General features: G+C 71.0%; 52 protein-coding genes and 2 pseudogenes (1 of these 54 cut by a window edge). 31 read left to right on the top strand and 23 right to left on the bottom strand.

Translation table 11 applies throughout. From position 1 onward, the window contains the following. The 5 genes and pseudogenes from AB0B14_RS25395 to AB0B14_RS25415 form a co-directional block, all read left to right on the top strand. Positions 1-120, top strand: a pseudogene (locus AB0B14_RS25395) (dTDP-glucose 4,6-dehydratase); the annotation flags it as partial. Further along, complete coding sequence (gene rfbD, locus AB0B14_RS25400; protein ID WP_357073971.1) at positions 117-1,004, top strand: dTDP-4-dehydrorhamnose reductase; 888 nt, start codon at positions 117-119, stop codon at positions 1,002-1,004. The pseudogene AB0B14_RS25395 and the gene rfbD, both read left to right, overlap by 4 nt. After that, on the top strand, positions 1,001-1,372 hold the full coding sequence (locus tag AB0B14_RS25405; protein WP_357073974.1) for a DUF2304 domain-containing protein: 372 nt from the start codon (positions 1,001-1,003) through the stop codon (positions 1,370-1,372). Before rfbD ends, AB0B14_RS25405 begins: the two co-directional genes overlap by 4 nt. Further along, positions 1,365-2,066 (top strand): glycosyltransferase family 2 protein, encoded by a 702-nt coding sequence (locus AB0B14_RS25410; RefSeq protein WP_357073977.1) that lies wholly within the window; start codon positions 1,365-1,367, stop codon positions 2,064-2,066. Before AB0B14_RS25405 ends, AB0B14_RS25410 begins: the two co-directional genes overlap by 8 nt. Continuing rightward, a complete protein-coding gene (locus AB0B14_RS25415; RefSeq protein ID WP_357524593.1) occupies positions 2,063-3,361 on the top strand; it encodes a polysaccharide biosynthesis protein in 1,299 nt (432 codons plus the stop codon). Before AB0B14_RS25410 ends, AB0B14_RS25415 begins: the two co-directional genes overlap by 4 nt. A 129-nt stretch (positions 3,362-3,490) precedes the next feature. Here the strand turns inward: AB0B14_RS25415 and prcA are convergent, their stop codons facing one another. From prcA to arc, 7 genes are all read right to left on the bottom strand, one after another. Further along, the gene (prcA, locus tag AB0B14_RS25420; protein WP_357073983.1) at positions 3,491-4,321 is read right to left on the bottom strand and encodes a proteasome subunit alpha; all 831 of its coding nucleotides are present in this window, start codon (positions 4,319-4,321) and stop codon (positions 3,491-3,493) included. Positions 4,322-4,382: 61 nt separating this feature from the next. After that, complete coding sequence (prcB, locus tag AB0B14_RS25425) at positions 4,383-5,222, bottom strand: proteasome subunit beta (RefSeq protein ID WP_357073986.1); 840 nt, start codon at positions 5,220-5,222, stop codon at positions 4,383-4,385. Next, a complete protein-coding gene (locus AB0B14_RS25430; RefSeq protein ID WP_357524595.1) occupies positions 5,141-5,662 on the bottom strand; it encodes an endonuclease VII domain-containing protein in 522 nt (173 codons plus the stop codon). The genes prcB and AB0B14_RS25430 overlap by 82 nt, the downstream gene beginning before the upstream one ends. 186 nt (positions 5,663-5,848) lie before the next feature. Next, positions 5,849-6,064: a ubiquitin-like protein Pup gene (locus tag AB0B14_RS25435; protein WP_030332902.1), complete on the bottom strand. Its 216-nt coding sequence runs from the start codon at positions 6,062-6,064 to the stop codon at positions 5,849-5,851. A 104-nt stretch (positions 6,065-6,168) separates the two neighbouring features. Beyond that, positions 6,169-7,686, bottom strand: coding sequence for a depupylase/deamidase Dop (gene dop / locus AB0B14_RS25440; protein ID WP_357073992.1), 1,518 nt, complete (start codon positions 7,684-7,686; stop codon positions 6,169-6,171). Between the two features lie 121 nt (positions 7,687-7,807). After that, on the bottom strand, positions 7,808-9,772 hold the full coding sequence (locus AB0B14_RS25445) for a hypothetical protein (RefSeq protein ID WP_357524597.1): 1,965 nt from the start codon (positions 9,770-9,772) through the stop codon (positions 7,808-7,810). 131 nt (positions 9,773-9,903) lie between these two features. Further along, positions 9,904-11,688: a proteasome ATPase gene (arc, locus tag AB0B14_RS25450; protein WP_357073997.1), complete on the bottom strand. Its 1,785-nt coding sequence runs from the start codon at positions 11,686-11,688 to the stop codon at positions 9,904-9,906. A gap of 178 nt (positions 11,689-11,866) precedes the next feature. Between arc and AB0B14_RS25455 the strand changes: the two genes are divergently transcribed. Continuing rightward, positions 11,867-12,160: a ferredoxin gene (locus AB0B14_RS25455; RefSeq protein WP_357074000.1), complete on the top strand. Its 294-nt coding sequence runs from the start codon at positions 11,867-11,869 to the stop codon at positions 12,158-12,160. 52 nt (positions 12,161-12,212) lie between these two features. Here AB0B14_RS25455 and AB0B14_RS25460 read toward each other — a convergent pair whose 3' ends face one another. The 3 genes from AB0B14_RS25460 to AB0B14_RS25470 are packed head-to-tail and all read right to left on the bottom strand — an operon-like array spanning position 12,213 to position 14,981. Beyond that, the gene (locus AB0B14_RS25460) at positions 12,213-12,785 is read right to left on the bottom strand and encodes a hypothetical protein (protein WP_357074003.1); all 573 of its coding nucleotides are present in this window, start codon (positions 12,783-12,785) and stop codon (positions 12,213-12,215) included. Between the two features lie 46 nt (positions 12,786-12,831). Then, on the bottom strand, positions 12,832-13,782 hold the full coding sequence (locus tag AB0B14_RS25465; protein ID WP_357074374.1) for a tRNA (adenine-N1)-methyltransferase: 951 nt from the start codon (positions 13,780-13,782) through the stop codon (positions 12,832-12,834). A 44-nt stretch (positions 13,783-13,826) separates the two neighbouring features. Continuing rightward, positions 13,827-14,981, bottom strand: a complete 1,155-nt coding sequence (locus AB0B14_RS25470; RefSeq protein ID WP_357524599.1) for a site-2 protease family protein — start codon at positions 14,979-14,981, stop codon at positions 13,827-13,829. A 77-nt stretch (positions 14,982-15,058) separates the two neighbouring features. Here AB0B14_RS25470 and AB0B14_RS25475 point away from each other — a divergent pair, with 77 nt between their 5' ends. The 4 genes from AB0B14_RS25475 (at position 15,059) to AB0B14_RS25490 (ending at position 20,622) form a co-directional block, all read left to right on the top strand. Then, positions 15,059-15,973, top strand: coding sequence for a PD-(D/E)XK nuclease family protein (locus AB0B14_RS25475; protein ID WP_357074009.1), 915 nt, complete (start codon positions 15,059-15,061; stop codon positions 15,971-15,973). A gap of 284 nt (positions 15,974-16,257) precedes the next feature. Further along, positions 16,258-16,944: a response regulator transcription factor gene (locus AB0B14_RS25480; RefSeq protein ID WP_357074013.1), complete on the top strand. Its 687-nt coding sequence runs from the start codon at positions 16,258-16,260 to the stop codon at positions 16,942-16,944. Positions 16,945-17,299: 355 nt separating this feature from the next. Then, positions 17,300-18,067, top strand: coding sequence for an ABC transporter ATP-binding protein (locus tag AB0B14_RS25485; RefSeq protein ID WP_357074016.1), 768 nt, complete (start codon positions 17,300-17,302; stop codon positions 18,065-18,067). Beyond that, entirely contained in the window at positions 18,067-20,622 is a 2,556-nt protein-coding gene (locus AB0B14_RS25490) for an ABC transporter permease (protein ID WP_357074019.1), read from the top strand. Before AB0B14_RS25485 ends, AB0B14_RS25490 begins: the two co-directional genes overlap by 1 nt. A 50-nt stretch (positions 20,623-20,672) precedes the next feature. Here the strand turns inward: AB0B14_RS25490 and AB0B14_RS25495 are convergent, their stop codons facing one another. Together AB0B14_RS25495 and AB0B14_RS25500 are read right to left on the bottom strand one after the other, a co-directional pair. After that, on the bottom strand, positions 20,673-21,323 hold the full coding sequence (locus tag AB0B14_RS25495) for an HAD family phosphatase (RefSeq protein WP_357074377.1): 651 nt from the start codon (positions 21,321-21,323) through the stop codon (positions 20,673-20,675). Positions 21,324-21,443: 120 nt separating this feature from the next. Beyond that, positions 21,444-22,187: a neutral zinc metallopeptidase gene (locus AB0B14_RS25500; RefSeq protein ID WP_357524601.1), complete on the bottom strand. Its 744-nt coding sequence runs from the start codon at positions 22,185-22,187 to the stop codon at positions 21,444-21,446. A 133-nt stretch (positions 22,188-22,320) separates the two neighbouring features. On the opposite strand from AB0B14_RS25500, the gene AB0B14_RS25505 reads away from it, so the two are divergent. The 3 genes from AB0B14_RS25505 to AB0B14_RS25515 all read left to right on the top strand — a co-directional run bounded on the left by AB0B14_RS25505 (position 22,321) and on the right by AB0B14_RS25515 (position 24,617). Beyond that, on the top strand, positions 22,321-22,698 hold the full coding sequence (locus AB0B14_RS25505) for a hypothetical protein (RefSeq protein ID WP_357524603.1): 378 nt from the start codon (positions 22,321-22,323) through the stop codon (positions 22,696-22,698). Positions 22,699-22,964: 266 nt separating this feature from the next. Continuing rightward, positions 22,965-23,357 (top strand): YciI family protein, encoded by a 393-nt coding sequence (locus AB0B14_RS25510; RefSeq protein WP_357074380.1) that lies wholly within the window; start codon positions 22,965-22,967, stop codon positions 23,355-23,357. A gap of 3 nt (positions 23,358-23,360) precedes the next feature. Next, positions 23,361-24,617 (top strand): sigma-70 family RNA polymerase sigma factor, encoded by a 1,257-nt coding sequence (locus AB0B14_RS25515; protein WP_357074028.1) that lies wholly within the window; start codon positions 23,361-23,363, stop codon positions 24,615-24,617. A gap of 15 nt (positions 24,618-24,632) precedes the next feature. Here the strand turns inward: AB0B14_RS25515 and AB0B14_RS25520 are convergent, their stop codons facing one another. Next, complete coding sequence (locus AB0B14_RS25520; protein ID WP_357074382.1) at positions 24,633-25,733, bottom strand: ionic transporter y4hA; 1,101 nt, start codon at positions 25,731-25,733, stop codon at positions 24,633-24,635. 90 nt (positions 25,734-25,823) lie between these two features. On the opposite strand from AB0B14_RS25520, the gene AB0B14_RS25525 reads away from it, so the two are divergent. Genes AB0B14_RS25525 through AB0B14_RS25535 form a run of 3 tightly spaced genes read left to right on the top strand, consistent with a single transcriptional unit; the run spans position 25,824 to position 27,192 of the window. Further along, positions 25,824-26,186: a metalloregulator ArsR/SmtB family transcription factor gene (locus tag AB0B14_RS25525; protein ID WP_357524604.1), complete on the top strand. Its 363-nt coding sequence runs from the start codon at positions 25,824-25,826 to the stop codon at positions 26,184-26,186. After that, the gene (locus tag AB0B14_RS25530) at positions 26,183-26,695 is read left to right on the top strand and encodes an SRPBCC family protein (RefSeq protein ID WP_357524605.1); all 513 of its coding nucleotides are present in this window, start codon (positions 26,183-26,185) and stop codon (positions 26,693-26,695) included. Before AB0B14_RS25525 ends, AB0B14_RS25530 begins: the two co-directional genes overlap by 4 nt. Continuing rightward, complete coding sequence (locus AB0B14_RS25535; protein WP_357074036.1) at positions 26,692-27,192, top strand: DUF5946 family protein; 501 nt, start codon at positions 26,692-26,694, stop codon at positions 27,190-27,192. The genes AB0B14_RS25530 and AB0B14_RS25535 overlap by 4 nt, the downstream gene beginning before the upstream one ends. Here the strand turns inward: AB0B14_RS25535 and mug are convergent. Beyond that, positions 27,189-27,758: a G/U mismatch-specific DNA glycosylase gene (gene mug / locus AB0B14_RS25540; RefSeq protein ID WP_357524709.1), complete on the bottom strand. Its 570-nt coding sequence runs from the start codon at positions 27,756-27,758 to the stop codon at positions 27,189-27,191. The two genes, AB0B14_RS25535 and mug, sit on opposite strands and share 4 nt — an antisense overlap. Positions 27,759-27,832: 74 nt before the next feature. Here mug and AB0B14_RS25545 point away from each other — a divergent pair, with 74 nt between their 5' ends. The 4 genes and pseudogenes from AB0B14_RS25545 (at position 27,833) to AB0B14_RS25560 (ending at position 34,077) form a co-directional block, all read left to right on the top strand. Continuing rightward, the gene (locus AB0B14_RS25545; RefSeq protein WP_357074042.1) at positions 27,833-28,576 is read left to right on the top strand and encodes a methyltransferase domain-containing protein; all 744 of its coding nucleotides are present in this window, start codon (positions 27,833-27,835) and stop codon (positions 28,574-28,576) included. 37 nt (positions 28,577-28,613) lie between these two features. Continuing rightward, a complete protein-coding gene (locus AB0B14_RS25550) occupies positions 28,614-29,468 on the top strand; it encodes a CPBP family intramembrane glutamic endopeptidase (RefSeq protein ID WP_357524606.1) in 855 nt (284 codons plus the stop codon). Positions 29,469-30,003: 535 nt separating this feature from the next. After that, positions 30,004-30,726 (top strand): annotated as a pseudogene (locus AB0B14_RS25555) (ThuA domain-containing protein); the annotation flags it as partial. Between the two features lie 516 nt (positions 30,727-31,242). Further along, on the top strand, positions 31,243-34,077 hold the full coding sequence (locus tag AB0B14_RS25560) for a PQQ-dependent sugar dehydrogenase (RefSeq protein ID WP_357524608.1): 2,835 nt from the start codon (positions 31,243-31,245) through the stop codon (positions 34,075-34,077). Positions 34,078-34,193: 116 nt separating this feature from the next. On the opposite strand, the gene AB0B14_RS25565 is transcribed toward AB0B14_RS25560, so the two are convergent. Beyond that, a complete protein-coding gene (locus AB0B14_RS25565; protein ID WP_357524610.1) occupies positions 34,194-34,778 on the bottom strand; it encodes a hypothetical protein in 585 nt (194 codons plus the stop codon). Positions 34,779-34,950: 172 nt separating this feature from the next. Here AB0B14_RS25565 and AB0B14_RS25570 point away from each other — a divergent pair, with 172 nt between their 5' ends. Together AB0B14_RS25570 and AB0B14_RS25575 are read left to right on the top strand one after the other, a co-directional pair. Beyond that, positions 34,951-35,988 (top strand): hypothetical protein, encoded by a 1,038-nt coding sequence (locus tag AB0B14_RS25570; protein WP_357074053.1) that lies wholly within the window; start codon positions 34,951-34,953, stop codon positions 35,986-35,988. Positions 35,989-36,043: 55 nt separating this feature from the next. Further along, positions 36,044-36,982, top strand: a complete 939-nt coding sequence (locus AB0B14_RS25575) for an NAD(P)H-binding protein (protein ID WP_357074056.1) — start codon at positions 36,044-36,046, stop codon at positions 36,980-36,982. 50 nt (positions 36,983-37,032) lie between these two features. Here AB0B14_RS25575 and AB0B14_RS25580 read toward each other — a convergent pair whose 3' ends face one another. Continuing rightward, the gene (locus AB0B14_RS25580; RefSeq protein ID WP_357524612.1) at positions 37,033-37,512 is read right to left on the bottom strand and encodes a GNAT family N-acetyltransferase; all 480 of its coding nucleotides are present in this window, start codon (positions 37,510-37,512) and stop codon (positions 37,033-37,035) included. Between the two features lie 102 nt (positions 37,513-37,614). On the opposite strand from AB0B14_RS25580, the gene AB0B14_RS25585 reads away from it, so the two are divergent. Next, complete coding sequence (locus tag AB0B14_RS25585) at positions 37,615-38,109, top strand: GNAT family N-acetyltransferase (RefSeq protein ID WP_357524614.1); 495 nt, start codon at positions 37,615-37,617, stop codon at positions 38,107-38,109. A gap of 14 nt (positions 38,110-38,123) precedes the next feature. Here the strand turns inward: AB0B14_RS25585 and AB0B14_RS25590 are convergent, their stop codons facing one another. Next, positions 38,124-38,564 carry a VOC family protein gene (locus AB0B14_RS25590; RefSeq protein WP_357524616.1) on the bottom strand — a complete coding sequence of 147 codons (441 nt, stop codon included), beginning with the start codon at positions 38,562-38,564 and terminating at the stop codon, positions 38,124-38,126. A gap of 94 nt (positions 38,565-38,658) precedes the next feature. Continuing rightward, entirely contained in the window at positions 38,659-39,306 is a 648-nt protein-coding gene (locus tag AB0B14_RS25595; RefSeq protein WP_357524618.1) for a TetR family transcriptional regulator, read from the bottom strand. Positions 39,307-39,429: 123 nt separating this feature from the next. Here AB0B14_RS25595 and AB0B14_RS25600 point away from each other — a divergent pair, with 123 nt between their 5' ends. From AB0B14_RS25600 to AB0B14_RS25620, 5 genes are all read left to right on the top strand, one after another. Beyond that, entirely contained in the window at positions 39,430-40,884 is a 1,455-nt protein-coding gene (locus tag AB0B14_RS25600; RefSeq protein ID WP_357074071.1) for an MFS transporter, read from the top strand. An 85-nt stretch (positions 40,885-40,969) separates the two neighbouring features. Then, complete coding sequence (locus AB0B14_RS25605; RefSeq protein WP_357074074.1) at positions 40,970-41,341, top strand: hypothetical protein; 372 nt, start codon at positions 40,970-40,972, stop codon at positions 41,339-41,341. Positions 41,342-41,581: 240 nt separating this feature from the next. Beyond that, positions 41,582-42,457 (top strand): alpha/beta hydrolase, encoded by an 876-nt coding sequence (locus AB0B14_RS25610; RefSeq protein ID WP_357074076.1) that lies wholly within the window; start codon positions 41,582-41,584, stop codon positions 42,455-42,457. Positions 42,458-42,591: 134 nt separating this feature from the next. Next, positions 42,592-43,323, top strand: a complete 732-nt coding sequence (locus AB0B14_RS25615) for a hypothetical protein (RefSeq protein ID WP_357524620.1) — start codon at positions 42,592-42,594, stop codon at positions 43,321-43,323. An 80-nt stretch (positions 43,324-43,403) separates the two neighbouring features. Beyond that, a complete protein-coding gene (locus AB0B14_RS25620) occupies positions 43,404-44,522 on the top strand; it encodes a hypothetical protein (protein WP_357524622.1) in 1,119 nt (372 codons plus the stop codon). Here AB0B14_RS25620 and AB0B14_RS25625 read toward each other — a convergent pair. Next, positions 44,519-45,514, bottom strand: coding sequence for a hypothetical protein (locus AB0B14_RS25625; protein ID WP_357524624.1), 996 nt, complete (start codon positions 45,512-45,514; stop codon positions 44,519-44,521). The genes AB0B14_RS25620 and AB0B14_RS25625 overlap by 4 nt on opposite strands. 227 nt (positions 45,515-45,741) lie before the next feature. On the opposite strand from AB0B14_RS25625, the gene AB0B14_RS25630 reads away from it, so the two are divergent. Together AB0B14_RS25630 and AB0B14_RS25635 are read left to right on the top strand one after the other, a co-directional pair. Continuing rightward, positions 45,742-46,308: a hypothetical protein gene (locus AB0B14_RS25630; RefSeq protein WP_357524626.1), complete on the top strand. Its 567-nt coding sequence runs from the start codon at positions 45,742-45,744 to the stop codon at positions 46,306-46,308. A gap of 86 nt (positions 46,309-46,394) precedes the next feature. Further along, positions 46,395-47,903: a cellulose binding domain-containing protein gene (locus AB0B14_RS25635; protein ID WP_357524629.1), complete on the top strand. Its 1,509-nt coding sequence runs from the start codon at positions 46,395-46,397 to the stop codon at positions 47,901-47,903. Positions 47,904-47,964: 61 nt separating this feature from the next. Here AB0B14_RS25635 and AB0B14_RS25640 read toward each other — a convergent pair whose 3' ends face one another. Continuing rightward, a complete protein-coding gene (locus tag AB0B14_RS25640; protein ID WP_357524631.1) occupies positions 47,965-50,424 on the bottom strand; it encodes a helix-turn-helix domain-containing protein in 2,460 nt (819 codons plus the stop codon). A 541-nt stretch (positions 50,425-50,965) separates the two neighbouring features. Between AB0B14_RS25640 and AB0B14_RS25645 the strand changes: the two genes are divergently transcribed. Beyond that, positions 50,966-53,035 (top strand): MMPL family transporter, encoded by a 2,070-nt coding sequence (locus AB0B14_RS25645; protein WP_357524711.1) that lies wholly within the window; start codon positions 50,966-50,968, stop codon positions 53,033-53,035. A 204-nt stretch (positions 53,036-53,239) separates the two neighbouring features. On the opposite strand, the gene AB0B14_RS25650 is transcribed toward AB0B14_RS25645, so the two are convergent. From AB0B14_RS25650 to metH, 3 genes are all read right to left on the bottom strand, one after another. Continuing rightward, positions 53,240-54,688 (bottom strand): HAMP domain-containing sensor histidine kinase, encoded by a 1,449-nt coding sequence (locus AB0B14_RS25650; RefSeq protein ID WP_357524633.1) that lies wholly within the window; start codon positions 54,686-54,688, stop codon positions 53,240-53,242. Next, positions 54,685-55,377 (bottom strand): response regulator transcription factor, encoded by a 693-nt coding sequence (locus tag AB0B14_RS25655; RefSeq protein WP_357524635.1) that lies wholly within the window; start codon positions 55,375-55,377, stop codon positions 54,685-54,687. The genes AB0B14_RS25650 and AB0B14_RS25655 overlap by 4 nt, the downstream gene beginning before the upstream one ends. A 216-nt stretch (positions 55,378-55,593) precedes the next feature. Beyond that, a protein-coding gene (gene metH / locus AB0B14_RS25660; RefSeq protein ID WP_357524637.1) for a methionine synthase crosses the window boundary here: on the bottom strand, positions 55,594-57,313 show its final stretch. It continues 1,796 nt past the right edge of the window; the window shows 1,720 of its 3,516 coding nt (coding positions 1,797-3,516); the start codon falls outside the window, past its right edge; it ends in the stop codon at positions 55,594-55,596.

Raw genomic sequence — 57,313 nt, forward strand, 5'->3', positions numbered from 1 at the left:
CACCAGGAACTCGGCTACACCCCCAGCATCACCCTCGACGCCGGCCTCGCCGACACCGTCACCTGGTACCGCGACAACCGCACCTGGTGGGAACCCCTCAAGACCACACCCACCGCATGACCCGACTACTCGTCACCGGCGCCGGCGGGATGCTCGGCCGGGACCTGGTCTCCGTGCTGCACACCCGGTCCGACCTCAAGGTGACCGCGGCCGGCCGCGCCGACCTGGACATCACCGATCCCGCCGCCGTCCGCGAGGCGGTCGTCGAGCACGACATCGTGATCAACACGGCGGCGTGGACCAACGTTGACGGCGCCGAAGCCAACGAGGCGGCAGCCACCGCCGTCAACGGCAACGGCGTGGCGAATCTCGCGTCGGCGTGTGCCGCCAGCGGCGCGCGGCTGATCCAGGTTTCCACCGACTACGTCTTCTCCGGCGACGCGAAGACCCCCTACCCGGAGGACGCCCCCACCGCGCCGATCAACGCCTACGGCCGGGGCAAGCTGGTCGGCGAGCAGGCCGTCGCCCGGCTGCTGCCCGACACCGGGTACGTGGTCCGCACCGCCTGGCTGTACGGCGCGCACGGGCCGAACTTCGTGGCCACCATGCTCCGGCTCGCCGCCCAGCGGGAGCACATCACCGTCGTCGACGACCAGCACGGCCAGCCCACCTGGTCCTACCCGCTCGCCGAGCGGCTCGTCGCACTCGCCGACGCAGCCCTGGAGGGCCGGGCGGCTCCCGGTGTCTACCACAGCACCTGCGCCGGCCAGACAACCAAGTACGGGCTGGCCCGCGCCACGTTCACGTTGGCCGGTCTGGACCCGGACCGGATCCGACCCACCACCAGCGACCGGTATCCTCTTCCTGCTCTCCGTCCGGCGTACAGTGTGCTAGCGCACAGCCGCTGGGCGGCCGCAGGTCTGCCGTCGCTCCCCGACTGGCATGCCACCCTCGTCGACGCGTTCGACTCCCCCGCTCCGCCCGCTCCGTGGAAGGTCGCATGAAGCTCACCCTCGTCACCGGCTTGACCGGCCTGATACTGCTGGCCACGATCGTCGAGCTGCTGCGCCGCCGGCAGCTCCGCGAAAAATACGGCATGCTCTGGCTCGGCGTCCTGGTGATCGTCATCCCCCTGTCGCTCTTCCCCCGCCTGCTGGACAACGTCGCCGAGCTGCTCGGCGTCGCCTCCGGCGTGAGCCTCGTGCTCTTCCTCGGCATCGTCTTCCTGCTGCTGGTGTGCGTGCACCTCAGTTGGGAGGTCAGCGCCCTGGAAGAAGAGACCCGCACGTTGGCCGAAGACTTCGCTCTGCTCCGCACCGAGATCGACGCGGACCGGGCGGCCCGAGACGAACTGGTGCGCACCGATGGTTAACGGCAAGCGGGTTCTGATCATCATCCCGGCGCTCAACGAGTCCGGCTCGATCGCCGACGTGGTCGGCGAGGTCCGCGGTGAGCTGCCCGGCGTGGACGTGATCGTCATCGACGACGGTTCCACCGACCGCACCGCGGCGGTCGCCGCCGCCGCCGGCGCCCTCGTCGCGAAACTGCCCTACAACCTCGGCGTCGGCGGCGCCATGCGGGTGGGCTACCGGTACGCGCGCGACCACGACTACGACGTCGCCATCCAGATCGACGCGGACGGCCAGCACGACCCCCGGTACGTGCCGAAACTCGTCGACCTGCTCGACGAGACCGACCTGGTGATCGGCGCCCGGTTCGCCGGCGAGGGTGACTACAACGTCCGCGGCCCCCGCCGCTGGGCCATGGTCATGCTCTCCGGCGTGCTGTCCCGCGTCGCCCGCACGAAGCTCACCGACACCACCTCCGGGTTCCGGGCGGCCAACCGTCGGGTGATCGAGATGTTCGCCGCCTGGTACCCGGTGGAATACCTGGGTGACACCGTGGAGACGCTCGTGCACACCGCCCGACGCGGCTACACCATCCGCCAGGTGCCGGTGGCCATGCGCAAGCGGATGGCGGGCACCCCCAGCCACTCCCCCGCCAAGGCCATGATCTACCTCGGCCGCGCGTTCGCCGTCCTCACGTTGGCGCTCATTCGCCGGTGATCCGCCGGCTCCTGAGTCTGGTCCCACCGGGCACCGTCGCTGTTGGCGCCGGGCTGGCCCTGCTGGGGCTCGCCTCCTACGTCCACCTGGCGGTCGCCGGGCACAGCCTCAGCGGAGCGGACTACAACTCTCTCTCCGTACTCTGGTCGATCGTCTTCACCCTCGGCATCGGCCTGTTCATGCCGGTCGAGCAGGAGATCGCCCGACTCGTCGCCGCCCGGCACAGCCAGGGCCTTCCCCCCGGGCCGGTACTGGCCCGGGGGGCGGCCCTGGCCGCCGGCCTGCTCGCCGCCGTCGTCGCCCTGATCATCGCCGCCCGGGAGACCCTCGCCGACCGGCTCTTCGCCGGCGACAGCGCCATGGTCACCGTCCTGATCGGCTCGCTGGCCGGGCTCGCCGTCGCGCACACCACCCGCGGCGTCCTCTCCGGCCTGCAACTGTTCCCCTGGTACGGCGCCCAACTCGGCATCGACGGCGGCCTGCGCATCGCACTCGTCGCCGTCCTCGGCCTCAACGGCGTCAGCAACCCCGTCTGGTACGGCGCGGTGCTGGTCATCGCGCCCGTCGCCGGTGCCATCCTCACCGCGCCACCGGTCCTGCGGGCCATCGGCGGCGGCGCCCCCGTGGCCTGGGCGGCCCTCCTGCGCGGCCTCGGCCTCCTCACCGCCTCCAGCCTGCTCGCCCAGGTCGTGGTCAACATCGGCGTGATCAACGTGAAGGTGCTCGACCCGTCCGACGTGGCAACCGCCGGCGCGCTGCTCTCCGCGCTGGTGCTGGTCCGGATCCCCCTGTTCGTCTTCGCCTCGCTGCAGGCATCGCTGCTACCCGGCCTCGCCACCTCGGCCAGCACCGGCGACCTCAGCGGCTTCCACAACCTGCTCCGCCGCGCCCTGGGCATCGTCAGCGCCCTCGGCCTCAGCGGCGCCATCCTCGCCGTGCTCCTCGGCCCCTGGCTGGTGCAGACCCTCTTCGACGCGCCCGGCGTCCTCGGCCACGCCGACTTCGCCTGGCTCGCCGTCGCCACCCTCGCCTACCTCTGGGCGATGGTCCTCGGCCAGGCACTGCTCGCCCTCAACCGGCACCGGGCCCAAGCCCTCGCCTGGGCCATCGGCGTGGCCGCACTCGTCGTCGCGACGCTCGCCCCGGTCTCCACCGCGCTGCGCGTCGAGCTCGGCTACGCCATCGGCTCCGTCGTGGTCGCCGCCGTCATGGCCGTGCTGCTGCGCACCCGCGCCACCACCCCGGCACCCACCCACACCCCGGCCTTCGAGGCCGCCACGCCTGGCGGGGTCTGATCGGTCTCACACTCCGAGCACCCAGGTCACGCTGACCTGCGGTGCTCGGGGTGCCGCGGCCGCAGCCCGGTGCTGGACATGCCGCGGCGGGCGGCCATGACACCCAGCCGCCCGCCGCGTCGACCGCTGCTACTTGCCGTCCGCCGGCTTGTCCTCCAGGTCGGCGGACGCCGCCGACGTCGTCGGCTTGTGCGACTCAGTGGTGGGCTGCGCCGGAGTGTCCGGCCCACCCGCCTCCGCCGGCTGCTCGCCGGCGGACACATCGCCGTCCAACAACGCGGTCAGCGCCGCACCGGTGATCCGGCGGAACGTACGCCCCACGCGGTGGCGGTCCAACACCGCCACCTCCAACTGGTTGGCGGCGATCGTCCGGGCGGCACCGCCCTCACCGCCAACCGTGCTCAACGCCTGCACCGCAACCCGGGCCGCCTCGCCGAGAGACATGTCCGCGCGGTGCTGCGACTTCAGCACCCCGGTGATCGCCTCGGCCTGGCCACCCATGGCCATCCGCCCCGGCTCGTCGTTGACCGAGCCGTCGTACGTCAGCCGGTACAACTCGTCGTCCTCCGCGGTCGCCCCGACCTCCGCCACGCAGATCTCCACCTCGAACGGCTTCGACTGCTCGGTGAAGATCGCACCCAGCGTCTGCGCGAACGCGTTGGCCAGGGCCCGCCCGGTGACGTCACGCCGGTCGTAGCTGAGCCCGTTCAGGTCGGCCATCCGCACACCGGCACGGCGCAGATTCTCGAACTCGTTGTACCGACCGACCGCGGCGAACCCGATCCGGTCGTAGATCTCGCTGACCTTGTGCAGGGCGCTGGAGAGGTTCTCCGCGACGAAGAGCACCCCGCCGGAATAGCTGAGGACCACCGCGCTGCGACCCCGAGCGATGCCCTTGCGGGCCAACTCGGAGCGGTCGCGCATGATCTGTTCGGGCGAGGCGTAGAACTGCATGGCCACGGCGGCGGTTCTCCTTACGGCGCGGTGCTGACGACAGCTGACTGGTGGGGGTGGACGGGGCTCACCCGCCCGGGTTCTCCATCCGACCGGCGACCACGCCCTCGGCGATCGCCGCCGTCTCGGCGTCGGTCAACCGGCGGGTGCCCTCGGCGGTAGCGGTCATCACCACCGGATAGATCCGACGGGTCAGGTCCGGGCCGCCGGTCGCGGTGTCATCGTCCGCCGCGTCGTAGAGCGCCTCGACCGCGAGGCGGGTGGCGTCGTCGACCGACACACCGCTGCGGAAACGCTTCTTCAGCGCCGACTTCGCGAAGAGCGAGCCGGAACCGATGGCGTCGTAGCCGGTCTCCTCGTACGGACCGCCGGTCACGTCGAAACTGAAGATCCGACCGGCCCTCGCCGGGTCGGCGGCCGCCAGGTCGAACCCGGCGAACAACGGCACCACGGCCAGGCCCTGCATGGCCGCACCCAGGTTGCCCCGGATCATCGACGCCAACCGGTTGGCCTTGCCGTCGAGCGAGAGCATCGCGCCCTCGATCTTCTCGTAGTGCTCCAGCTCCACCTGGAACAGTCGCATCAGCTCGATGCCGATGCCCGCCGTGCCCGCGATCCCCACCAGGGAGTACGCATCGGCCGGGTGCACCTTCTCGATGTCGCGCTGGGCGATCAGGTTGCCCATGGTGGCCCGCCGGTCGCCGGCCATCACCACGCCACCGGCGGCCGAGATGGCCACGATGGTGGTCGCGTGCGGCGCCAGGTCCGCTGCCATGCCCGGCGGCAGCGGCCGCCGACCGGGCAGCATCTCGGGGGCCGCCCGACTCAGGAACGTCGTGAAGGAGGACGTCCCCGCGTTGGTGAACACATCTGGTAGACGCCCGGATGGATCAAAGCCCGCTGCCACGTGGTTCCTCTCAGATACGTGATTGCCCTGGCCAGCCTCATGGGACTGTCACGGAACTGGCCAAGACCACCGTTGCAGTTGAAGCAGAGTATCCCGCGCACCCAACCGGTGCGATGATCGTGGTCCAGATGTTGCGGGTCCGTGCCGCCACAGATCGCGCAGACCCCGCCCTGCTCGGCCAGGAGCTCCTGAAACTCCTTCTCCCCGACGCCGTACCGCCGCCGCAGGTGGTATTCGCGGTTACCTCCGTACAGCCGCTCTTTCGTCTCTCTGGTCCTGGTGTTGTGGCAGGGCTCGCAGTAGGTGCCATAACCGGAGGTGTCCGCCCGGTTACGGGGGAAGGCATCGAACGGCTTGACCGCATCGCAGGTCGGGCAGAACTTGTGACCCTCGGGCACGACGCGACCTTCGCGCACCTCGCGGTCGAACTTTGCCTTCACCCGACGCGCGTAACTTGCCTTGGACCGCTCGTTGAAGCAGGGCTTGCAGTAGCTGCCCCGCCCACCCGGCCGCTTGGAGCTCGCACAGAACTGATCGAGCGTCTTCCATTCGCTGCAATCTCGGCAGCGACGAAGTCCGTCTCGATCGTCGTTCGCTCTAGGCATGTCCGAATTGACCCTATATGCTCACTGACCTCCTTTTTGCACGTAGCCCCTCACGAACTCCTCTGCGTTTTCTTCGAGGACGGAGTCGATCTCGTCGAGGAGGTCGTCGACGTCCTCGGTGATCTCGGCGTGCCGCTCGGCCACCTCGGGGTTGGCCTCGGTGGTGACGTCCTCGATTTCCTCGCCCTGACGGGACTTGCCGGACTGCGACTGGCCGCCGCTGTCATGAGTGGCCACTGCTGCCTCCTCCACGATCGTCTGCGATGAACTTACCTCGCGCGGGCGACGAAAAGCCCGCCGCGCGCCGGCTTACGGCACGCGACGGGCATAAGGACGTGCGTTCAGCCGCCGGTCAACGTCTCCAGCAGATCCTTGGCGCTGGCGCAACGGTCGAACAGCGCCCCCACGTGCGCGCGCGTGCCGCGCTCCGGCTCCATCATCGGCACCCGGACCAGCGACTCGCGGCCCACGTCGAAGATCACCGAGTCCCAGCTCGCGGCGACGACCTCGGAGGCGTACTGGGCCAGACAGCGGCCCCGGAAGTAGGCCCGGGTGTCCTCCGGCGGCTCGGTCATCGCGGTGCGTGTCTCGTCGTCGGTGAGCAGCGTCTTCATCGCCTTCCGGGTGACCAGGCGGTGGTAGAGGCCCTTCTCCGGCCGGACGTCGGAATACTGTAGGTCGACGAGCTGGAGCTTGTGCGAGCCCCAGCCGAGCTTCTCCCGCTCGCGGTAACCCTCGAGCAGCCGCAGCTTGGCCACCCAGTCCAGCTCGTCGACGCAGAGCATCGGGTCGCGGCCGAGCCGGTCAAGGACGCTCTCCCAGCGGTCGAGCACGTCGACGGTCTGCTCGTCGGCGTCGGTGCCGTAGCGGTCGTCGACAAAGGACCGGGCCCGTTCCAGGTACGCCCATTGCAGGTCCAGTGCGGTGAGCCGGCGACCGTCGCGCAGTCGCATGAGGTGCGACAGGCCGGGGTCGTGGCTGACCGCGCGCAACTCGCTGACCGGGTCGGCGATGCCGAGGTCGGGACCGAGCGCCTTCTCCTCGATCATGTTGAGGATCAGCGCGGTGGTGCCGACCTTGAGGTAGGTGGAGATTTCGGAGAGGTTGGCGTCGCCGATGATGACGTGCAGCCGGCGGTATTTGTCGGCGTCGGCGTGTGGCTCGTCGCGGGTGTTGATGATCGGCCGCTTGAGTGTGGTCTCCAGTCCCACCTCGACCTCGAAGAAGTCGGCGCGCTGGGAGATCTGGAAGCCGCTCTGCCCACCGTCCTGGCCGATGCCGACCCGGCCGGCGCCGCAGACGATCTGGCGGGTGACGAAGAACGGCGTCAGGTACGCCACGATGTCGGCGAACGGGGTCTGCCGACGCATCAGGTAGTTTTCGTGGGCGCCGTAGCTGGCGCCCTTGTTGTCGGTGTTGTTCTTGTAGAGGTGGATCGGCTGGCTGCCCGGGATGGTGGCGGCGCGGCGGGACGCCTCGGCCATCACCCGCTCGCCGGCCTTGTCCCACCGCACGATGTCGCGTGGGGTGGTGACCTCCGGGGTGGAGTATTCGGGGTGGGCGTGGTCGACGTAGAGACGTGCACCGTTGGTGAGTATCACGTTGGCCAGGCCGAGATCCTCGTCGGCCAGTGCCTCGGCGGGGTCGTAGGCGGCCCCGGAGTAGGTGAAACCGCGGGCGTCGCGCAGCGGCGACTCTTCCTCGTAGTCCCAGCGGGCTCGACCGCCCCGGTTGAGCTCGGGGCGTGCCCCGTAGGCGTTGACCACCTGTGATGAGGTGACCATCGGGTTGGCTCCGGCCTGTCCGGGCACGGAGATACCGTACTCGACCTCGGTGCCCATGATCCGTCTTACGCTCATCGATCTACCCGCTTCGCTCGCCCGACCCGGTCCCCCGTCATGTCGAGCGTAGTCCGACTGTTCGGGGACGGGGGCACGCCGGTGCGAGCGGGTTACGGGTGTCGTCGCGGTGGCGGCGCGCTCAGTACTTGATGATCAGCGGCACGGTGGTGACGCGTGACCGCAGTTCGGGGTATCTGGTGAGCAGACTGTCGACACGTCCCTGCGCGGCCGGGTCGCTGACCAGCAGTCGGATCGGACCGGACGTTTCGCGCATTATCCTGCGGGTGCGCTCGGGTTCCTCGAACACGGGCAGGTAGATGGCCTGTTCGGTCTGCGCGGTGCTGGCCTGCAGAGCGGACAGGCAGATCGATTCGGCGTAACCGCGGTAGGCGGTGCGATCCAGCACGACGGTGACGGTGCCCTGCTGGACGGGGTGACGGCGGTATGCGGCCGCGCAGACCCGAGCCACCCTCGACGGCTTGTCGACGTTGTGCTGGACCAGGAGCCAGGTCCAGCTCTGCTTGTCGACCACGAGCAGGCTGCCGCGCCAACCGGTCAGTCCGCAGAGCGTCACGACGGTGAGCACGGCCAGGGCGGCGGCGAGCACGGCTGGGGCGGCGGCGCGGATCCGGTCGCGGCGGTCGGCGCCGGACGGCACGGGCAGCAGCCGGACCAGGGCGGCGGTGCCGACGATGAGCAGGCCGGTGGCGAGGTGGGTGCCCTTCATGAAGTAGTAGGCGGGCTGGACGCCGGTGAGGACGTTGGCCAAGGCGATGGCGAGGGCGAACCCGACCGCCACCAGCACGGCGGCGAGGTGGCGGCGCCAGGCCCGGTCGGCGCGGCGGGCCTGGATCACGAGGGCGATCAGCACGATCGGGGTGAGGCCGAGCAGCGCGCGCCACGCCTCGGCGAGTTCGGGGCCGGCCTTGGCGTCGAGCGCTTCGGTCTGGCTGTCGCCGAGGACGCCGACCAGCAGGGGCAGCGGGGCGAGCAGTGCGGTGACCAGGCCGACGGCGAGCAGCGTCCGGCGGATCTGGGACAGCTCGCGGCGGTGGGCGATGAGCCAGCCGAGGACGAGCAGCCCGGCCGGTGGGAGGAAGAGGTAGTAGGTGAAGCCGATGCCGATGAGCAGGGCGGCCAGCAGCACGAGTTGTTCGCGGTTGCCGGCCAGGGGGCGGACGACCAGGGCGGCCAGCGCGACGGCCAGGGCGAGGCCGAGCACCTCGCTGGGGTAGCCGGCGATCAGCAGGCGGGGCATCTGGCTGCCGAGGACGAGCGCCCCGACGACGATGGTCAGGACGCCGCGGTGCAACGGGTGCAGGGGGCCGGGCAGTCGCTGGGCGGCCCAGAAGAGGGTGAGCGTGAGCAGGCCGAAGGTGGCGAGGCACCACCACCCGTAGTGGGTGAGGCTGCTGACCCCACTGGGCGTGCCGGTGGCCGAGCGCAGCTGCGTGTCGAGGAGCGCGGTGGTGAGGTGCCATCCCTGCGGATAGCGGGCGAGCAACGAGACGATGTGGTCGCGGGAGCCGGCCGGGTCGAGGAAGGCGTACCCGCCGAGCCGGCCGATGGCGTCGACGAGGGCGACGTGGCGGAAGTTGTCCTCGCCGAGGGCGAGCAGGCTGAGACGCCCGGCGAGGGTGCCGGCGCGCAGCCAGGGCTGGGCGAGATAGCCGACGGTGGCGGCGGTGGCGATGATCGGCAGCAGGTCGGTCCAGCCCGGACGCGGCAGGGTGGGACGTCGGCCGGTGGCCGCCGCGATGAGGGTGAGCGCCGTCAGCGCGGCGCCGTTGACCGCGACCGGGTGCAGCCCCCATGGCCAGACCGTGAAGAGCAGGCCGGCGACGGTGGTGGTGCCGACGAGCAGCAGAGCGCCGAGCAGCAGGCGGTCGAGCAGGGTCCGGCCACCGCGCAGCAGGCTGGCCGTGGCCAGCAGCACGAGCGGGGGCAGCAGCCAGGTCAGGTGCAGGGGGTACGCCGCGGCGGGGATCAGCCAGGCTGCCGCGAGTGCGATGAGCAGCGAACGGTGGGTGCGGGCGGGCGGCGGGGTGCCCGGGTCGACCGCGGCGCGTGCCGGCGGGACGGTGACGGTGAGCTCGGACGGCACGCGGATCCTCGACGGGTCGATTGAGGGGGGCGCAACAGCGTATCCGGTGCGGTCGAGCGTGTGTGGGGGGCCGGTGTGATCGGCGGGCCCGGGACGCGTCGCGTCCCGGGCCCGCCGGTGTCACCGTTTACTCAGAGGTACTGGCCGGTGTTGCTGGCGGTCTCGATGGACCGCCCGGCCTCGGCGCCCTTGCCGCCGGAGACGAGCGTGCGAATGTAGACGATTCGCTCGCCCTTCTTGCCGGAGATGCGGGCCCAGTCGTCGGGGTTGGTGGTGTTGGGGAGGTCCTCGTTCTCGCGGAACTCGTCGACGCAGGAGTCGAGCAGGTGCTGCAGGCGCAGACCCTTGCGACCGGAGGTGAGGAACTCCTTGATGGCCATCTTCTTGGCCCGGTCGACGATGTTCTGGATCATCGCGCCGGAGTTGAAGTCCTTGAAGTAGAGGACTTCCTTGTCACCGTTGGCGTAGGTGACCTCGAGGAAGCGGTTCTCCTCGGTTTCGGAGTACATCCGCAGCACCACGGCGTCGATCATCGCCGCGACGGTGGCCTGGGGGTCGGCCGCGTGCTCGGCCAGGTCATCCGGGTGCAGGGGCAGCCCGGCGAGGATGTACTTGGAGAAGATGTCCTTGGCCGCTTCGGCGTCCGGTCGCTCGATCTTGATCTTCACGTCGAGCCGACCGGGGCGCAGGATGGCCGGGTCGATCATGTCTTCCCGGTTGGAGGCGCCGATGACGATGACGTTCTCCAGCCCCTCCACGCCGTCGATCTCGCTGAGCAGCTGCGGGACGATGGTGTTCTCCACGTCGGAGGAGACACCGGAGCCGCGGGTCCGGAAGATCGAGTCCATCTCGTCGAAGAACACGATCACCGGGGTGCCCTCGCCGGCCTTCTCCCGTGCACGCTGGAAGATCAGCCGGATGTGCCGCTCGGTCTCGCCGACGTACTTGTTGAGCAGCTCGGGGCCCTTGATGTTGAGGAAGAAGCTGGTGTGCTTCTCCTTGCCCTGCCGTTCGGCGATCTTCTTGGCCAGCGAGTTGGCCACCGCCTTGGCGATGAGCGTCTTGCCACAGCCGGGCGGGCCGTAGAGCAGGATGCCCTTGGGCGGGCGGAGCTGGTGCTCACGGAACAGGTCCGCGTGCAGGAACGGCAGCTCCACCGCGTCGCGGATCTGCTCGATCTGCGACTGGAGGCCACCGATGTCGCCGTAGTCGACGTCGGGCACCTCCTCCAGGACCAGCTCCTCGACCTCGCTCTTCGGGATCCGCTCGTACGCGTACGCCGAGCGGGGCTCGATCATGAGCGAGTCGCCGGCTCGGATCGCCGAGCCGATGAGGGTCTCGGCGAGGTGCACGATGCGTTCCTCGTCGGAGTGCGAGACCACGAGCGCCCGGTCACCCGGCCCGCCGCCTGGTCCCTCCAGGATCTCCTTGAGCATCACGACCTCACCGACCCGCTCGTAGCCGAACGCGTCGACGATGTTGAGCGCGTCGTTGAGCAGGACCTCCTGGCCACGGCGCAGGTCACCCACGTCGAGCGAGGGTGAGACCGCGACCCGTAGTTTGCGACCGCCGGTGAAGACGTCCACCGAGCCGTCGTCGTGCTTGGCCAGGAAGACACCGTAGCCACTCGGCGGTTGCGCGAGCCGGTCGATCTCTTCCTTGAGCGTCACGATCTGCGTGCGAGCCTCCTTGAGGGTGCTCACCAGCCGGTCGTTGTTCTCGGTCAGCCGCGCCAACTGTGCCTGGGTGGCCGCCAGCCGCTCTTCGAGCTGCCGGACGTGTCGGGGGCTCTCGGTCAACTTACGCCGCACCAGAGCGAGTTCCTCCTGCAGGAACGCGACCTGCGTGGAGAGATCGTGGGCTTCCTTCTCCCACCGTGCGGCGCGCGAGTCCGCGTCGTCGCTGCGTGCTGCCACGTCCCACCTCCCCGGGGGGCTTGAACGTTCTGCCCTAACACTAGCCGCTATGAGGCCGATTCGGTCCCACGCAACACCCTCGTCACCGAACCTTGATCGCCAAGGGTGGCCTGACGGGCCGTTACTGGCGTTCGGGTACCGTCGAAGCGTAGGACGGGAGAACATGGGGGGTGCGCCGGTGACCGAGGTCGCGACCGATCAGCTGCAGGTCTGGGTGGACCAGGATCTGTGCACGGGCGATGGGCTCTGCGTGCAGTACGCGCCGGAGGTTTTCGAGTTCGACATCGACGGCCTGGCGTATGTCAAGGGTGCCGACGGTGAGCTGCGGACGACGCCGGGCAGCCGCGTCGACGTGCCCGAGCACCTGCGGCTCGAGGTGATCGACTCCGCGAAGGAGTGCCCGGGCGACTGCATCCACGTGGTGCGCGGCGACGGTGTCGAGGTCGCCGGTCCGGACGCCGAGGACGGCTGAGCCACCCACCGGCCGGGCCGCGCGGCCCGGCCGGGTCCGGATGGGGTACGCCTCAGAGCATCGGTCGGCCGACCACCGAGGCGACCAGCCGCGCGAATTCCTCCAACCGGGCGATCTGCCCGGCCCCGCCGTCGTCGAGGGTTTTACCGAAGCGCAGCGCGTCGTGTCGTGGTGTGCCGACCATCTCCTCGCTCGGCGGCGCCTCGTCCAGTGAGGTGAGTAGCAGGTAGACGTCGATGCTGTCGACCCGGATCTCGCCGTTCTCGGAACGGTTGAGCCGCCGCCGGCAGCCGACCTCGGTGACGGTGGAGACCGGCACGACCCGCAGCGACGACGTCATCGAGCCCGGTGGGCCCTCCTCCGGCGGCACGTCCTCGCCGTGCCACAGGATCAGCCGGCTGCCGTCGCAGACGACGACCTCCTGCCACACGCCGTTGACCTCGTTGACGAAGCGTTCCAGGGTGAAGCCGAGCACCGATGCGCCGCGCAGCACGCCGCCCAGAGCCTCCAGTGCGACGTCGGGGTCGCGCAGGTAGGCCCGTGCCGCCGATTCCAGATCCTGGTAGGGCGACCAGTCGGGAAAGACCGCGGGGAGGTCACCGCCGCCGTAGCCCGGTCGGCTCATGCCAGCGCCTCCCCCTGCTCGACGGTGCCGGCAGCCAGCTCGATGGTCACGGCCTGCCCATCTCCCCCGTACCGTCGGACTGGGCGTCTGCCGCCACGGCGGCGGCCTGTCGGGCTGCCTCTGCCGCGCGCAGGTCCTGGCGGCGCTGCGCGTACGCCTCGGTGCCCTTGCTGGGCTTGCGGCGGCGCGGCGGCGCGGTGACCCCGGGGGCCAGTTTGCGCGCGGACACCAGGAACGCGGTGTGCGCGATCATCCGGTGGTCCGGCCGGACGGCGAGGCCCTCGGCGTGCCAGTCGCGCACCAGCGACTCCCAGGCGCGCGGCTCGGTCCAGCCGCCGCGCTCGCGCAGCGCCTCCACCAGCTCGGACAGCTGCGGTGTGGTGGCGACGTAGCCGATGAACACCCCGCCGGGGACCAGCGCCCGCTCGACCATGTCGAGAGTTTCCCAGGGGGTCAGCATGTCCAGGATGATCCGGTCGAAGCCGGTCTCCTGACACTGGGCGACGTCACCGACGTGCAGGTGCCACGACGGGTGCGGCCCGTTGAAGAACGCCTCGACGTTGCGCTTGGCGATCTGGGCGAAGTCGTCGCGCAGCTCGAAGGAGTGCAGCTCACCCTCGGTGCCGACGGCCCGCAGCAGGGAGCAGCTCAGCGCGCCGGAGCCGGCGCCGGCCTCGAGGACCTTCGCGCCGGGGAAGATGTCACCCATGGCGACGATCTGCGCCGAGTCCTTCGGGTAGATCACCTGGGCGCCGCGGGGCATGGACAGCACGTAGTCCGACAGGAGCGGCCGCAGGGCGAGGAACGCGGTGCCGCCACCGGCGGTGGTCACCACGCTGCCGTCGGGGAGCCCGATCAGCGTGTCGTGCGCCAGGATGCCGCGGTGGGTGTGGAACTCCTTGCCGGGCTCCAGCGTCACGGTGTGCATCCGCCCCTTGGGGTCGGTCAGCTGGACCCGGTCGCCGGGCCGGAACGGCCCACGGTGCACGGGTGTCAGCGCCGGGGTGGTGGGGTCGGCTCCGACGGTGGAGGGAGTTGCGGTCACGGTGTCATCTTCCGGTTGGGTTCGAGGAGCTGTGCCAGGTCCGCGATGTGCAGAATGCCGACGACATCTTCGCCTGACGTCACCACGTACTGCGCGCCCGGGTGGGCCTGTACGGCCTCCATCACCCGCTCGCCGTCCAGGCCGACCGGCAGCGCGGGAAGTGAGCCCAGCGCGTGGGCGACGGAGTCCACCGCCAACCACGGTCGGCGGTCGACGGGCACCGCGTCGGCGGCGGCCGGGTCGACGAGCGCCACCGGCCGGCCGGTGGAGTCGGTGACCAGCAGGGCCGAGGCGGGCTGCCCACCTTCGGCGCGTCGGCGCTGGGCCTCGGCCAGGGGCGTACCGGTGGCCACCGGCCAGACCGGGCGGGCCAGCCGGGACAGGTCGATCAGCGGGAACCGGCGGCTGACCCGGGCGGCCCGGATGGACTGCCCGGCGCCGCGCCAGAGGGTGATGGCGACCAGCAGCATCAGCGGCAGCGCGAGCGGCGCCAGGTAGTCGGCCACGGTGAGCAGCCCGACCAGGGCGGCGGTGCCGACCGCGACGACCCGGCCGGCCCACCCGGCGACCTCGGTGCCGAGGTGCCGGTCGTGGGTCAGCCCCCACACCGCGGCGCGCAGCGCCCGGCCGCCGTCGAGGGGCAGCCCGGGCAGGCTGTTGAACAGGGCGACGATGACGTTGCTGACGGCGAGTTGGAAGGCGAGTTGGTGCGCCACCGTCCGTTCGGGCAGGGCGAGGGTGGCGGCGACCGCGAGGACGCCGAGCACCGCGGAGACCGCCGGGCCGGCCAGCGAGACCAGCAGGTCGACGCGGGGCGACGGGGCGTCCCGGTCCATCTCGGTGTAGCCGCCGAGCAGTTCCAGGGTGATTCCGCGCACACCGATGCCGTAGCGCCGGGCGGTGAGGGCGTGGCCCAGCTCGTGCAGGAGCACCGAGCCGAGCAGCGACACGACGAACCCGAAGCCGATCAGGTAGCCGCTGATCTGCGGCAGGTCCAGCTGTCGGCGGGCGAACTCGGCGTACAGCACGGCGATGAACACCGCGAGCAGGACCATGGAGCCGTTGAGGTGCAGCGGCACCCCGAACACGCGGCCGACGTTCAGGCCGAGACGCCGATCGGGTCGGCGCGGCGGCCGGGGTGTCTGCTCCATCGCCCAGATGCTACGGACCGTCGCCGTGCGGGGCGGGCGGCGGTCGGTGTCACACCGGTGCCCTAACCTTTGCCGACATGACGGCGGAACCGGTCACCACCTCCCAGCCCTCCTCTCCGGCGCAGGCGCCGCCGACGGTGCGGGCCTCGCTGTCGCCGTCGCGGGCGGCGGATTTCAAGACCTGCCCACTGCTCTACCGGTTCCGTAGCATCGACCGGCTGCCCGAGCGCACCACGATCGAGCAGGCCCGGGGCACGCTTGTGCACGCGGTGCTGGAGCGCCTGTTCGACCTGCCCGCGCAGGGCCGCACACCAGCGGCGGCCGGCGATCTGGTGGCCCCCCAGTGGGACCGGCTGGTCACCGAGCAGCCGGAGCTGGCCGCGATCTTCGACGGGGCGGAGCCGGCCGGTCCGGTGGAGTTCCTCCGCTCGGCCGCGGGGCTGTTGGAGGGCTACTTCGCGGTGGAGGACCCAACCCGGCTGGAGCCGGCCGAACGGGAGAGCCTGATCTCGGCGGTGGTCGACGAGGAGTTGCTGATCCGGGGCTATCTCGACCGGCTCGATGTCGCTCCGGACGGCGCGCTGCGGGTGGTCGACTACAAGACCGGGGGCGCGCCACGGGAGGCGTTCGAGGCGCGGGCGCTGTTCCAGCTGAAGTTCTACGCGCTGGTGTTGTGGCGCACCCGGGGGGTGGTGCCCCGGGTGCTGCGGCTGCTCTACCTGCGCGACGCGGAGGTGTTGGACTACACGCCGGACGCCGACGAGTTGCTCCGCTTCGAGCGCACGGTGGTGGCGTTGTGGCGGGCGATCGAGCAGGCCACCGCCCGGCAGGATTTCCGCCCCCGGCCGAGCCGGCTCTGCGACTGGTGCAGCCACCAGGCGCTGTGCCCGAGTTTCGGCGGCACCCCGCCGCCGTTTCCGGTCGCCGCGGCGACCGCCGATCCGCTGCGCGACGCCCGCTCCGCCCCGGTGGTGCCCGGCGCCGACGAGTGAGCGCCTCGCGGCGGGCCGCCCGTGCCCCCGCCGCAAGGTGGGCGGCCGGCCGCCGACCGCGCCCTCGCCGCGAGGCACCGCGAACCCGCGCGCGAACCCGCGCGCGACACTGCGGCCCGCCCCCGCCGCGAGGCACCGCGGCCCGGCCGATGGGCCCGATCGAAGCGGTGCCGCGTCGGTGGGGACACCGCGGCGGGGTGGCCTCTACCGTGGTCCGCGACGCACCGTCCGGGGTACGCGAGGATGAGCGGTGCGGGCACGGCGTCGGCGGAACGGGAGACGAGATGACGGATCGGGGGGCCTCGGCGCGGCCGGTACGGATCCTGCTCGCCGACGACCAACCGCTGCTGCGCACCGGCTTCCGGATGGTCCTCGGGGCCGAGGGTGACCTGGACGTGGTCGCCGAGGCCGGCGACGGTGTGGAGGCGGTGGAGCTGTCCCGGCGGCTGCTGCCCGACGTCGTGCTGATGGACATCCGGATGCCCCGCATGGACGGGGTGGCCGCGACCCGGGCGATCGTCGACGCCCGGTTGCCGGTGCGGGTGCTGGTGCTCACCACGTTCGACCTGGACGAGTACGTGGTGGGGGCGCTGCGCGCGGGTGCCAGCGGGTTCCTGGCCAAGGACGTGCCCGCCGAGGAGTTGATCGCGGCGATCCGCACGGTGGCCGGCGGGGACGCGGTGGTCGCGCCGCGGATCCTGCGGCGGCTGCTGGAGCGCTTCGCCGACCTGCTGCCCGACCCGGCGGCGACACCCTCGCCGGTGCTCAGCGCGCTGACCGACCGGGAACGCGAGGTGCTGGTGCAGGTGGCGCGGGGGTTGTCCAACGCCGAGATCGCGGCGGTGCTGTCGGTCAGCGAGACCACCGTGAAGACCCACGTCGGGCGCCTGCTGACGAAGCTACGACTGCGGGACCGGGTGCAGGCCGTGGTGCTGGCGTACGAGTCGGGTCTGATCCGCCCACGGGCGTAGCCGGCGTTCGGCGACTACCCCACCGGGCGTACTCGGGAATCCCTCCGTGGGGGGACGGCCTCGTTGCCGTCGTCACCTACCGTGACCGGAGACGGCGCGGCGCTGTTGACCCTCCTGTGACGTGAGGGACCAGAGTCGGGTTCGGCGGCGGCGCCGGTCGTGGGAAAGAGGTCGACCGGCCGTCGGGTCAGGGGCAACCCTGAGCCGGCATCGGGGGCCACCCGCAGCGGGAAATCCGCGCCGGGTCCCCCCGTGGGCGGACGGAACGGGCGTGATCAGCGCCGATGATGGAACAGTCACGCCGGACCATCGGGGGGCGGCGTGAACATACGGACAGACGGAAGAGGTAGATGACGTGACCGCGACGGTAGGCCAGCAGGCGCAGGCCGCGGCCCGGGCGAACGACGTGTGGAAGGTGTACGGCAGCGGCGAGGCTCAGGTCATCGCGCTACGGGGGGTCAGCGCCGAGTTCGAACGTGGCCGGTTCACCGCGATCATGGGGCCGTCCGGTTCGGGTAAGTCGACGCTGATGCACTGCCTCGCCGGCCTGGACTCGGTGACCCGGGGGACGGTGGCGATCGGTGAGACGACAGTCACCGGGCTGGGTGACGCGGGGCTGACGAAGCTGCGCCGCGACAAGGTGGGCTTCATCTTCCAGCAGTTCAACCTGCTGCCCACGCTGACCGCCAAGGAGAACATCCTGCTGCCGCTCTCGATCGCCGGGCGCAAGCCGGACCCGACCTGGTACGACACGGTGATCACCACGGTCGGTCTGAAGGACCGGCTGGACCACCGGCCGGCTCAGCTCTCCGGCGGGCAGCAACAGCGTGTGGCCTGCGCGCGGGCGCTCGTCTCCCGCCCCGAGGTGATCTTCGCGGACGAGCCGACCGGTAACCTGGACTCGCGCTCCGGCGCGGAGGTGCTCAACTTCCTGCGCAACTCGGTCCGCGAGCACGGTCAGACGATCGTGATGGTCACCCACGACCCGACCGCCGCGGCGTACGCCGACCGGGTGGTCTTCCTCGCCGACGGGCAGATCGTCTCGGAGCTGATCGAGCCGACCGCCGAGACGGTGTTGGACACCATGAAGAAGCTGGACACTCCGGCCGAGGTGGGCAACTGATGTTCCGGGCGACAATGAAGAGTCTGCTGGCCCGCAAGGTCCGGCTGATCCTGTCCGGTCTGGCGGTGGTGCTCGGGGTGATGTTCGTCTCCGGTGCCTTCGTGTTGACCGACACGCTGGGTCGCTCGTTCGACTCGGTCTTCGCCGACGGCTACTCCGAGATCGACGTGAACGTCGCGGCGAAGCCGAAGGTGGAGCTCAGCGAGATGGAGGGCGAGCAGACCAACGCCCCGCTGCCCGCCGCCGTGGTGGAACGGGTCAAGCAGGCGCCGGGGGTGGCGTCGGCGACCGGCATCGTCAACGCCGACGGCGCCCGCGTGATCGGCAGCAACGGCAAGGTGGTCACCTCGTTCGGCCCGCCGCAGTTGGGCGAGAACTGGATCGGCGAGACCGAGCTGATGCAGTTGCGGGAGGGCCGCGCGCCGCAGGCCGAGGACGAGATCGTGCTCAACAAGGCGTTGGCCACGACGGCGAAGGTGCAGGTGGGCCAGAAGGTCGGCGTGCTCACCGCGTTCGAGTCGAAGAAGCGCGACTTCACCCTGGTCGGCATCATGGGTTACAGCGGCGACCGGGACTCGATCGGCGGGGTCAACGAGGTCTTCTTCACCACGCCGGTGGCGCAGCGGCTGATGCTCGGCCAGCCGGACACGTTCAGCAGCATCACCGTCAACGCCGCCAGTGGGGTCTCCGACAAGACGCTGCGCGACGACGTGGCCCGCACCCTGGGCCCGGACTTCGAGGTGAAGACCGGTGAGCAGCTGGCCGCGGACGCGGCGGCCAGCCTGAAGGAGGGGCTGTCCTTCTTCAACAAGATCCTGCTCGGCTTCGCCGCGGTGGCGTTGCTGGTCGGCACGTTCCTGATCCTCAACACCTTCTCGATCATCGTCGCGCAGCGCACCCGGGAGTTGGCGCTGATGCGCGCCATCGGGGCCAGCGGCCGGCAGATCATCGGCTCGGTGGTGTTGGAGGCCATCGCGGTGGGCCTGATCGCCTCGGTGCTCGGCCTCGCCGCCGGCATTGGGGTGGGGGCGCTGCTGGCGTTCCTGTTCGGCAAGCTGGCCGGTGGGCTCACCCTGGCCGGGATCGGTGTGCCGGCGGCCGCGGTGATCGGCTCGTTCGCGGTCGGTCTGGTCATCACCGTGGTGGCGGCCCTGCTGCCGGCGCTGCGGGCATCCCGGATCCCGCCGATCGCGGCCATGCAGGACGTGGCCACCCCGGACCGGCCGTTGACCAAGATCACCGTGGCCGGGTCGGTGGTCACCGCCATCGGCGCGGTGCTGCTCTTCCTGGGGCTCAGCGGCAACGCCCGCGGCAGCACGCTGCCCACCATCCTGGGTGGGGTGCTGTTCGCCTTCATCGGTGTGGCGCTGCTGACCCCGTTGATCAGCCGGCCGGTGGTGGGCCTGCTCGGTGCGATCTTCTCCTGGTCGGTGCCGGGCAAGCTGGGCCGGCTCAACTCCGGGCGCAACCCGCGCCGCACGGCGATCACCGCCGCCGCGCTGATGGTCGGCATCGCGCTGGTCACCGGCGTCACGGTGATCCTCGACTCGGCCAAGGGCAGCATCAGCGCCCTCGCCCAGGACACCATCAAGGCCGAGTTGGTGATCTCCGGTCAGCAGGGTGGTCCGCGTCCGCCGAGCTTCGACCCGGGTGTGCTGGACAAGGCCAAGACCCTGCCCGGTGTGCAGTTGGTCGACGGCGAGTACGGCGACATGGCGAAGCTCGACGGCAAGAGCACCTGGGTCGCGGCCAGCAGTGACATCACGTCGCTGCGGCAGATCTTCGGGGCGAAGGCCACCGCCGGTGACATCGACCGGCTCGGGCCGACGCAGATGCTGGCCAGTTCCGACACGGCCACCTCGCGTGGCTGGTCGGTGGGCTCGACGGTCAAGGTGCAGCTGACCCGCGGTGAGGCCCGCACGTACACCGTCAGCGGCATCTACGAGTCGTCCCAGTTGACCAACCCGGTGACGTTGCCGGTGCAGGCCGCGACGGACTTCACCATCCCGCAGCCGATCCAGGGCTTCATCCAGCTCGCCCCCGGTGCCCGGGTCGCCGACGTGCAGCCCCAGGTGGAGACGCTGCTGGCGGACAGCCCCGAGGTGTCGGTGGCCGACCGGGACGCGTTCATCAAGCAGCAGACCGGTCAGCTCGACGGGCTGCTCACGATGATCCAGATCCTGCTGGCCCTGGCCATCGTGATCGCCGTACTCGGCATCATCAACACCCTGGCGCTCTCGGTGCTGGAGCGGACCCGGGAGTTGGGTCTGTTGCGGGCGATCGGCCTGCGCCGGTCGCAGACCATGGGCATGATCACCGTGGAGGCGGTGGTGATCTCCGTGTTCGGCGCGCTGCTAGGCGTGGCGGTCGGCACCGGCCTCGGCGCCGCCGTGGTCGAGGCACTCAAGGACGAGGGGATCACCGACCTGATCCTGCCCTGGGGGCAGATGGGTGTCTTCCTCGGCCTGGCCGCGATCATCGGGGTGGTGGCCGCGGTGCTCCCGGCCATCCGGGCGGCTCGGATCAACGTCCTGGGCGCGATCGCCCACGACTGAGCAGGAAGGAAAAGGGGGCCTCGGCGGACGCCGGGGCCCCCTTTTCCTCGCTAGGCCGCGGCCCGGTCGGCCAGCAGCGCCGCGAGCAGCGCCAGGTCCACGCCGGTCAGGCTCTGCACCTGGTGTACGCCGGCAGTGGGCGCGAGCGCCACCTCCGCCGGTACGGCCAGCACCGCCGCACCCGAGGCGCGTGCGCTGGCCACCCCGGTCGGCGAGTCCTCGATCGCCACGCACCGCTCGATCGGCACACCCAGCAGGCGGGCCGCGGTCAGGTAGGGCTCGGGGTGCGGTTTGGCCGCCACGACCTCGTCGCCCGCGACCACCACGTCGAAGTTGTCCCGGCCCAGGGTGTCCAGGGCGATCTCGACGAGCGCCCGGGGGCTGGAGGTGACAAGCGCGGTGGGGATCCGCGCCGCGCGGACGGCACGCAGCAGCTCGAACGCGCCGGGCTGCCAGGGCAGGCCGCCGCGGAACAACTCCAGGATCCGGGCGTAGATCCACGCTCCGCTGATCTCCGGGTCCCGTTCGGGCTGCCCCAGGTCGTCGTGCAGGAGCCGCATCGACTCCGCCATGCTGGTGCCGATGATCGCCCGGCGGGCGTCCTCGGACAGCTCCCCGCCGTACTCCCGGGCGAGTTCCTCCAACGCGACGTCCCACAGCTTCTCGCTGTCGACAAGCGTGCCGTCCATGTCGAAGAGCACGGCGGCAAGGTGGTGGCTGCTCAGCGGATCCTCCAGGGTCGTGGGCGACACCGGCGATCCTGCCAGGCCCGGGCACCGCCGGTGACCGTGCTGGGCACCGACGTGATCCGGGCAACCCGCTCAGCCCAGGTCGCAGGCCTGCAGGGAACGCTCGTAGCCACGGAAGAACGAGTCGGTGCGCTGCTGCGCGGTGCCGTGCGAGCCCTCCGCGAACCACGGCTGGTCCGGGTCGTCGCCCACGGCCGCCAGCCCTTCGCGGAACTCGTCCAGGTCACCGTCGGCCAGGGTCAGGGCCTTGGCGCGCACCGAGTCGCCGAGGTACGCGCCGGCCATGCAGTCGGCCTGCAACTCCTGCTGGATGGTGAAGCTGTAGTTGATGCCGAGCCGCACCTGGATGCCGTGGGCGTACTCGTGGCCGAGCAGGTAGAACACGAACGCGTCACCGACCTGGCGGAACGCCGCCACCGACCAGGCGACGTCGTACGCGATGAAGTCGCCCCGCGAGCAGTAGACGGCGTTGTTGCGGGGCAGCGGCTCGCCCCCGCAGGACACCTCGCCCGCCCGCTGGTACGGGGTGATCCGCCGGATCGGTTGGAACCGCTGCCCGGACTCCTTGAACTGGGCCGCCCAGTACCGTTCGGCGATCGTCTGCGCGTCGGCGACGTCCTGCTTGAACTCGGCGACGCTCGTGGTGCCGTCGGCCCGGGTGGTGGTCGGCCCCGGGGAGGCCTGCGAACCGGCCGGTGCGGGGCGCTCGCCCTCCGGCTCGGCCAACCCGCCGCCCGCGCAGGCGAGCGACAGCAGGGCCGCGGTCAGCAGGGCCGCCACCGGGCCCCGGGCATCGCGTCCGGACCGTGTGCCCACTGTGCCTCCCCAGACATCCGTGCTCGCGTTGCGCAGTACCCCGACGATACGACCGCCACGCCCACGCACCGGATTCACGCGCGCCGGCTGCGGATGGTTCACCTTGCCGTACAACCATAAGGAGACGGGGCGGGTGAGGAGGATCGTCATGCACGAGCTGGGCAGCCGCCTTCGCCGTCAGCCGGCCCCTCCACACGTCGTGTGGCGTTCGCTGCGCGACCCGTACGAGGTCGGTAGCCGGCCCTGGCTGGAGCTACGTGACGACGAGGTGCCGCCGCGGGTGCTGGCCGGCTACGCCCCCGTACTGCTGATCTGGTCGTCGCTGTGGCCGCACCGGCCGCTGGACCGGGTCCGTTTCGACCTGGCCGCCCACCCGCCCGGCCCGGAGTGCGCGCTGCGGTGGACGCTCACCACCGACGGGGAGGTGCCGAGCGAGAGCACCCTCGGGTACCTGCGGCACCGGCTCAACTACCTGATCAATGACCGGCTCCGCCGTTCCTACGGCCAGTGACTCGTCAGCCGCCGGGCTCCCGGCCGCGCTGCCAGGTGTCGCCCTGGTCGCCGTGCCGCCCGCCCCTCCCCCGTTGATCATGGAGTTATTGCCTTCGTTGTCGGCGTGTCGGAGCTATAACCTCATGATCAACGGATCGAATCGGGGGTGGGTGGGGTGGGTGGGGGTGGGGTGGGGTGGTGTCTGGGTGGGGGGTTGGGCTTCGACGTTTCTGGTGAGCGGTGCCGCGGCGGCACCAGAGACAGGAGGGGACACCCGTGAAGTACATGATTTTGCTGTACGGCTCCCAGCAGGACTACGACGTGTTGTCGGGGCGGGCTTCCGACCGGCCGGCGATGTCGGCCGAACAGGTCGCGGCGATGCACAAGCACATGGAGACGTTCCACCAGGCGCTGGCCGAGTCCGGGGAGTTGGTGGACGCCCAGGGCTTGACCGAGCCCGTGCACGCGCGCCGGGTGCAGGTACGCGAGGGCGCACCCGTGGTCACCGACGGCCCGTACCCGGAGACGCAGGAGGTCCTGGCGGGTTACACGATCGTGGAGTGCGCCAGCTTCGACCGGGCCACCGAGATCGCCGCCGGACTTGTCGACCCCACCGCCCCCGACGGGTACGTGGACGTGCGGCCGGTACTGGAGGGCATCGAGGACCTGGCCGGCTGACCGATGCCGCAGACACGCGTCGAGGACCTGCTGCGCGAGCTGGCGCCGCAGGTCCTCGGCGCGCTGGTACGTCGCTACGGGCACTTCGACACCGCTGAGGACGCGGTGCAGGAGGCGCTGATCGCGGCGGTGCGCGGGTGGCCGCGCGACGGCGTACCGGACAACCCGCGCGGCTGGTTGATCACCGTCGCGTCCCGCCGGCTGACCGACCTGCTGCGCTCCGAACAGGCCCGGATGCGGCGGGAGGACACGGTGGCGCGGTGGGTGTTGCCGGAGCAGTGGCGCGCTCCGGCGGCTGACCATTCGCCGGCGGACGCGGACGACACGCTCATCCTGCTCTTCCTGTGCTGCCACCCGGCGCTGTCGCCGGCGTCGCAGATCGCGCTCACGCTGCGCGCCGTGGGCGGGCTGAGCACCGCCGAGGTGGCGCGTGCGTTCCTGGTGCCGGAGGCGACGATGACCCGGCGGATCAGCCGGGGCAAGCAACGGATCCGGGACAGTGGACTGCGGTTCGCGCCGCCGACCGGCCCGGAGCGCGCCGACCGGCTCGCCGCCGTGCTGCACGTGCTCTACCTGATCTTCACCGAGGGGTATGCCCGCACGGCCGGTCCCGGGTTGCTGCGCGCCGACCTGACCACCGAGGCGATCCGGCTGACCCGCCTGGTGCACCGGCTGCTGCCCGAGGATCCCGAGGTCACCGGGCTGCTCGCGTTGATGCTGCTCACCGATGCGCGGGCTCCGGCGCGGCTCGGCCCGCACGGCGAGTTGGTGCCGATGGCCGAGCAGGACCGGGGCAGGTGGCGGGCCGACCAGATCGCCGAGGGGGTCGAGCTGATCACCGGGGCGCTGCCGCGCGGGGTCGTCGGGGCGTACCAGGTGCAGGCGGCCATCGCGGCACTGCACGACGAGGCGCCCAGCGCGCGGGAGACCGACTGGGCGCAGATCACCGCCCTGTACGAGGTGCTGCTGGGCATCTCCGACAACCCGGTGGTGGCGCTCAACCACGCGGTGGCGGTGGCGATGAGTCGGGGCACCTCGGCAGGGTTGGCGCTGCTCGCCGACCTGGCCGACGACGCGCGGCTGGCCGACGACCCCCGACTGCCGGCCGCCCGCGCGCACCTGTGGGAGCTGGAAGGTGAGCGGGGCGCGGCGCGTGAGGCGTACCGGAGGGCGGCGGCGCGCTCGACGAACCTGGCGCAGCAGCGCTACCTGAACGCCCGCGCGGACCGCCTCGCGGGCGACCCGCCGCCTGCCGGCTGAGCCGGCGGCGGACGGTCAGGGACTCGCGGCCAGGAAGACGAACGCGGCCAGCAACACCAGGTGTACGCCACCCTGCAGCACGTTGGCCCGGCCCGGCACGACGGTCAGCACCGCGGTGACGGCGGTCAGCGCGAGCAGGGCGAGTTGGGTGCCGCCGAGGCCGAGCAGGAGGGGGCCGTCCAGCCAGATCGAGGCGATCGCGATGGCCGGGATGGTCAGGCCGATGCTGGCCATCGCGGAGCCAAGGGCGAGGTTCAGGCTGATCTGGACGCGGTCGCGGCGCGCGGCGCGGGCGGCGGCGAGGGTCTCCGGCAGCAGCACCAGCAGGGCGATGATCACACCGACGAACGCGTGCGGCAGGTTCGCGGCCGCGACACCCGCCTCGATGGTCGGTGAGACGGTCTTCGCGTCACCCACCACCGCGATCAACGCCACCAGCAGCAGCCCCAGGCTGATCAGCGCGGCGCGGGTCGTCGGCGGTTTGGCGTGCTCCTCGGCGTCGATCACCCGGCCCTGGCTGTCGACCGGCAGGAAGTAGTCGCGGTGCCGGCCGGTCTGCACCAGCACGAACAGCCCGTACAGGGCCAGCGAGGCGACGGCGGCGAAGGTGAGTTGGGCCGGGCTGAACTCCGGGCCGGGCCGGGCCGTGGTGAAGGTCGGGATGACCAGACTCAGCGTGGCCAGGGTGATCACGGTGGCCAGCGCGCCACCGGTGCCCTCCGGGTTGAACACGGCGACGCGTCGGCGGAGCGCCCCGAGCAGCAGGGACAGGCCGAGGATGCCATTGCAGGTGATCATGACGGCGGCGAAGACGGTGTCGCGGGCGAGCGACTGGGTCTTCTCCGGCCCGCTGATCATCAGCGTGACGATGAGGGCGACCTCGATCACGGTGACCGCGACGGCGAGCACCAGCGATCCGTACGGCTCCCCCACCCGGTGGGCGACCACCTCCGCGTGGTGCACGGCCGCCAGCACCGCACCTCCCAGCAGCACCGCGACCACCACGATGATCGGCCCGGGCAGGTCCCGCCCCCAGGTGGCGAGCAGCACCAGCACGGCGAGCACGGGTACGGCAACGGTCCAGTCGGTCATCCGGGAGCGAAGCAGGGTGGCCATGCCGTACAGCGTGCCAGGCCAGCTGATCATGTGCCCACCATCGACGCGGCCGCCTCCCCGAACCCGTAACCCATGGGTTACGCTTCCGGAGTGGACGAGGTGGCCACCGCAATCGCGGACCCGGTGCGACGGCACATCCTGACCATGCTGCGCGACGAACCCCTCTCCGCCGGCGACATCGCCCAACGCTTCGCGATCAGCCGACCCGCGATCAGCCGCCACCTGCGGGTGCTGCGCGAGAGTGGGCTGGTCCGCGACGAGTTGGTCGGCCGACAGCGGATCTACCGCCTCGACCCCGGCCCACTCGCCCCGCTTGCCGACTGGCTCGCCGGGCTCGCCGGCGCCGACCGGTGGGAGCGGCACCTCGACGCGCTGGAGACCGAGATCTATCGCACCCGCCGAGAGCGCCGCAGCAGCGGCCCGGCGGAGCATCGAAGGGAGCACACCGCATGACCCGTACGCCCGCCGGACGCCTGTTCCGCACCGCCACCGGCCACGATCTCGTCCTCACCCGGACCTTCCGCGCCCCGGCGGCGGACGTCTGGGCCAGCCTGACCGAGCCGGAACGCACAGCCCGCTGGTACGGGCCCTGGGAGGGCGACGCCGCGCCCGGACGGACCGTCCGGATCCAGATGGCGTACGAGGAGGAGCAGCCCTGGAGTGAGGTCCACATCGACGCGTGCGAGCCACAGCGACGCCTCGCCGTGTCGCTGATCGACAGCTACGGCACCTGGCGGCTGGAGCTGGCGCTGACCGAAACCGACGGCGTCACCGAGCTGCGGTTCGTCCAGCACCTGACGAGCCTGGAGGGCATCGCCGAGGTCGGCGCCGGCTGGGAGTACTACCTGGACCTGCTCGTCGCCTCCCGGGACGGCTCACCCCGGCCCGAGTTCGACGAGTACCACCCCGCCATGCAGCCCTACTACCAGGGGCTCGCCGGGCTGCTGGTGGACAAGGGGTGAACGCGACGCACACCGACCGTTGCGCCGAGTGCGGAGGGGCGTTGCCGGCCAGCGGCGACTGCTGGACGCGGCTGCACGAGCTGCTCGAGATCGAGACCCGCGTGCTGCCCACTCTCGAACCGCAGGTGGGGATGCGGGCGCACTTCTTCGCCGTGGCCACGTACCAGCTCCAGCATCCGTCCCGGCTCACCCGTGCGACGCTCGACCGCCTGCACGCCGCGGTCGACGAGATGACCGGTCCCGCAGCACCTCCGCTCGCGCGCCTGCGCCGCGACATGGGCCGTTTCGCGGCCGGCTCGCGCAAGGTCACCCGATCGGCGCCGCCAACCGATCGTTCACACATCGACAGGCGCTGGCCGGTGTCGTGGTCGGTCACGGCCCACGACGTGACGGAGGGACAGGAGTCGGAGTACCCGGACGCCGTCGGCCGCTGGGCGGTCGCGACGCTCGCCGACCTTCGTGCCGCGCTGGCCGCCACACCACGCTACGGGGGCTAGGGGTCGAGCTCGCGCCGCAGCTTGGCGAACTCGGCGGCCAGCGCCGGCAGCGGAAAGTGCGCGTTCAGGCCGCTGGGGTTGGGCAGCACCCAGACCCGGGCCGGGCCCAGCCGATCCGGCTGCGGCCCCAGCCCGGCCCGGGGCCGGACAAAGGCGATCCGGTACGCGGTCACCCCGAGGATGGCCACCCACCGCGGCCGGTACCGCTCGGCCTTCACCGCCAACCCCGTCACCCCGGCCACCAGCTCCTCCGACGTCAGCTCGGCGGCGCGGGCGGTGGCCCGGTTGCTCAGGCTGGTGATGCCCAGGCCCTGACGCAGCAACTCGTCAGATTCCCACGGGTGCAACTCCCGGTCGGTGAAACCGCCGCGGTGCAGGGCCGGCCAGAACCGGCTGCTCCTGCGGGCGAAGGGCAACCCCACGGCGGCGGAGTAGAGACCCGGGTTGAAGCCGCAGAACAGCACCCGCAGGCCGGGCCCGATCACGTCGGCCAGGCCCCGCCCGGCCGCCGCCGCCACCTCCTGCGGGGTCGGCCGCCGAAACGGCCCCGACCGCTGCGCGTCCACCAGACCGATCCTGCCGTACGCGCGGGCACCGGACACGGCGCACGCCGATGATCACGACGTGGCACCCTCAGCGGATGCAGTCAGCCGACCACCTCGCCGCCAGCCGTTACGCGCGGATGCGCTGGAACACGCCGCTCTCACCGGAGCACGCCGCCCTGCTGCTGCAACGACTCGACGTCCGCCCCGGCGCGCGCGTCCTCGATCTCGGTTGCGGTTGGGGTGAGCTGCTGCTGCGCGCGGTCGCCGCCGGGGGCGTGTCCGGCCCGGTGGCGACGCGGGGCGTCGGCGTCGACACCGATGGCGACGCCCTGGATCGGGGACGGCGGCTGGCCGCGGACCGGTCGCTGCACCGACACGTCACCTTCGTCATGGGCGAGGTGGCGGCCTGGCAGGAGCCGGCCGACCGGGTCCTGTGCATCGGGTCGGCACACGCCTTCGGCGGCACCGGGGCCGCCCTCGACGCCCTCGCCGACCTGGTCCGCCCCGGCGGGCGGCTGCTGTTCGGTGACGCGTACTGGGAAGTGTCACCCACGGCGGAGATCGCCGAGGTCTTCGGCCCGGAGGTCGCACCCCTGCCCGGGTTGGTCGAGGCCGCCCGCGAGCGCGGTTGGCGGGTGCTGCACCTGAGCACCGCCGACCAACGGGAGTGGGACGACTTCGAGTCCACCTGGCTCGCGGGCCGCCAGGAGTGGCTACTGACGTACCCGGAGGATCCCCGCGCGGCCGACGTCCGCGCGGAACTCGACGAGCGGTTGCGCGAGTACGTCGGTGGCTACCGAGGCGTCCTCGGCCTCGCCTACCTCGTCCTCGGTCGCTGAGCGGCCCACGTTGACGCCGCTGGCTACGCTGCCGGCGGTGAGCGCCAGACGTCGCGTCGCCCTGCCCGCGCGGATCCTCGTGGTCTGCACGGGCGCCGTGCTGGTGTGGCTGGCGCTGGAGGCTCTTCTCGACCGCGACTACGACCGCCCGACCCATGCCGTCGGGGCAGTCCTCACGACGGCGCTCGTCGTACCCCTGGTCGTGGTTGCCCGCCGAGGGCTGGACCGACGTCCCTGGGCCGGTCTCGGCCTGCCCTCGCTGCGGGCCGGTTGGCGACGCCTGCTGCTCGGCATGGCCTGCTGGCTCCTCCCCGCCGCCCTCGGGTTCGCGCTCTGCCTCGGTCTCGACTGGGTCGAGATCAGTGTTCGGACGTCCGCCGGGGACGCCCTGCGGGTGGCGGCGTTGCTGGTCGTGCTCGTCGCGCTGAAGGAGGCGCTGCCGGAGGAGCTGGTCTTCCGTGGCTACCTGCAGCACAACCTCGCCACCCGGTTGCCGGCGTGGCAGGCCGTCATCGGGCAGGCGGTGGTGTTCACCCTGTTCGGGTTTCTCATCGGGGCCGCCCGGTCCGTCGACCGGCTCGCCCTGTTCTTCGTCTTCGCGCTTCTCCTGGGTGCCTTCCGTGCCGCCACCGGCGACATCTGGGCGGGCATCGGCTTCCACCTCGCCTTCCAGACGGTCGCCCAGCTGTTCGGTGACGTCGGAGCGGTCTTCGACGTGACCGGGTCCGCCGTCCTGGGAGTCGTGGCCATGGGCGCCGTCCCGTTCTCGGTCGGCTGGCTGGTCGTGCGCCGCCTCTACCGGGACCGCCTCGACTGGCGGGCGCGCGAACCGGACCCGTGCGCCGGGGCACCGCTCGACCGGCACGGGAGCGGTGCCTCGCCGAGCGGGTGAACGCGGCGAATCGTCGCATCTTGCCATGATCAACTGGCTGGTGCCGATCGCCGCCCTGATCCGCGTGACGGGCCGCGGCAGGCGCGGTCTCGCGACCGTCGCGCACCGGGCGTGGCGGGTCAGAACGGCAGCGCCACGAGGTGCCCGGCGAGAAGTTCCCCATCTTAGTCGGTGCACCCGCAGCCGGCCACACGTCGCGCGCGGCACCGGCGCCAGCCGCGCCAGCAGGGAGCCGGGCCGGTGAACGTGGGCTTGACGGGGCGCAGACATCGGAGGTTTACTGCGTCAGCGATGTCAGTCGATACAATTCGACCGTCCACAAGTGTCGGTCGGCGTGATCTGCTGGTCGCGCGCCCCATCCCCCCACCACCCCGCACCACCTCAGCCGAGCATCGGCGGCCCGGCTTCCGCACCACCGCCACTGTGGCCTCCGGCCTGCCCGCGTGCACAGCCTGAGGTCGCCGCTCAGCAGAGGAGCAAGACCATGCGTTCCCGTCCCCGCCTGTTGGCCCTCGTCACCGGCCTGGCCGTGTTGATGGCCGGCCTGGTAGCCCTGCCCACGCAGGCCTCGGCCGCACCGCTGACCAAGGTCCTGGTGTTCAGCAAGACCGCCGGCTTCCGCCACTCGGCCATCCCCAACGGCATCGCCGCGATCCAGCAGCTCGGCTCGGCCAACGGCTTCACCGTGACCGCGACCGAGGATGCCGGCCAGTTCACCACCTCCAACCTGGCCCAGTACCAGGCGGTGGTCTTCATGTCGACGACCGGCGACGTCCTCAACGCCAGCCAGCAGACGGCCTTCGAGTCGTACATCGCCGCCGGCGGCGGGTACGTCGGCGTGCACGCCGCCGCCGACACCGAGTACAGCTGGCCGTGGTACGGCGCGCTGGTCGGGGCGTACTTCGACTCGCACCCGGCGATCCAGACGGCGACCGTGAAGATCGAGGACCAGACCAACCCGTCGACGGCGCACCTGCCCGCCACCTGGTCCCGCTCCGACGAGTGGTACAACTACCGCACCAACCCCCGGTCCACCGCGCGGGTCCTGGCCAGCCTCGACGAGTCGTCGTACAGCGGCGGCAACATGAGCGGCGACCACCCGATCACCTGGTGCAAGGCGTACGGCGGCGGCCGGGCCTGGTACACGGGCCTCGGGCACACCGAGGCGTCGTACACCGACCCGAACTTCACCAAGATGCTGCTCGGCGGTCTCCAGGTCGCCGCGGGTTCGGTGAGCGCCGACTGCTCGCCGCGCACGACGACTCCGCCGACGACCCCGCCGCCCACCGCCGCCGGCTCGACCCTGAAGGCCCGCGCCAACGGCAAGTTCGTGAGCGCGCCGAACGCCACCACCGCGCTGATCGCCAACAAGACCTCCGTCGGGACGACCGAGCGGTTCGACCTGGTCAACCTCGCCAACGGCAACGTGGGGGTGCGCGCCAAGAGCAACGGGCAGTTCGTCGCCGCGGAGAACTCCGGTAACTCCCCGCTGATCGCCAACCGGGCCACCGCCGGCTCCTGGGAGACGTTCCAGCTCGTGCGCAACTCCGACGGCACGGTGAGCCTGCGGGCCACGGTGAACAACCGTTACGTCTCCGCTGACAACGGGGGCAACTCCCCGCTGATCGCCAACCGGACCTCCATCGGTCAGTGGGAGAAGTTCGACCTCGTCACCACCAACTGACCTGGTCCCCAGCTCGTTCTCCACCACACCCCCACCTGGTCGTGGCGCGCCCCCGCGCGCCCGTCCCCCGGTCGTCGAGAAAGGACGATCATGTTCTCGTTCTCCCGGCGCTGGCCCCGGGTCCTCGTCGCGGCGGTCACCACCGTCGCGAGCGTGACCCTGGCCGTGGCCGCCGCACCGTCCACCGCGCAGGCGGTGGTCATCCCCGCCAGCGACTACCAGCAGGTCAAACTCGCCACCGGCTCGGCCGAGCTGGGTGAGGCCATGTCCCTGGCGGTGCTGCCCAACCGCTCGGTGCTGCACACCGCCCGCAACGGCGTTCTGCGGGTCACCGACGTGAACGGCAACACCAAGACCTCCGGCACCCTGTCGGTCTACACGCACGACGAGGAGGGGTTGCAGGGCGTCGCCGTCGACCCCAACTTCGCCACCAACCGGTGGATCTACCTGTACTACTCGCCGACGTTGAGCACCCCGTCCGGGGACGCCCCGACGACCGGCTCGCAGTCGGACTGGGACCGGTGGAAGGGGCACCTGCGGCTGTCCCGGTTCACCCTCAACAGCGACGACACGCTCAACCTGGGCAGCGAGAAGATCGTGCTCCAGGTCGCCAACGACCGTGGGCAGTGCTGCCACGTCGGCGGTGACCTGGACTTCGACGCCGCCGGCAACCTGTACCTGACCACCGGCGACGACACCAACCCGTTCGAGTCGTCCGGCTACGCGCCGCTGGACGAGCGGACCAACCGCAACCCGCAGTTCGACGCGCAGCGCTCGGCGGGCAACACCAACGACCTGCGGGGCAAGGTGCTGCGGATCAAGCCGCAGGCCGACGGCACGTACACCATTCCGTCGGGCAACCTGTTCGCACCCGGCACGGCCAACACCCGTCCGGAGATCTACGCGATGGGTCTGCGCAACCCGTTCCGGATGAGCGTCGACAAGGCCACCGGCGTCGTCTACGTCGGCGACTACGGGCCCGACTCGGGAAGCACCAACTCCAGCCGGGGCCCGTCGGGTCAGGTCGAGTTCAACCGGATCACGGCGCCCGGCAACTTCGGCTGGCCGTACTGCACCGGCAGCAACAGCAGCACCGAAACGTACAACGAGTACACCTTCCCGTCCGGGCCGTCGCAGTCCAAGTACAACTGCACGGGCGGGCCGACGAACAACTCGTTCCGCAACACCGGCCTCGGCACGCTGCCCGCGGCGAAGCCGGCCTGGATCAAGTACGCCGGCGACTCCGGTTCGCCGTCGGAGTTCGGCAGCGGCTCGGAGTCGCCGATGGCCGGGCCGGTGTACCGGTACGACGCCTCGCTCAACTCCAGCGTCAAGTTCCCGCAGTCGCTCAACGGCCTGTTCTTCGCCGGCGAGTACGGCCGCCGCTGGATCAAGCCCATCGCGATCAACGCCGACGGCTCGCGCGGGGAGATCTCCAACTTCCCCTGGTCCGGCACGCAGGTCATGGACATGGCCTTCGGCCCGGACGGCGCCCTCTACGTGCTGGACTACGGCACGGGCTCGAACAACCAGGCGCTGTTCCGGGTCGAGTACATCGGCGCCGGCAACCGCAACCCGATCGCGGTCGCCGCGGCGAACCCGACGTCGGGGGCCAACCCGCTGACCGTGAACTTCTCGTCGGCCGGCAGCTCCGACCCCGAGGGTGGCGCGCTGAGCTACCTGTGGACGTTCGGGGACGGCACCACGTCGACGGCGGCCAACCCGACGAAGACGTACACCACCAACGGCACGTACTCCCCGACGTTGAAGGTCACCGACCCGACCGGCCTGTCCGGCACGGCGAGCCTGGTCATCACCGTGGGCAACACGGCACCGACGGTGACGCTGACCTCGCCCGCCGACGGGCAGCTGTTCAACTTCGGTGACACCATCTCGTACCAGATCTCGGTGAGCGACCCGCAGGACGGCACGATCGACTGCACCAAGGTGAGCCTGACCTACGCGCTGGGCCACGACAGCCACGCGCACCAGATCACCTCGAAGACCGGGTGCAGCGGCTCGATCACCGTCCCGACCGACGGTGAGCACGACTCGGCGGCCAACATCTACGGCGTGTTCGACGCCGCCTACACCGACAACGGTGGGCTCACCACGCACAGCATCAGGACCCTGCAACCGAAGCACCGCCAGGGTGAGCACTTCGGTGCCACCTCCGGTGTCCAGGCGACCGATCACACCAACGCCGAGGGTGGTCGCACCGCCGGGTTCATCGAGAACAACGATTGGATCTCGTACCAGCCGTACAACCTGGCCAACGCCAACCGCATCACCGTGCGGGCGTCGTCGGCCGGCGCCGGTGGCACCATCGAGGTCCGGGCCGGGTCGGCCACCGGCACCCTGCTGGGCACCGTCACGGTGCCGGTGACCGGCAACTGGGAGACCTTCGTCGAGTCGTCCGGCACGATCAGCAACCCGCCGAGCGCGTCGACCACGCTGTACCTGGTGTTCAAGGGCGGGTCCGGCTACCTGTTCGATGTCGACGCGTTCACCTTCACCACCGGCACAGGTGGTAGCACGCCGGTGAGCACCCTACGGGCGCAGGTCAACAACCAGTACGTGTCGGCGGTCGGCACCACCGCGTTGATCGCCAACAAGGCCAGCGTCAGCAGCACCGAGCAGTTCGACCGGGTGGACGCCGGCAACGGCAACATCGCGCTGCGGTCGCGCGCCAACGGGCTCTACGTCTCGGCCGCGAACGCGGGCGCCAACCCGTTGGTCGCCAACGCCACAGCGATCGGTTCGTGGGAGACGTTCCAGCTCATCACCAACTCGGATGGGACGGTGAGCCTGCGCGCCACGGTCAACAACCAGATCGTGTGCGCCGAGAACGCCGGGGCCGGATCCCTGATCGCCAACCGTACGTCGGTTGGCGCCTGGGAGAGGTTCATCCTGACCACCGGCTAAGCAGCGGTGCCCGGCCTGGTCGGCGGCCGGGCCGGCGAACGTCGGGAGAGTCCGGGGCGGGCGGTGAACACACCGTCCGCCCCGGTGCTCGTTGTCGTGGCCGTCGACCCGGGCTCCTAGGAGCCCGCGGGCACCCCGGCGTCGAGCTGGCCGATCATCGGGGCGAGAAGGTCGTTGAGCTCCCGGGCCAGCACCACCATGGCGCGGCGCGCCGTGGTGGCGACGTCGTCGTCCGGACCGTCCGGAGCCGGTGGCAGTTGGTCCAGCGGCACCGGCGCCTCGACCTGGAGCATCGCCCGCAGGTGCGGGCTGCGGGTCTGGTCCTGCTCCGTCGGGGTCGTGTACTGGCCGAACAGCTGGGGCCAGTCCCGCCAGCCGCGGTCGCGCTGCCACTGCCTGGTCCAGGTGAGCTCTGCCGGCCAGCGGGACACCACCGTCACGGCGCAGACCATGCTGCCGTCCCACGGGCTTCTCGCGCAGGTCGCCGAGACGATCCGCCGGTGCCAGCGGACGAAGCCGGGCGACAGGGCGGTGGCGACTCGCCAGGCTGTCGCCGCGAACTCGACGGGCGAGATGTCGCCCCAGGTGTCGGCGAAGTCGTCGATCCGCCGCCGCACCTCGGCCTCGTAGCGGCCACCGGTGTCGGTGCCGTGCTCGCGGTCGAACTGCTCGTCCAGCCAGAAGGCGCGCGGCTCGGACATCCCCACCCCCGGATTCGTGAAGGTTTCTCAGACACGACGCGGTGCGTTCCGCAGTCAGGCAACCGTCACCGACCGTACACGACAGGACCACTGTGGATCGCCCGTCCGACCCTAGCGTGGGCGATGCGACGTCGGAGCGTGCTGACTCCGACCGTCAACCTCAGGGGGTCTCGTGCGCAGGAAACTCGGATTCGTCGCGGTGGGCATCATGCTGCTGACCACACTCACCGTCGCCCAGACGCCGGCCCAGGCGGGTGCCGCTACGGCGGGCACGCCCAGCGCCTCCGCGACCGTGGCCGAGGCGCGCGCCACCATCCACGGGCGGGTGCCCACCGACGCGGACAGCGCGGCGGCGGCGGGACACGCCTACTGGACGCCGGAACGCATGCGGGCGGCCCGCCCCGCTACCCCGCCGGACGGGGTCGACACCTTCGACGGGGAGGCCACCGACCGTCCCGGCCGCATCGGTGCCGCACGAGACGTGGCGACACCGGCGGCACCACGTTCCTCGGCGGCCGGCGTGCGCGCGGCCGTGGGGGGCGGCAGCCAGGCAACCCAGGCGGTGAACGCCTCACCCGGGGTCGGTCGCGTCTTCTACACCCACAACGACGAGGACTTCTTCTGCTCCGGCGGGACCATCAACAACCCGCAGGCGAACATGGTCTCCACCGCCGGGCACTGCGTACACCCCGGTAACGGCGGATCCGTCTGGTACGACAACTGGGCGTACGCGCCGGAGTACACCGACGGTGTCGCACTGCACGGCCTCTGGTTCGCCAAGGAGTTCACCTCCGTCGAGGGTTGGGTCGACTGGGGTTACCTCTGGTGGGACTTCGCCTTCGTCACCATGCACCCGCTCAACGGTGACCGGCTCGTGCACGTCACCGGCGGGCAGGGGCTCAGCGTCAACAAGTCCAAGACGCTCACGGCGATGCTGCTCGGCTATCCGGGCGAAGCCCCGTACGACGGCCTGTCGCAGTACTACGCGCAGGGTGCCCTCAAGGCCGCCGGGGCGCAGCGGATCAAGCTGAAGAACTGCCCGCTCAACCATGGCTCCAGCGGCGGCCCGTTCCTGCGGGCCTGGGACAACGACCTCCGATTCGGGTACGTCAACTCGGTGATGTCGTACAAGTACTCCGACAACATGTACGGCCCCTACTTCGACGACGACGTCCTGGACATCTACAACGTCGCGAAGAACAAGCAGTAACCGGCACCGGTCCGGCGGCTTGACAAGCACCCCGGTCCAGAGTGGACCATGCACCGTGCGAATTCTCGTGGTGGGTGGCAGTGGCCTGATCGGCGCTCATGTCGTGGACGTGCTGCGCGAGCGCGGCCACGCCACCACCACTGTGGCACGGACCGCCCAGCCGGGGGTCGACCACCTGCTCGACCTCGGGTCCGCCTCGATCGAGGACCTGCGGCCGCTGCTCGCCGGTCACGACGGCGTCGTGTACGCCACCCGCACCGACGAGCAGCGGCCGCTGCCCAAGCCGATCTACCCGCAGTTCCGCCGCGACAACGTCGACCCGGTGGTGCGCCTGTGCACCGCCGCCCGCCTGGAGGGTCTCACCCGCGGTGCCGTGATGGGCTCGTACTACACCTATTTCGACCGGCTGCATCCGCAGTGGCGGCTCGCCGAGCGGCACACGTACATCCGGTGTCGGGTCGAGCAGGCCCGCGAGGGACGGGCGGCGGCCGGCCCGGATCTGCCCGTCGCCGTCCTCGAACTGCCCTTCGTGTTCGGTCGGGTCGGTGACCGGCTGCCGAACTGGGCCGGGCCGCTGGACCGGTGGGCGCGTTCCCGTACCCCCCTTGCCGTGCCGACCGGCGGAAGCGCCGCGGTGTCGGCGCGCAGCGTCGCCGAGATCACGGCGGACGCCCTGGAACAGGCCAGCGGCGCGGACATCCCGGTCGCCGACGAGAACCTGACCTGGGGCGACATGATCGGACGGATCGCCGAGGCGGTCGGCCGCCGCCGCCGGGTCGGCCGGCTGCCGGCCGGCGCGGCGAAGGCCGCGTTCCGCCTCGGCGGCGCGTTACAGGGCCTCGGCGGCAAGGAGTCGGGCATCAACGTGACCCACCTCGCGGACCTCCTGCTCGTCGAGCTGTTCGTCGAGCCGACGACCGGCCGGTCACTGGACTCCGCGCTCCGCGAGACCTTCCCGACGACGGCGCCGACCGGTGCCGCGACGGCGGGGTAGCCGTTCGTCGATCGAGACGCGTGGCGGGGATGCCTGGCCGCGCCTTCGTGTCAGGAGGCGGCAGGCGACGGGTCGCCCGCGCTCGACGGGGGTGCGGCTGGTCGTGCGAGGTACGCGGTCTTGACGTCCGCCGAGAACCCGCAGGCTCGGTAGAAGGCGTGGGTCGCGGGGCTACGCGAGCCCGTCATCAGCATCGCCTTGTAGCAGCCGGCGTCCCACGCCGCCCGGAGCGTGCCCGCCATGATCTGCCTGCCGAGGCCCGTACCGCGCCGCGACTCGTCGACGACGACGTTCTCGATGACCGCGTAGGGCGCAGCCGACCGGCTGAGGTTGGGGATCACGTTGAGGTACGTCGTGGCGACGACGGTCCCGTCCAGTTCGAGGACGAACAGGTGCAGCCCCGGTGAGCTGACGATCTGCTGGAAGGCCGCCTCGTCGGAGCCATCCTCCAGCACCGGATCGTCCGCGTTCAGTTGCCGATAGAGTCGGATGATCTGCTCGAAGTCGTCAGGCCGCGCCGCACGGAACATGCCCCGAAGCGTAGCCAGGACCCCGGCGCCGCCTCGTGCCGCGCCGCTTCCGGTGCTTGTTCTCTCCCACGCACGGAACTGGTCCTGTGGCAGAGTGTGGCGGTGCAGAACGTCGACATCCGTGCGGCCACCCCGACCGATCGCGAGTTTCTGGTCGACATGCTGGTGGAGGCGGTGAACTGGCTGCCGGAGCGCAACTGGTCACGCGAGCAGATCCTGGCGAATCCCGCGTTCGCGCACTACGTCACCGGGTGGATGCGGCCCGACGACGTCGGGGTGGTCGCGACGCAGCCGGCTGGCCGGCCGGTCGGCGCGGCCTGGTTGCGGCACCTGACCGCCGCCGATCCGGGATACGGGTACGTGAGTGACGACGTGCCGGAGCTGACCATCGGCGTGCGGCAGTCGTGGCGGGGCCGAGGTGTGGGTCGGGTGTTGCTGCGCGCCGTCCTGGACGTCGCGCGTGCACGCGGCACCGGCCGGGTGTCGCTGAGCGTGGAGCGGGCAAACTTCGCCGCCGGGTTGTACGCCGCCGAGGGGTTCCGCACGGTCGAGTCGTTCGAGAACGCGGACACCATGGTCGCCGACATTCGGGCGTGACCCTTCGGCGGCCCTCAGCCGAGCTGTTCGGCCAGTCCGACGATGATGCCCTCGGGGCCGCGGACGTAGCAGAGCCGGTAGCTGTCCTCGTACTGGGCCAGCTCACCGACGAGCTCGGCCCCGTGCGTACGGAGGCGGGCGATGACGTCCTCGACGTCGTCGACGGCGAACATGATGCGACGAATGCCCAGCGTGTTCGTGGGGGCGTCGGTCGGCTCGGTACGGATCGCCTTCGGCGTGTGGAACATCGCCAGCTCGACCTTGCCGTGGCCGTCCGGGGTCCGCAGCATCGCGACCTCCTGCCGGGCGTCGTCGATCCCGATCACACGCTCCACCCAACGTCCCTCGACCGGCCCTCTGCCCTCCACCTCCATGCCGAGTTCGACGAAGAACGCGATGACCGCGTCGAGGTCGTCGACGACGATGAGGACGTTGTCCATCCGTTGGATCGCCATGGCGGGTCTGCCTTTCTGTCGTGCGGCCACACCGGCCGCTCACCACTGAGAGACGGAACCGCCCGGCCGTTCTCGACACTCCTGGACGGGCGGGCTATCCGGGCTTCCGCGCATTCGCTGACCGGTGCGCGTGTGCCAGCGGCAGGAGCACAGTGTCCACGATGGACTCGATCTGCTGGTCGGTGCTCCGGTCCTGCCCGTTGACGCAGTTGTACGTCAGCATCGCGGGCCCGACCGTGGCGAACGCCCTCTGGTGCGCCTCGTCGGTCGTCGACGCCCCGCCCGCCGGCACGTCCCGGCGCAGCAGCGCCAGGATCCGTTCCTGGCAGGGATCGGTCACCCGGGCCTGGAAGAGGGCACGCAGCATCGTCACGTCGTTGCCGCTCCCGGCGGCGACCGCCTGGAAAACGGCGCCCCTGGACCCGAACAGTGCCGAGTCGAAGTAGTGGAGCAGGATCAGCAGACCCGCACGCAGGGGGGTCGCCTCCGGCACGTCCGGTGGCCCCGGCAGCAGGGTGCCCAGGGCGTCGCGGACGAGGTCGTCCCTGTTGTCCCATCGGCGGTAGAGGGCGGCCTTGCCGGTGCGGGCCGCCGCCGCCACACCCTCCATGGTGAGTTTGGCGTAGCCGACGGTGCCGAGCTGGTCGATCACCGCTTCGAAGATCGCGCGCTCGAGATCCGCACCCCGTCGCCGCCCCTGGACCCGGACCGCCTGGTCCGCCCCTCCGGTCGGAGTCGTCATCGGTCACCTCTCTGCCCCAGCGCGCGGGGAGCAGCTTGTCACGGTCACACCGCGGCCCATATAGTAGACGGGCGCGTTCACTATTTGCTCACTCGTCTCCACGCTATTCAAGCAGGAGGATCCGTGTCGAGTTCGCCGCCCCGCACTGCGCAAACCACCCAGACACCGGCCCCGAGGACCGGTCGGGCGGCCGCGCTGACCCTGACGATCCTGGTGTCCTGCGAGGTCATGCTGATGCTCGACGGCACCGTCATCAACGTGGCGCTGCCGGTGATCAGAGACGGCCTGGGCTTCTCCACCGCCGGCCTCTCCTGGGTGGTCAACGCCTTCCTGCTCGCGTTCGGCGGCATGTTGCTGCTCGGTGGTCGAGCCGGCGACATCCTCGGCCGACGGCGCGTGTTCCTGGCCGGCATCGCGCTGTTCACCGTGGCGTCCCTGCTCGGCGGCCTGGCCCAGAACGCGGAGTGGCTTGTCGCCATGCGGGCGCTGCAGGGCGTCGGCGCGGCACTCGCCGGGCCGAGCACCCTCGCCCTGCTGGTCATCAGCTTCCAGGGCGACGCACAGACCAGAGCGCTCGGCATCTACTCCTCGATGACCGCGTCGGCGATGACCCTCGGCCTGATCCTCGGCGGCGTCATCGTCACCCTGGCCTCCTGGCGCTGGGTGCTGTTCGTCAACGTCCCGGTCGGCCTGCTCGTGCTGCTCTTCGCGCGCCGATTCGTCGACGAGTCACCACGGACGGTCGGCCGCTTCGACCTGCCCGGGGCGGCGACCTCCCTGGTCGGCATGGTCGGCGTCGTGTTCGGGCTGGTGCGCACCGCCGAACAGGGCTGGAACGACCCGCTCACCCTGGTCGGACTGAGCGTCGGCGTCCTGTCGCTGATCGCGTTCGTCCTGCTCGAACGGACGGCACCGCAGCCGATCATGCCGCTCGGCGTGTTCGCCGACCGTTCCCGGGCGGGGGCCTACCTGGGCCTGCTGCTGGTGCCCATGGTGACCTTGAGCATGCAGTTCCTCCTCATCCTCTTCGTGCAGGAGGTGTCCGGCTTCAACCCGCTGCAGGCCGGCCTCGCCTTCCTGCCGATGGCGGCCGGGCTGCTGGTCACCGCCCAGAACGCGGCCAGACCACTGGGCAGGTACGGCGCGAAGGCGACGGCCGCCACCGGTGTCGTCGTACTCCTGATCGCCACCGCCTGGCTGACCCAGATCTCCGCCACCACCGGTTACCTCGCCGGCCTGTTCGGGCCGCTGCTGCTCGCCGGCGCGGGCCTCGGCCTCGTGGCCGTTCCGCTCAACGTCACCATCATGTCGACGGTGGACCCCGAGGACGCCGGAGCCGCGTCCGGGCTGCTTCAAGCGATCATGATGTCCGGTGCGACACTCGGGGTGGCCGTCCTGTCCACGGTGTACACCTCGGTCGTCGGTGACGCCCCGCAGGTCGAGGGCACCGCACCCACCGCCGCGCTCATCGCCGACGGCATGCGCAGCGGATTCCAGGTCAGCACCGGCCTCGCGGCCCTGGCCCTACTCACCGTGCTGTTCCTGATCAGGTCGCCGGCCTCCCGCCGGCCCCGGTGATGGTGAGCCGACCCCATCGACACCGACGCGGGCGGGGGCGGCAGGCTGTCGTGGTCGAGCTGCCCGGTCTGCGAGAATCGGATCCGTGCGGGACGCCGAACCCACCGCCGACGAGACCGCCTTCTTCACTGAACTCGCGAAGCTCGTCCCGGATGTTCAGGACTGGTACCACCAGGACGATGACGGCACGCTCTGGATGATCGCGTCGTACGACTTCCTCCGGGGAAACTGGATCTACCAGACCCTGCGGCTCGACTATGACGGCAAGAACCTGCGTGGCGGCTGGAGCCCGGCGTGTCTCAACTGGGACGACGGCGTACGCGCCGCTGACGCCCTCATCAACACCGCGGGCCCCGCCGGGCTGCGGCTCGACTGTGTCGATCCGACGACAGATGCCGACGCGGCGGCGGCATGGTTCCACGGCCACCTCAACCGCGGGCAGGCGCATCGGCGCTGAGACTCTGCCGGCGACGCTGTCGGGTTGGGTAACGGCGGGCGGGCGTACCATCCCGACCAGCCGGTGCTGGTCCATTACCGACGACGAAGCCCGGCACCATTCCCGGTGGCCGGGCACCGGGTTGGACCGACAGTGCCTGCGCGGCCCGGCCGGGCAGGGAACAATGAACGTCGCTGCCGGTGGTGCGCGGCTGTTCGGCGGGCACCCGATGCTCGCCGGCCGCTGTGGGAGGAGGACGCGATGCAGGCGATCCGGAAGGTCCGCCATCGACAGGCCGACGTCGACGGCCTGGAGGTGTTCTTCCGCGAGGCCGGGCGCGCCGGTCAGCCGACCGTACTGCTGCTGCACGGCTTTCCGAGCTCGTCGCACACCTTCCGCGAGGTCATGCCCACGCTGGCCGACGTCGCACACGTGATCGCGCCCGATCTTCCCGGCTTCGGCATGTCGTCGTCACCGACCATCGACGCGTACGACTACACCTTCGAGAACCTGTCCCGAACGATCGAGCACCTGCTCGACCGGCTCGGGGTGCGACGCTTCTTCGTCTACCTGCACGACTTCGGCGCACCCGTGGGCTACCACCTGGCCACCCGCGACCCCCATCGCATCCAGGGTCTTATCGTCCAGAGCGGCAACGCGCACTCCGACGGCCTCGGCGAGCAGTGGGACGACGCCAAGGCGTACTGGGCCGACCCGACCGACCAGCAGCGCGCCAAACTGCCGGACTGGTTGACCTTCGCCGGCACCCGGGACCAGTACCTCGCCGGGCTGCCCGAGGGCGTGCGCGCCCTGCAACCTCCCGAGTCGTGGCACCTCGACTGGGAGCGCATGCGTCGACCCGGCAACATCGACGCCCAGTTCGCGCTGTTCACCGACTACGCCAACCACGTCGCCCGCTTCGCCGAGCTGGCCGAGTACCACCGGGCCCACCAGCCGCCGGCGCTGGTGCTGTGGGGACGGCACGACCCGTTCTTCGACGTCGACGAGGTCCTCGCCTACCACCGCGCTCTCGAGCGCATGGACGCGCACATCTACGACGGCGGGCACTTCCTGTTGGAGACGCACGCGGCCGAATGCGCCGACCTCATGCGAACGTTCGTGCTCGACAACACCTGAGCCGCCTCGGTGTCGTTCAGCCGCATCCCGCGCCTCGTTCGGGCCGCCGGGAACGGGTGGCTGAGCGACCCGGGATCGCGGCGTAGGGTGGCGCGGTGTTCTCCGTGGGCGCGCGTGACTCGATCCGGGAGCGGTTGCTCGCCGCAGCCGAAAGTGACCCCGCCGTCGTCGGGGCCGCGGTCACCGGATCCCATGCCGTCGAGGGCGCAGACCGATGGTCCGACATCGACCTGGTCCTCGGTATCGAAGGCGCACTGGATTCGGCGCTGCGCCACTGGAGTGAACTGCTCTACCGCGACTTCGCCGCCGTCCACCACTGGGACCTGCCGTCCGGCTCGTCGGTGTACCGGGTGTTCCTGCTTCCCGGCATGCTCGAAGTGGACATTGGGTTCACCCCGGCCGCTCAGTTCGGGCCGCGCGGTCCGACCTGGCGTACCGTCTTCGGGCATCCCGCACCGGCGCAGGAAGATCCGTCCCCCGGCCGGCGGACCCTGGTCGGGTTGGGTTGGCACCACGCCCTGCACGCGTGGATCTGCATCCAACGGCACCGCTGGTGGCAGGCCGAGCAGTGGATCAGCGCCCTACGCGGCCAGGTTCTCGCCCTGGCCTGCCTGCGCCTCGGTCATCCCACCAGCTACGCGAAAGGCGCCCACCTGCTTCCTCCGGACGTGACCGCGCCGCTGAACGCCACCCTGGTCCGTGCGCTCGACGAAGCCGAACTCACCCGCGCTCTCCGGGCGGCGGCGGCCGCGCTGATCGCGGAACTCGCGCTCGCCGATGCGTCGCTCGCGGCCCGCCTCGCCTCCACACTGAACGATCTGCGCGTCGATGGCCAGCCGTCCGGCTCGTCCATTGCGCGCCGCTAGCGGCTCTGGCTCATCGGCAACCCGGCGGTCGCGCTCCGCGGCGGCCACCGGAGGTACGCGTCATCCGTACGATCCTGGACATGCCTGATCCTGCCGCGCGGTTCGCGCAGCTCGCCGACGAACACGAGGCCCGCAAGCGGGCGGCGACCGCGCTCGTCGAGGGCTGGGACTGGTACACGTGGCCGGGGCTCGATCTGCGTCCGTTGCACTTCGAACGGGACCTGCGCAAGCCTGGGCGTCGTCTGGACACCCGTCCCCCGCTGGATCGGGACGTGCTGCGTATCGGGTTCGATGCCCAGGGCCGCGTGGTCGTGGTCGAGGAGTACAGCGGCTTCCTCAACGGCACCCGGTACCACGAGACGTTCTTCCGCCACGGCGACGAGGTCGTCGAGGTGGCGCACTTCGACCTGGACGGCCCGATCTACCTGCACGAGTACCGTTTCGAAGACGGGCTGATGCACACGGCCACCATGGTCGCGCGACGCGGCTCGGGGCGGGAGTCGTACGCGTACACCGACGGGCGGATCAGCCGCGTCGAGATCGAGCACAGCGGCGGCCCGCCTGCCGTACTCGTGGCCGAGCACGACGACCACGGCCTGCACCGGCTCGTCGAGGTCAGGGGCAACCAGTCGCGAACGCGGTACGCCCGCCCACCCGCAGGCTTCGATCTTGCGGCGGCGTGCCGCGCCATCGAGGACAGTCTTGTCGCGTTGGTCCCGGACGCCGCCGCGGGGCTGGCGGTCGACGACCCCATCGCCTGCCTCGCCCTCAGCTATGACCGGCCGACACAGCTGGTGATCGACATCAGCGCGGCCACCGCGGACGAGCGCGCCGAGCTGGCCTCGATCGATGCCCGGGCCGCCTGGGCACCGGCGGACTTCGAGGCCAGCACCGGCATCGACCTCGGCGACACCGAACCGTCTCGGCTCGTCCAGCAGGAACTCGCGCTGCTCGACGCGGACGACGATGACGTGGCGGCCGGATCCGAGATCGGCCGACGACTGTGGTGCGCGGTGGCGGCTCGGCTGAACCTGCGCGACTGGTCGGCCACGCTGCCGGTCACCGACGATTTCGTGGTGTACGCGGTCGACCTCGAACTGGTCGACCTGGAACGGAACCTGGCCAGCTGCCTGCCACCGGAGCGACTCGCCGCGTTCCACGAGCGGGGCCTGTTCGCAGCATTCGTGGGGAGGGGCTAGCTGTGCTGTCCGGCGGCGCCACCCTCGAATGCCTCGTACCGCCGCGCCACCTGGTGGAAGGCTTTCTTCGGCTCCCACCGGGACGGGTCCGCGGAGGGCACCCGCACCACGCCGAAGCCAGCCATGTCCAGGTCGTACCGCGGGTCCGCGTGGTGCGGGAAGTCCGGCATGACAAAGGTGAAGACGAAGCAGCCGTGTACGTCGTGTGCGGCGTAGAGGTCGATCAGTTCCGCCAGGTACGCCGCCTGGGTGGCCTCGTCGCGTACGTGCCCGTCCCTGACCCGGGGTGGTCGGGTGAACCAGTTCACGATCCGAAACGAGCCGGGACCACGGCGCTCGGCCCCGAGGTGGGCGCCGCACCCGAACTCGGTGATGACCACCGGCCGGTCCGCCTCCTCCAGCAGGGCAATCAGCCGTTGCTGGTAGACGGCCGGGTTGGGGCCGAGACGGTAGAGGTTGACGCCGATGACGTCGAAGCCGGACCAGTCGACCTTCTCCCAGAAGCCCGCGGCGTAGGTGACCGGCCCGTGGAACGCGGCGCGGGCAACAGGCAGGGCGGCGCCGAGCAGGGCGTTGAGCTTGCGGGTGATCCGGCGGTCGAAGAAGCGTCGCCACCGCACCAGCACCTGGAGTCGGATGAAGACACGCGGTCCCGGGAGCATCCCCGGGGAGGTGAGGGAGAATTCGCTGCCGAGCAGCAGCGTGACCCGACCCGGGTACCGCACGCGCAGTTCCTCGGCCCCGGCGGCCGTCGCCGTGAGATGGGCCAGGATCTCGCGGTGCGGGCGGTCGGCGAGGTACGGCCGGATGTAGACATCGAGCCCGACGTCCAGGGCGTGCCGCGCGGCGTCCAGCTGCGTCCGGGTATCGGTGCCGATCACCATCACCGTCGTGCAGTGCAGGCTTTCGCGGATGGCGTGCATGTCCCGGCGCACGGCCTCGCCGGAGGTATCGCCGACGATGTACGAGATACCTCTGATGTCCAGGCTCACGCTCCCACTGTGCGGGCCGGATGCGGTGCCGGCGAGGCCCGAGGAGCGAACATAGACCTTGGTTCCCGTCTCTATACTTTCGACGCCGCTGCCCGCCGCACCGCGCGACAGCCGCGGGCTCGAAGCTAGCGACGTGACGTCTGGCCACCGATCTTGGCCTCTACCAAGCGGCGCAGCAACTCATCGCGAGCGCTGACCGCTGGCGTCTGAGTTGTAGTGTCCGCCGAGTGCCTCGCATCGTCCGCCACGCCGTCAGTCTGCTTCTCCTTCTCACTGGTGCGCTGGTGGGCACCTATGGCGGACACGCGTTCGCGACTGCCGTGGGCCTGGCCGGTACCGGCGGCACTCTCACCGTCGCTTCCTGCCGGGTGGACGTCTCGTACAGCGACCGGGACCGCGACGCCGAGGACCGCCGGGAGACCCGGCAGTGCTGGGGCGAGTTCACAGCCGACGACGGTTCGGCCACGGATCCTCGACGAGAGATCGTCAGCGACACGGCGCAACCGGGCGACCGAATTTCGGTCCGTGACAACGGCACCGTCTATCAGGAGGTGGGGGCAGAATGGGCGATCACGGGGGCCAGCATGGTCCTCCTCGCCCTCGCCCTCGCCCTCGCTCTGGCGATGGGGGGAGTTCTGGGACTCGTGACCGGCCAATTCCCTCTGCTCTGGTACGAGCACCACCGTTTCTACACCGCCGTCCAGGCCCTTCCCTACGGCCGCGTCTACGTCTGGGCGTTCATCGGCGTCATGGCGGCGAGTCTGATCGGCTTCGCGCTCGCTGAAATGCTCTGAGGACTGCCGGCAGGACCACCGGCTTGTTGACTCCTGCCGGGCGTCGTGCCTGTCTCCCGGCAGCGGACGTTGCTTGACTCAGCGGCATGACATCAATACGGAAAGCGATCACCCGTACGGTGGTCGCCGGGGCACTGGTCGGCGCGACGGCGCTCGCCGGTCCCACCTCCGCGTACGCGGAGTCCGGCCAGCCCGAGGCGACCGCAGCCCCCGCCTCCATCCTCGACATCATCCCGGCACCCACCGTGGACCGGATGGTCGCCCAGGCCCCGCTCGTCGACGCCGCCAATGTCATCCGCACCGCGGTGGACCGCGCACCGGCACGCGGCTACGCCGGCATCGGCCTGGTCGACGACCACGTCACCCTGTGGTGGAAGGGTGCACTACCCACCGACATCACCGCAGCCGTCACCGCCGCCCGCCACACCGCGCCGGTCCAGGTAGCCAAGGCCACCTACTCCCGCGCCGAACTCCGCAAGGCGGCCGCCGCCCTCACCCCGGTGGTGAAGGCCAACCCGGCCGACGCCAGCCACTCGGTCCGGCTGCGCACCGACGGCACCGGCATCGACATCGGCGTGGACTACACCGCGGGCGCCAAGCTGCCGAAGCTGCCGGCCACCGGCGTGCGTACCAGCATCGTCGAACGCGACCGGATGGTCGAACGGTCACGGGCCAACGATGCCGCGCCGTTCGACGGCGGGGCGAGCATCGGGGTCACCGTACCCTGGTGCACCGCCGGCTTCGGCGTCCGCAACGTGGACACCGACGCCGGTTACCTCCTGACTGCCGAACACTGCGGTGCCATCGGCTCGCCCTGGCACGTCGGCTTGTCCACCGGCACCGGCACGCTGGTCGGCTACGCGGTCGACAGCAACGACGACCACGACACGATGATCATTTCGACGTCGACACCCGGCGACCACCTCTACGTTGGCGGTCAGCAGGACGAGGTCCGCGCCAAGGTGCTCCGCTGGACCGAGGTCTTCCCCGGCCAACTGCTGTGCCAGTCCGGGCACACCTCCGCGGGCGCTATCGGCGGTCCGGTCTGCAACCTGCGGGTCGACTTCCACTACGACGACATCGAGGACCTCGTCGAGGCCACCCAGCTCGACGGCGACGAGGCCGCACGGGGCGGCGACAGTGGCGGCCCGGTCTACTCCGTCAACGCCAACGGCACCGTGCTCGCCGCCGGCACCACCACCCGGTCACTGGGCGTGGGCTTCGGCTTCCAGGACTTCGCCACCGCCCGCGACGACTACGGCAACATCGTGCCGGCGACCACGATCGCCAGCACCTGCCGGGTCTCCTTCGTCGTCACCAACTCGTGGGGCACCGGCTACAGCGCCAGCGTCACCGTCTACAACGACGGCCCGGCCGCCAACGGCTGGTCGCTGGGCTTCGCCTTCCCGGGTGGACAACTCGTCCAGGGCCACTGGAACGGCATCTTCCAGCAGACCGGCGCGGCGGTGACCGTCACCAACGAGAACCACAACGCCAGCATCCCGACCGGCGGCGCCGTCAACTTCGGCTTCACCGCGAACGGCTCCCCCGCCGTCCCGGCCCCGTTCACCCTCAACGGCACCACCTGCAACTGACCCCTGTCCCTGCACATCGGGCCCCGCCGCATCGTCGGCGGGGCCCGGTTCGTGCTCAGGATCAGGACTCGGCCAGTTCGCGCCGCAGGCTGGCGCGCAGCGTCCGCACCTCCGGTGCGTCCAGTTCGCCACACCGGTCGAGCGCCCGCTCACGCAACCGGCGGGCGTCAGCGGCCTCGCCGGCCAGCGCCGCGAGCGCGGACAGGGTCTGCGCCTCCCACCACGGGCAGCACAGCGCGGCATACAGCGCCAACGCCGACCGCAGCGCCCCGGCCGCCGCGTCGACCTCACCCAACGCCTGGAGCGCGAGCCCGTACCGGTGGATGGCGTTGGCCTCGCTGAACGTCGCGCCGCACCGGTGGAACACCCGCCGGGCACGGGCGTACTCATCGGCGGCGGCCCGCCACCGGCCCATCCCGGCCAGGTCCGCCCCGAGACTCATCATCGTCCCGGCCCTGGCCACCGCCGCGCCGGTACGGCTGAGACCGCTACTGCCACGGGCGTAGAACGCCAACACGTCGCGGTGCAGGTCGGCCGCCTCGGCGAACCGGCCAAGCGCGGCCAGCGCCCCGCCCTGCACACCCGCCGCGCTGTGCTCGCCGAGGGCGTACCCGATCTCGCGGAACAGGCCCACGGCCCGGCGGCAGTGGTCGACGGCCGCCCCGCCGCTGCCGATCCGAATGAAGATCGCGGCGCTGTACGTCAGCGCCCACGCCTCCTCCCGGCGGTCCCCGATCCGCTGGGCCAACTCCAGTGCCCGGTCCAGGGCGGCCAGCCCGTCGGTGTTGCGGTCCCGGCAGAAGTACCGGGCCCAGCCCAGGAAGTTCAGCAGGACGGCCTCGTCACGGGGGCTACCGGCGGCCCGGGCCGCGGCCACTCCCAGCGAGAAGATCTCGTCCCAGGAGTGCCGGTGACTGTTGGCGTCGGAGTACCAGTGCAGAGCCCTGGTGACCGCGACCACGTCGGCGTGCCGACCGCGCCGGGCCGCGTCGCGCAGCGCCGCCAGCCAGTTGCCGGACTCCCGATCCAACCAGTACGCCGCCGCCCGATCGTCGTCGAACGGGGAGTCGACCCGAGCGGCGACCGGTTCGAACATCGAGCCGGCCTGCCGGGTACGCCGCAGCAGCCAGCCGACCATCTGATCGTGCGCCTCGACCCGGCAGGCCTGTTGTTCCTCGGCGTCGAGGCGTTCCTGGGCGTAGAGCCGGACCAGGTCGTGGAACTGGTACCGGTCCCCCAGGGTCAGGAGGACACCGGCTTCGACCAACTCCTCCAGGGCCGCCGCCGCGGTCTCCTCGCCGGTGCCGGCCACGGCGGCGACCAGCGCGGGTGCGAAGTCGGTGCCGGGAATCAGCGAGGCCCGCCGGAACACTCGCGCGGCCATCGGGTCCAGTTGCCGGTAGGAGACCTCGAACGCGGAGCGGACGCCCAGGTCGCCGGCGGTCAGCTCGGTCAGCCGCCGACGCTGGTCGCGGAGCAGGTCCACCAGCCAACCGACCGACCACTGTGGTCGGCTGGCGAGACGGTTGCCGGCGATCCGGACGGCCAGCGGCAGCCGGCCGCAGAGTTTGACGAGTTGGTCCGCCGCGGCCGGCTCGGCGGCGAGCCGGTCGGCGCCGACGATCGCCGCGAGCAACAGTCGACCGGCTGCGGGGTCGAGCAGGTCGAGCGGCAGGCGGACCGCACCGGCAAGACCCGTCAGTGGACGCCGGCAGGTGACCAGCGCGAGGCATCCCCGCCCGGCCGGCAACAGTGGGCGCACCTGTGCCTCACTCGCGGCGTTGTCCAGGACCACCAGCAGCGGCCGGTCCCGGGTGAGGGTACGGAACAAACCACCCCGCTCGGCCGGCGACACCGGCACCCGATTGTCCGGCACCCCGAGCGACCGCAGCAGCCCGGCCAGCGCCTCGCCCGGGTCGACCGGGCCGTCCGGCGAGGCGCCCTGCAGGTCGACGAAGAGCTGCCCGCCCGCGAACGCCGGGCTGAGCCGATGCCCGGCGGCGACGGCGAGGCTGGTCTTGCCGATCCCCGGCGGCCCGTGCAGCACCACCACCGAGGCGGTGTCCGGCTGCCCCGCGGTGACGTCGGCGGCCAGCGCCGAGAGCCGTTGCAGGATCTCCGCCCGGCCGGCCAGGTCCGGAACGGCGGCGGGCAGTTCCCCGGGTACGACCACCGCGGGGCGGTCGTACGGCGCCGGCACCCGATCGTGCGGCAGCTCCGCGCGGTCGCCCGGCACCGCGACGCGGTCGTCCGGCACCGGCGCTCGGTCGTGCGGCTGCCGCTCGACCCGGGCCAGGGCCACGAAGCGGTCGCGGTCGGCCCCGTCCAGCCGCAGGGCATCGGCGAGCAGCGCCACCGTCCGTCGTTGCGGGCTGCGGACCCGGCCGCGCTCCATCTCCCGGATCCCGCGGACACTGGCGCCGGCCGCCTCGGCAAGCTCCTCCTGGGTCAGCCGCCGCTCCAAGCGGAGGGTCCTGAGGACGCCTCCGAACTGGTCACGTCGCACCTGACTCTTGGGCATGCTCCCCCCACCACCGAGCGCCCGCAGTTACGTAACGTGCCTTGATGCTCGCATGAGCGTGACGAATTTCGGGCCACTGTGGACCGAGTGTGAGTATCACCATGGCGATTCCTCGACACGTCAGACGCGGCACGGTGCCGGCCATCGACGAGACCGGCCACCACGGACGACCCGGAAGCCGTCGACGGCCTGTGCTCGCGGTCCGGCGGCCCGCCGGACGCCATCAGGTGCGGGGCGGACCGTGATCCACAAGCCTGGCCGCTGGGAACGCCAGGCAGTCTCGTCCAGATCAAGAGCACGGCGAGTGCGTCTAGCGCCCGGCGGTGCACGTCCGTGGGGTGCGGTGCGGACGCGCTGGGCACCTGGATCGGCCCACCGGCCCGAGCGCCGCATTAACGGTCGTCTCAGATTCGCTCGGTACGAAGTCGGCATCAGATAAGCGAACTAACCCGCATGTAGGAGGCTAGTGATGGCAGTCAACGCAGCGCCGTCCGGGGAAGCGCCGGCCGGTCGGTTGGCAGGCCGATGGGTGCCGTGGTTGGTGATTGGCTTGTGGGTGGCGCTGGCAGCGGTCATGGTGCCGCTGAGCGGAAAGTTGAGCTCGGTCACCACCGACAGCGCCGTGGACACCCTGCCGGCAAGTGCCGAGTCCACCAAGGTGGCGGTGCTGGAGGACAGTCTCCCCGGCGGGGACGACAACACGTTCGTCTTCGTGTACCACCGCGCCGGCGGCATGACCGACGCCGACCGCGCGACGGTCGAGCGCCACTACAACACCCTTGCCAAGCGGTACCCGCCGAAAGTGGCAGCGGCCGGCGAGGACGACGAGGGCCCACCGACGAGACTCTCCACCGACGGCAAGGCGATGATGTTCACCCTCGACGTGAGCACGACCTACGGCGCACCGGAGGCCATCGTCGGCCCGTTGCGGGACGCCGCGAAGGACCGCCCCGCCGGCCTGGAACTCGACGTGACCGGCCCGGCCGCGATCGACGGCGACATGGACGCCGTCTTCGACGGCATCGACCTGCAGGTCTTCCTCACCACCGTTGTCGTCGTCACGCTCCTGCTCATCCTCACCTACCGCAGCCCGGTGTTGTGGTTCATCCCGCTGGTGGCCGTGGGCGCGGCCGCACTGACCGCGATGGCGACCGTCTACCTGCTCGTCAAGGGCTTCGGCATCGTGGTCAACGACCAGAACTCGGCGCTGCTGACGATCCTGGTATTCGGCGTCGGCACGGACTACGCGCTGTTGCTCATCGCTCGATATCGGGAGACACTGCGCCACCACGAGAACGTCCGGGTTGCGATGGTCCACGCGCTACGCGGCGCGGCACCGGCCATCGTCGCGTCCGCGGCCACCGTGGTCGCCGGCCTGCTCTGCCTGCTCGTCGCGGACCTGAACAGCACCAGCGGGTTGGGCCCGATCGGTGCGGCCGGCATCCTGTGCGCGCTGGTGGCCATGCTGACGCTGTTCCCGGCGGTACTCGTGGTGCTCGGCCGGCGGATCTTCTGGCCGGCCATCCCGCGGTTCAGCACGGCCGTGGAGGAGAAGCCGGGGCTGTGGGGACGGCTTGGCACCGCCATCAACCGCCGCCGGTGGGTGGCGACGCTCGGCTCGCTCGGAGTCCTCGGCGTTCTCGCCATCGGCCTGGCGGGCAACACCGGCGCCCTGCGGGAGCAGGACCAGTTCCTGTCCGCGCCGGAGTCCGTCACCGGCTTCACCGTTCTCCGCCAGCACTTCCCGGAGCTCGGCGGCCAGCCGATGACGATCTTCACGCGGCCGGCCTACCAGGAGCGGGTGCTCGACATCGTCACGGGCACCCACGGTGTGGCCCTGGCCATCCCGGGTCAGACCAGCGGTGGCTGGGCCGACATCTCCGTGTTTCCGACGGACGCGCCGGACACCGTCGCAGAGTACGACACGATCAAGCGGGTGCGCACCGCCGTGCACGCGGTGAGCGGGGCGGAGGCGATCGTCGGCGGGCCGAGTGCGGAGAACCTCGACACCGAGGTGACCACCAGCCGCGACGAGAAGCTGGTGATCCCGCTGGTGCTCGCCGTCGTCCTGATCATCCTCGGGCTGCTGCTGCGCGCGATCGTGGCCCCGCTGGTCCTGATGGCCACCGTGATCGTCTCATTCGCCGCAGCCTTCGGCGGCAGCGTGTTCGTCTTCGACACGATCCTCGGGTTCACAGGTGTCGACTATTCGGTGCCGCTGCTGGCATTCCTGTTCCTGGTGGCGCTCGGCGTCGACTACAACATCTTCCTGGCCAGCCGAGCCCGGGAGGAGACCGTGCGTCTCGGCACCAGAGCGGGCATGCGCAAAGCCCTCTCCGCCACCGGCGGCGTCATCACCTCGGCAGGCGTGGTCCTGGCGGCCACGTTCGCGGTCCTCGCCACACTTCCGCTGGTGATGCTGATCGAGGTCGGCTTCCTGGTCGCCTTCGGCGTGCTGCTCGACGCCCTGCTGGTGCGGTCGGTCCTGGTGCCCGCCCTCACCCTGCTGATCGGCCGGCGGATCTGGTGGCCGAGCCGGCTGTCCCGACCGACGGTGGAGCCGCCGGACGGTCAACAGTCGCTCGCCGAGGAGGAGGAACCCGCGCGGTAACGGTGGGCGCGGCGGCACGGACGAGATCCGGGACGGGGACCCAGGCCCCTCCCGGATCTTGTCATGGGCCCGACGGTCGCCGCCCTCTGGTCCTGCGCCGGGCGACCGGGGCTGGGTCGGCGCACCGCGGTGTCCTGCCCCGAACGGTGAGCCGCGCGGGGCCATGCCTGAGGGCCGCCGTCCCTTGTCCTGCGCCGCCGGGGTTCAGCGCACCGCGGTGTCCTCCCCGGCGGTGAGCCGCGCGATCGGGGCGGGCGGGGCCGCGGCCGGAAGGTCGACCCGAAGCAGCGCCCCACCGCGGACGGAGCGGGCGACGGTGGCCCGGCCGCCGTGGGCGTCGACGACCCGCTGCACGATCGACAGCCCCAGACCGGATCCCGGCAACCCCCGGGCGCTGTCGGCACGGTAGAACCGGTCGAACACCCGCGGTACGTCGGCAGCGTCGATGCCCGGCCCGGCGTCGTCGACCACGAGCACCGCCGACGCGCCCTCGGCACGGAGCCGGACCTGGACCGGCTGGTCCGCGGGAGACCACTTGCCGGCGTTGTCGATGAGGTTGAGCACCGCCCGTTGGAGCGCAGCGGGACGCCCGCTCACCCACACGGAGGTCACGTCGAGCGCGACCTCGATGTCGGGCACGCGGGAACGCGCCCGGGTCGCGGCGGCCACCACCACGTCGGCGAGGTCGAGCAGCTCGGTGCTCTCGTCGCTGACGTCACCGCGCGCCAGGTCGGTCAGCTCGGCGGCAAGGGTGCTCAACTCGGCCACCTGGGCGCCGAGATCGTTGAGCAACCGAGTCCGACTCTCCGCCGGCAGTGCGTTGTCCAGGGTGCCGCGCCGATCGAGCCGGATCAGCAGCTCGACGTTGAGGCGCAGGCTGGTGAGCGGGGTCTTGAGCTCGTGGGCGGCGTCCTCAGCGAGCAGCCGCTGGGCCCGCCGGGAGTCCCGGAGCGCGGTGAGCATGTCGTTGATCGACTGGATCAGCCGCCGTATCTCCCCACCGCCCTCATCCGGGATGTCGGCGTCGAGATCCTGGGTGTGCGCGACACGTACCGCGGCGGCGGTCAGCCGATCGATCGGTGCCAGCCCGGTCCGCGCCACGGTCCGCCCGACAAGGGCGCCGCCGACCACGCAGAGCAGCCCGATCAGCAGCATGCCGAACCCGAACTGGTTGATTGGGGTGTCGTCGGCGAGGTCGGCCACCTGGACCCCGCCGTCGCCCGCTCGCAGCGTGTAGATGCGGTAGCCGTCGTTCCAGTCGGTCGACTCCAGCAGGTCGTCCGACGCGCCCTGCGCCACGCGCCTTGCGTGCTCGCTGACCGGGGGCAGCGCGGGTTGGCCGGCCGGCGTCCGGGTCGAGCCGTCGGGCAGGATGACCCGCACCAGCCGACCGGATCCGGGATACGGCGGTAGCTGGACCTGCGCCAGACCGGCGTGCTGCGCGTTCGTCGCCAGGACGAGGGAGTCGGCGCGCAGCTGTTCCTCGGCGGTGTCCCGCAGCTTCCCGTCCATCAGCTCGCTGGCCACTTGGAAGGCCACGAACACGCTGACCGCGATGGCTGTCGCCGAGATCACCGTCAGCCTGGTCCGCAGGGACCGCCGGCGCCACCACCGGGTCAGCCGGCGCGGTTCCCGGCCGGCGGGCCTGCTCACGGAGGAGTCTCCCGCAACGTGTATCCCAGGCCGCGCAGCGTGTAGATCAATCGCGGCTCACCCTCGGCCTCCATCTTGCGGCGCAGGTAGCTCACGTACACCTGGAGGTTGTTGGCGGTGGCGCTCATGTCGAAGCCCCAGATCGCCTCGAACAGCGCGTCGCGGGTCAACACCCGGGTCGCGTTGCTCACCAGGACCTGCAGCAGGGAGAACTCGGTCCTGGTCAGGCGCAGCGGCCGCCCGCCACGCCACGCCTCGAACCTGTCGGGATCGACCCGGACGTCGGCGTACGACAGGATCTGCGACTCCCCGTCGCCCGGCGTGCGCCGGCGCAGCAGGGCCCGCACCCGGGCCAGCAACTCCTCGGTGGCGAACGGCTTGGGCAGATAGTCGTCAGCGCCAGCGTCCAGCCCCGCGACCCGGTCGGAGACCTGGTCACGGGCGGTCAGCATCAACACCGGCAGATCCCGACCCGCCGCCCGCAACCGCCGGCAGGTCTCCAACCCGCCGAGGCGGGGCATCATCACGTCGAGGATCAGCAGATCCAGCGTGTCACCGCCGGCCCCACCGACCCCGTCGAGCACGGCGGGACCGTTGGCGACGGTGCTGGTGTCGTAACCCTCGACCTGGAGCACCCGCTCCAGCGACTCACGGATGGCCGCGTCATCATCCGCGATCATGATCCGCACGCCGGAGCGCCCCCTTCCAGTCGATGCTTTTGCCGCTCACTGTCCCCGATCAACCTGAGGCCAGGATTAGAGCGTCGCTGGGGGCCAGACACGGTCACGGGCGCTCGGCGTCCCCAGGTGGCTCCCACGCCCAACCCTGACGGCCTGGAGACGGCACGATCATGGTCCAGTGGCCTTCCGGACCACCTCAGGTGCAGGTCAGGCCACCTGCGGTCCCTACTTGGCGTTGAAGTAGCTCGCCTCCGGGTGGTGGACCACAATCGCGTCGGTGGCCTGCTCCGGCATCAACTGGAACTCCTCGGACAACTCCACGCCGATCCGCTCCGACCCGAGCAGGTCCACGATCTTCGCCCGGTCCTCCAGGTCGGGGCAGGCCGGATAGCCGAACGCGTACCGGCAGCCCCGGTAGTCGTTGCGCAGGATCCCCGCCAGGTCCGTCGGGTCGTCGTGGCCCAGCGGACGGCCGTCGGGCAGCGTCATCTCGGCCCGGATGCGCCGGTGCCAGTACTCGGCAAGAGCCTCGGTGAGCTGCACGGACAGCCCGTGCACCTCCAGGTAGTCGCGGTACTCGTTGCGGGCGAACAGCTTCGCCGCGTACTCACTGACGGGTTGACCGACGGTGACCAGTTGCAGCGCGACCACATCGAGCTGGTCGCCCTTGGGCCTGAAGAAGTCCGCCAGGCAGAGCCGCCGCTCCTGCCGCTGGCGGGGGAAGGAGAACCGGGCGCGCTCCGCGTGCCTGTTCTCGTCGAGCACCACCAGGTCATTGCCTTCGGAGTACGCGGGGAAGTAGCCGTACACCACGGCTGCCTCCAGCACCTGGTCGGCGATCAGCCGGTCCAACCAGTACCGCAGACGCGGCCGACCCTCGGTCTCCACCAGCTCCTCGTAGGACGGACCGTTGCCGCCGCGGGCGCCGTTGAGCCCCCACTGCCCGCGGAAGGTGGCCCGCTCGTCGAGCAACGCCGCGTAGTCGGCCATCGGCACGCCCTTGACCACCCGGGTGCCGAAGAACGGCGGGGTGGGCACCGCCACGTCCGCGGCCACGTTGGAGCGGATCGAGGAATCGTGCAGCTCCGGCAGGGACTCGGTGACCATGGACCGCTGCCGTTCCCGGCGGGCCCGCCGCGCCGCCAGGGCCGCCTCGCGCTCCGGGTCGATCACCGGCGCGCCGCCGCGCTTGGCGGTCATCACCTTGTCCATCAGGGACAACCCCTCGAAGGCGTCCCGCGCGTAGTGCACCTGCCCGGGGAACATCGACCGCAGGTCGTCCTCGACGTACGCGCGGGTCAGCGCCGCCCCACCCAGCAGGACCGGCCAGCGCTCCGCGACCCCGCGGGTGGCCATCTCGGCCAGATTCTCCTTCATGATGACCGTGCTCTTCACCAGCAGCCCGGACATGCCGATCGCGTCGGCGCGGTGCTGCTCGGCGGCCTCCAGGATGGCGCTGATCGGCTGCTTGATGCCGATGTTCACCACCTCGTAGCCGTTGTTCGACAGGATGATGTCGACCAGGTTCTTGCCGATGTCGTGCACGTCGCCGCGCACGGTTGCCAGCACGATGCGGCCCTTGCCGCCGTCCTCGGTGGCCTCCATGTGCGGCTCCAGGTAGGCCACCGCGGTCTTCATCACCTCGGCGGACTGGAGCACGAACGGCAACTGCATCTGACCCGAGCCGAACAGCTCACCGACCACCTTCATGCCGTCCAGCAGGATGTCGTTGATGATCGACAGCGGGGACCGACCGCCGGCCATCGCCTCGTCCAGGTCGGCCTCCAGGCCGGTACGCTCCCCGTCGATGATCCGCCGCTTGAGCCGCTCGTCCAGCGGCAACCCGGCCAACTCCTGCGCACGGGTGGCCCGGGCGCTGGTCACGTCGACGCCCTCGAAGAGCTCCAGGAACCGCTGCACCGGGTCGTACCCCGGGCGGCGCCGG

The sequence above is a fragment of the Micromonospora sp. NPDC049171 genome, assembly GCF_040648275.1.
Taxonomy (GTDB): Bacteria; Actinomycetota; Actinomycetes; order Mycobacteriales; family Micromonosporaceae; genus Micromonospora.

Excerpts from the sequence above, each read along its gene's own strand:
- rfbD (WP_357073971.1), top strand. The coding sequence starts at position 117 with ATGACCCGACTACTCGTCACCGGCGCCGGCGGGATGCTCGGCCGGGAC.
- AB0B14_RS25405 (WP_357073974.1), top strand. The coding sequence starts at position 1,001 with ATGAAGCTCACCCTCGTCACCGGCTTGACCGGCCTGATACTGCTGGCC.
- AB0B14_RS25410 (WP_357073977.1), top strand. The coding sequence starts at position 1,365 with ATGGTTAACGGCAAGCGGGTTCTGATCATCATCCCGGCGCTCAACGAG.
- dop (WP_357073992.1), bottom strand. The coding sequence starts at position 7,686 with ATGAGCGTAAGACGGATCATGGGCACCGAGGTCGAGTACGGTATCTCC.
- AB0B14_RS25460 (WP_357074003.1), bottom strand. The coding sequence starts at position 12,785 with ATGAGCCGACCGGGCTACGGCGGCGGTGACCTCCCCGCGGTCTTTCCC.
- AB0B14_RS25470 (WP_357524599.1), bottom strand. The coding sequence starts at position 14,981 with ATGGAGCAGACACCCCGGCCGCCGCGCCGACCCGATCGGCGTCTCGGC.
- AB0B14_RS25475 (WP_357074009.1), top strand. The coding sequence starts at position 15,059 with ATGACGGCGGAACCGGTCACCACCTCCCAGCCCTCCTCTCCGGCGCAG.
- AB0B14_RS25480 (WP_357074013.1), top strand. The coding sequence starts at position 16,258 with ATGACGGATCGGGGGGCCTCGGCGCGGCCGGTACGGATCCTGCTCGCC.
- AB0B14_RS25490 (WP_357074019.1), top strand. The coding sequence starts at position 18,067 with ATGTTCCGGGCGACAATGAAGAGTCTGCTGGCCCGCAAGGTCCGGCTG.
- AB0B14_RS25510 (WP_357074380.1), top strand. The coding sequence starts at position 22,965 with ATGATTTTGCTGTACGGCTCCCAGCAGGACTACGACGTGTTGTCGGGG.
- AB0B14_RS25515 (WP_357074028.1), top strand. The coding sequence starts at position 23,361 with ATGCCGCAGACACGCGTCGAGGACCTGCTGCGCGAGCTGGCGCCGCAG.
- AB0B14_RS25520 (WP_357074382.1), bottom strand. The coding sequence starts at position 25,733 with ATGGCCACCCTGCTTCGCTCCCGGATGACCGACTGGACCGTTGCCGTA.
- AB0B14_RS25530 (WP_357524605.1), top strand. The coding sequence starts at position 26,183 with ATGACCCGTACGCCCGCCGGACGCCTGTTCCGCACCGCCACCGGCCAC.
- AB0B14_RS25545 (WP_357074042.1), top strand. The coding sequence starts at position 27,833 with ATGCAGTCAGCCGACCACCTCGCCGCCAGCCGTTACGCGCGGATGCGC.
- AB0B14_RS25560 (WP_357524608.1), top strand. The coding sequence starts at position 31,243 with ATGTTCTCGTTCTCCCGGCGCTGGCCCCGGGTCCTCGTCGCGGCGGTC.
- AB0B14_RS25565 (WP_357524610.1), bottom strand. The coding sequence starts at position 34,778 with ATGTCCGAGCCGCGCGCCTTCTGGCTGGACGAGCAGTTCGACCGCGAG.
- AB0B14_RS25580 (WP_357524612.1), bottom strand. The coding sequence starts at position 37,512 with ATGTTCCGTGCGGCGCGGCCTGACGACTTCGAGCAGATCATCCGACTC.
- AB0B14_RS25590 (WP_357524616.1), bottom strand. The coding sequence starts at position 38,564 with ATGGCGATCCAACGGATGGACAACGTCCTCATCGTCGTCGACGACCTC.
- AB0B14_RS25595 (WP_357524618.1), bottom strand. The coding sequence starts at position 39,306 with ATGACGACTCCGACCGGAGGGGCGGACCAGGCGGTCCGGGTCCAGGGG.
- AB0B14_RS25610 (WP_357074076.1), top strand. The coding sequence starts at position 41,582 with ATGCAGGCGATCCGGAAGGTCCGCCATCGACAGGCCGACGTCGACGGC.
- AB0B14_RS25620 (WP_357524622.1), top strand. The coding sequence starts at position 43,404 with ATGCCTGATCCTGCCGCGCGGTTCGCGCAGCTCGCCGACGAACACGAG.
- AB0B14_RS25635 (WP_357524629.1), top strand. The coding sequence starts at position 46,395 with ATGACATCAATACGGAAAGCGATCACCCGTACGGTGGTCGCCGGGGCA.
- AB0B14_RS25640 (WP_357524631.1), bottom strand. The coding sequence starts at position 50,424 with ATGCCCAAGAGTCAGGTGCGACGTGACCAGTTCGGAGGCGTCCTCAGG.